56 protein-coding genes (2 of these 56 cut by a window edge) are annotated in these 57,671 nt (G+C 34.5%); 37 read left to right on the forward strand and 19 right to left on the reverse strand.

Annotated features, from left to right (window positions below; translation table 11 throughout):
* On the reverse strand, positions 1-307 hold the beginning of the coding sequence (locus tag ABD859_RS23075; protein ID WP_345147159.1) for a DsbA family protein. It extends 611 nt beyond the left edge of the window; 307 of the gene's 918 nt are visible here — the first part of the coding sequence; its start codon is at positions 305-307; its stop codon lies beyond the left edge, outside the window.
* Positions 308-472: 165 nt separating this feature from the next.
* Here ABD859_RS23075 and ABD859_RS23080 point away from each other — a divergent pair, with 165 nt between their 5' ends.
* The 17 genes from ABD859_RS23080 to ABD859_RS23160 all read left to right on the forward strand — a co-directional run bounded on the left by ABD859_RS23080 (position 473) and on the right by ABD859_RS23160 (position 15,664).
* Positions 473-790, forward strand: coding sequence for a winged helix-turn-helix transcriptional regulator (locus ABD859_RS23080; RefSeq protein WP_345147161.1), 318 nt, complete (start codon positions 473-475; stop codon positions 788-790).
* A gap of 26 nt (positions 791-816) precedes the next feature.
* Positions 817-1,983, forward strand: coding sequence for an immunity 26/phosphotriesterase HocA family protein (locus ABD859_RS23085; RefSeq protein ID WP_345147162.1), 1,167 nt, complete (start codon positions 817-819; stop codon positions 1,981-1,983).
* Positions 1,984-2,082: 99 nt separating this feature from the next.
* Positions 2,083-2,679, forward strand: a complete 597-nt coding sequence (locus tag ABD859_RS23090) for an SMI1/KNR4 family protein (RefSeq protein ID WP_345147163.1) — start codon at positions 2,083-2,085, stop codon at positions 2,677-2,679.
* Positions 2,603-3,403 carry an SMI1/KNR4 family protein gene (locus ABD859_RS23095; RefSeq protein WP_345147164.1) on the forward strand — a complete coding sequence of 267 codons (801 nt, stop codon included), beginning with the start codon at positions 2,603-2,605 and terminating at the stop codon, positions 3,401-3,403. The genes ABD859_RS23090 and ABD859_RS23095 overlap by 77 nt, the downstream gene beginning before the upstream one ends.
* 30 nt (positions 3,404-3,433) lie before the next feature.
* Positions 3,434-4,786, forward strand: a complete 1,353-nt coding sequence (locus tag ABD859_RS23100) for a DUF6138 family protein (RefSeq protein ID WP_345147166.1) — start codon at positions 3,434-3,436, stop codon at positions 4,784-4,786.
* Positions 4,787-4,828: 42 nt separating this feature from the next.
* Entirely contained in the window at positions 4,829-5,287 is a 459-nt protein-coding gene (gene tnpA / locus ABD859_RS23105) for an IS200/IS605 family transposase (protein WP_345147167.1), read from the forward strand.
* 558 nt (positions 5,288-5,845) lie between these two features.
* Complete coding sequence (locus ABD859_RS23110) at positions 5,846-6,793, forward strand: DUF6985 domain-containing protein (protein WP_345147169.1); 948 nt, start codon at positions 5,846-5,848, stop codon at positions 6,791-6,793.
* Between the two features lie 6 nt (positions 6,794-6,799).
* Positions 6,800-7,552, forward strand: a complete 753-nt coding sequence (locus ABD859_RS23115; RefSeq protein WP_345147170.1) for a hypothetical protein — start codon at positions 6,800-6,802, stop codon at positions 7,550-7,552.
* Between the two features lie 17 nt (positions 7,553-7,569).
* Positions 7,570-8,292 (forward strand): DUF1963 domain-containing protein, encoded by a 723-nt coding sequence (locus ABD859_RS23120; protein ID WP_345147172.1) that lies wholly within the window; start codon positions 7,570-7,572, stop codon positions 8,290-8,292.
* Between the two features lie 9 nt (positions 8,293-8,301).
* Positions 8,302-9,249, forward strand: a complete 948-nt coding sequence (locus tag ABD859_RS23125; RefSeq protein WP_345147174.1) for a hypothetical protein — start codon at positions 8,302-8,304, stop codon at positions 9,247-9,249.
* 13 nt (positions 9,250-9,262) lie between these two features.
* A complete protein-coding gene (locus ABD859_RS23130; RefSeq protein WP_345147176.1) occupies positions 9,263-10,012 on the forward strand; it encodes a DKNYY domain-containing protein in 750 nt (249 codons plus the stop codon).
* Positions 10,013-10,017: 5 nt separating this feature from the next.
* Positions 10,018-10,605 (forward strand): hypothetical protein, encoded by a 588-nt coding sequence (locus tag ABD859_RS23135; RefSeq protein WP_345147177.1) that lies wholly within the window; start codon positions 10,018-10,020, stop codon positions 10,603-10,605.
* Between the two features lie 42 nt (positions 10,606-10,647).
* Positions 10,648-11,298, forward strand: a complete 651-nt coding sequence (locus ABD859_RS23140) for an Imm19 family immunity protein (protein ID WP_345147178.1) — start codon at positions 10,648-10,650, stop codon at positions 11,296-11,298.
* A 40-nt stretch (positions 11,299-11,338) separates the two neighbouring features.
* The gene (locus ABD859_RS23145; RefSeq protein ID WP_345147179.1) at positions 11,339-13,828 is read left to right on the forward strand and encodes a DUF1963 domain-containing protein; all 2,490 of its coding nucleotides are present in this window, start codon (positions 11,339-11,341) and stop codon (positions 13,826-13,828) included.
* 35 nt (positions 13,829-13,863) lie between these two features.
* Positions 13,864-14,418: an SMI1/KNR4 family protein gene (locus ABD859_RS23150; RefSeq protein ID WP_345147180.1), complete on the forward strand. Its 555-nt coding sequence runs from the start codon at positions 13,864-13,866 to the stop codon at positions 14,416-14,418.
* A gap of 140 nt (positions 14,419-14,558) precedes the next feature.
* Positions 14,559-15,035, forward strand: a complete 477-nt coding sequence (locus tag ABD859_RS23155; protein WP_345147181.1) for a TlpA family protein disulfide reductase — start codon at positions 14,559-14,561, stop codon at positions 15,033-15,035.
* A 14-nt stretch (positions 15,036-15,049) separates the two neighbouring features.
* Positions 15,050-15,664 (forward strand): thioredoxin family protein, encoded by a 615-nt coding sequence (locus ABD859_RS23160; RefSeq protein ID WP_345147182.1) that lies wholly within the window; start codon positions 15,050-15,052, stop codon positions 15,662-15,664.
* A 47-nt stretch (positions 15,665-15,711) separates the two neighbouring features.
* Here the strand turns inward: ABD859_RS23160 and ABD859_RS23165 are convergent, their stop codons facing one another.
* Together ABD859_RS23165 and ABD859_RS23170 are read right to left on the reverse strand one after the other, a co-directional pair.
* On the reverse strand, positions 15,712-16,443 hold the full coding sequence (locus ABD859_RS23165) for an AAA family ATPase (RefSeq protein WP_345147185.1): 732 nt from the start codon (positions 16,441-16,443) through the stop codon (positions 15,712-15,714).
* Between the two features lie 31 nt (positions 16,444-16,474).
* Positions 16,475-17,206: a YggS family pyridoxal phosphate-dependent enzyme gene (locus tag ABD859_RS23170; protein ID WP_345147187.1), complete on the reverse strand. Its 732-nt coding sequence runs from the start codon at positions 17,204-17,206 to the stop codon at positions 16,475-16,477.
* Positions 17,207-17,390: 184 nt separating this feature from the next.
* On the opposite strand from ABD859_RS23170, the gene ABD859_RS23175 reads away from it, so the two are divergent.
* The 3 genes from ABD859_RS23175 to ABD859_RS23185 all read left to right on the forward strand — a co-directional run bounded on the left by ABD859_RS23175 (position 17,391) and on the right by ABD859_RS23185 (position 18,642).
* Entirely contained in the window at positions 17,391-17,618 is a 228-nt protein-coding gene (locus ABD859_RS23175) for a thioredoxin family protein (RefSeq protein ID WP_345147189.1), read from the forward strand.
* Positions 17,619-17,700: 82 nt separating this feature from the next.
* Positions 17,701-17,964 (forward strand): DUF2024 family protein, encoded by a 264-nt coding sequence (locus ABD859_RS23180; RefSeq protein WP_345147190.1) that lies wholly within the window; start codon positions 17,701-17,703, stop codon positions 17,962-17,964.
* Between the two features lie 72 nt (positions 17,965-18,036).
* The gene (locus ABD859_RS23185) at positions 18,037-18,642 is read left to right on the forward strand and encodes a MarR family winged helix-turn-helix transcriptional regulator (protein WP_345147191.1); all 606 of its coding nucleotides are present in this window, start codon (positions 18,037-18,039) and stop codon (positions 18,640-18,642) included.
* Here ABD859_RS23185 and pdxR read toward each other — a convergent pair.
* Positions 18,637-20,049: a MocR-like pyridoxine biosynthesis transcription factor PdxR gene (gene pdxR, locus ABD859_RS23190; protein WP_345147192.1), complete on the reverse strand. Its 1,413-nt coding sequence runs from the start codon at positions 20,047-20,049 to the stop codon at positions 18,637-18,639. The two genes, ABD859_RS23185 and pdxR, sit on opposite strands and share 6 nt — an antisense overlap.
* 97 nt (positions 20,050-20,146) lie before the next feature.
* Here pdxR and ABD859_RS23195 point away from each other — a divergent pair, with 97 nt between their 5' ends.
* Positions 20,147-20,608, forward strand: coding sequence for a cupin domain-containing protein (locus ABD859_RS23195; RefSeq protein WP_345147194.1), 462 nt, complete (start codon positions 20,147-20,149; stop codon positions 20,606-20,608).
* Positions 20,609-20,618: 10 nt separating this feature from the next.
* A complete protein-coding gene (locus ABD859_RS23200) occupies positions 20,619-21,506 on the forward strand; it encodes a dihydrodipicolinate synthase family protein (RefSeq protein WP_345147196.1) in 888 nt (295 codons plus the stop codon).
* A 44-nt stretch (positions 21,507-21,550) separates the two neighbouring features.
* On the opposite strand, the gene ABD859_RS23205 is transcribed toward ABD859_RS23200, so the two are convergent.
* The 4 genes from ABD859_RS23205 to ABD859_RS23220 form a co-directional block, all read right to left on the reverse strand.
* Complete coding sequence (locus ABD859_RS23205) at positions 21,551-22,552, reverse strand: glycoside hydrolase family 130 protein (protein ID WP_345147198.1); 1,002 nt, start codon at positions 22,550-22,552, stop codon at positions 21,551-21,553.
* 114 nt (positions 22,553-22,666) lie between these two features.
* Positions 22,667-22,960, reverse strand: a complete 294-nt coding sequence (locus ABD859_RS23210) for a DUF3861 domain-containing protein (RefSeq protein ID WP_345147199.1) — start codon at positions 22,958-22,960, stop codon at positions 22,667-22,669.
* A gap of 18 nt (positions 22,961-22,978) precedes the next feature.
* Entirely contained in the window at positions 22,979-23,710 is a 732-nt protein-coding gene (locus ABD859_RS23215) for a LytR/AlgR family response regulator transcription factor (protein WP_345147200.1), read from the reverse strand.
* The gene (locus ABD859_RS23220; RefSeq protein WP_345147201.1) at positions 23,710-24,753 is read right to left on the reverse strand and encodes a sensor histidine kinase; all 1,044 of its coding nucleotides are present in this window, start codon (positions 24,751-24,753) and stop codon (positions 23,710-23,712) included. The genes ABD859_RS23215 and ABD859_RS23220 overlap by 1 nt, the downstream gene beginning before the upstream one ends.
* 265 nt (positions 24,754-25,018) lie before the next feature.
* Here ABD859_RS23220 and ABD859_RS23225 point away from each other — a divergent pair, with 265 nt between their 5' ends.
* From ABD859_RS23225 to ABD859_RS23240, 4 genes are all read left to right on the forward strand, one after another.
* Positions 25,019-26,173 (forward strand): efflux RND transporter periplasmic adaptor subunit, encoded by a 1,155-nt coding sequence (locus tag ABD859_RS23225; protein ID WP_345147202.1) that lies wholly within the window; start codon positions 25,019-25,021, stop codon positions 26,171-26,173.
* A gap of 5 nt (positions 26,174-26,178) precedes the next feature.
* Positions 26,179-29,346 carry an efflux RND transporter permease subunit gene (locus ABD859_RS23230; protein ID WP_345147203.1) on the forward strand — a complete coding sequence of 1,056 codons (3,168 nt, stop codon included), beginning with the start codon at positions 26,179-26,181 and terminating at the stop codon, positions 29,344-29,346.
* An 18-nt stretch (positions 29,347-29,364) separates the two neighbouring features.
* Positions 29,365-30,771 (forward strand): efflux transporter outer membrane subunit, encoded by a 1,407-nt coding sequence (locus ABD859_RS23235; RefSeq protein WP_345147204.1) that lies wholly within the window; start codon positions 29,365-29,367, stop codon positions 30,769-30,771.
* Positions 30,772-31,141: 370 nt separating this feature from the next.
* Positions 31,142-31,642 carry a hypothetical protein gene (locus ABD859_RS23240; protein WP_345147205.1) on the forward strand — a complete coding sequence of 167 codons (501 nt, stop codon included), beginning with the start codon at positions 31,142-31,144 and terminating at the stop codon, positions 31,640-31,642.
* A gap of 73 nt (positions 31,643-31,715) precedes the next feature.
* On the opposite strand, the gene fucP is transcribed toward ABD859_RS23240, so the two are convergent.
* From fucP to ABD859_RS23275, 7 genes are all read right to left on the reverse strand, one after another.
* Positions 31,716-33,014, reverse strand: coding sequence for an L-fucose:H+ symporter permease (fucP, locus tag ABD859_RS23245; protein WP_345147206.1), 1,299 nt, complete (start codon positions 33,012-33,014; stop codon positions 31,716-31,718).
* A 150-nt stretch (positions 33,015-33,164) separates the two neighbouring features.
* Entirely contained in the window at positions 33,165-33,605 is a 441-nt protein-coding gene (locus tag ABD859_RS23250) for a MaoC/PaaZ C-terminal domain-containing protein (RefSeq protein ID WP_073487411.1), read from the reverse strand.
* 115 nt (positions 33,606-33,720) lie between these two features.
* Positions 33,721-34,788, reverse strand: coding sequence for a Gfo/Idh/MocA family oxidoreductase (locus ABD859_RS23255; RefSeq protein ID WP_345147207.1), 1,068 nt, complete (start codon positions 34,786-34,788; stop codon positions 33,721-33,723).
* A gap of 2 nt (positions 34,789-34,790) precedes the next feature.
* Complete coding sequence (locus ABD859_RS23260; RefSeq protein WP_345147208.1) at positions 34,791-36,014, reverse strand: extracellular solute-binding protein; 1,224 nt, start codon at positions 36,012-36,014, stop codon at positions 34,791-34,793.
* 3 nt (positions 36,015-36,017) lie between these two features.
* Positions 36,018-37,154, reverse strand: coding sequence for a CaiB/BaiF CoA transferase family protein (locus tag ABD859_RS23265; protein WP_345147209.1), 1,137 nt, complete (start codon positions 37,152-37,154; stop codon positions 36,018-36,020).
* Entirely contained in the window at positions 37,155-38,300 is a 1,146-nt protein-coding gene (locus ABD859_RS23270; protein WP_345147210.1) for a CaiB/BaiF CoA transferase family protein, read from the reverse strand.
* Entirely contained in the window at positions 38,297-39,445 is a 1,149-nt protein-coding gene (locus ABD859_RS23275) for an ABC transporter substrate-binding protein (RefSeq protein ID WP_345147211.1), read from the reverse strand. Before ABD859_RS23275 ends, ABD859_RS23270 begins: the two co-directional genes overlap by 4 nt.
* Positions 39,446-39,776: 331 nt before the next feature.
* Between ABD859_RS23275 and ABD859_RS23280 the strand changes: the two genes are divergently transcribed.
* The 5 genes from ABD859_RS23280 to ABD859_RS23300 all read left to right on the forward strand — a co-directional run bounded on the left by ABD859_RS23280 (position 39,777) and on the right by ABD859_RS23300 (position 44,500).
* A complete protein-coding gene (locus ABD859_RS23280; protein WP_345147212.1) occupies positions 39,777-40,541 on the forward strand; it encodes an SDR family NAD(P)-dependent oxidoreductase in 765 nt (254 codons plus the stop codon).
* 262 nt (positions 40,542-40,803) lie between these two features.
* Positions 40,804-41,658 carry a fumarylacetoacetate hydrolase family protein gene (locus tag ABD859_RS23285; RefSeq protein ID WP_345147213.1) on the forward strand — a complete coding sequence of 285 codons (855 nt, stop codon included), beginning with the start codon at positions 40,804-40,806 and terminating at the stop codon, positions 41,656-41,658.
* Positions 41,659-41,675: 17 nt separating this feature from the next.
* Complete coding sequence (locus ABD859_RS23290; RefSeq protein WP_345147214.1) at positions 41,676-42,689, forward strand: zinc-binding alcohol dehydrogenase family protein; 1,014 nt, start codon at positions 41,676-41,678, stop codon at positions 42,687-42,689.
* A gap of 171 nt (positions 42,690-42,860) precedes the next feature.
* The gene (locus ABD859_RS23295; RefSeq protein ID WP_345147215.1) at positions 42,861-43,658 is read left to right on the forward strand and encodes an SDR family oxidoreductase; all 798 of its coding nucleotides are present in this window, start codon (positions 42,861-42,863) and stop codon (positions 43,656-43,658) included.
* Positions 43,659-43,663: 5 nt separating this feature from the next.
* Entirely contained in the window at positions 43,664-44,500 is an 837-nt protein-coding gene (locus tag ABD859_RS23300; RefSeq protein WP_345147216.1) for an amidohydrolase family protein, read from the forward strand.
* A 433-nt stretch (positions 44,501-44,933) separates the two neighbouring features.
* Here ABD859_RS23300 and pelA read toward each other — a convergent pair whose 3' ends face one another.
* Entirely contained in the window at positions 44,934-46,130 is a 1,197-nt protein-coding gene (gene pelA / locus ABD859_RS23305; protein ID WP_345147218.1) for a pectate lyase, read from the reverse strand.
* Positions 46,131-46,144: 14 nt separating this feature from the next.
* Positions 46,145-47,821 (reverse strand): glycoside hydrolase family 28 protein, encoded by a 1,677-nt coding sequence (locus ABD859_RS23310; RefSeq protein WP_345147219.1) that lies wholly within the window; start codon positions 47,819-47,821, stop codon positions 46,145-46,147.
* Between the two features lie 495 nt (positions 47,822-48,316).
* Here ABD859_RS23310 and ABD859_RS23315 point away from each other — a divergent pair, with 495 nt between their 5' ends.
* From ABD859_RS23315 to ABD859_RS23335, 5 genes are all read left to right on the forward strand, one after another.
* A complete protein-coding gene (locus ABD859_RS23315) occupies positions 48,317-50,827 on the forward strand; it encodes a right-handed parallel beta-helix repeat-containing protein (RefSeq protein WP_345147220.1) in 2,511 nt (836 codons plus the stop codon).
* Positions 50,828-50,946: 119 nt separating this feature from the next.
* Positions 50,947-52,011, forward strand: a complete 1,065-nt coding sequence (locus tag ABD859_RS23320; RefSeq protein WP_345147221.1) for a Gfo/Idh/MocA family protein — start codon at positions 50,947-50,949, stop codon at positions 52,009-52,011.
* Complete coding sequence (locus tag ABD859_RS23325; RefSeq protein ID WP_345147222.1) at positions 52,008-53,588, forward strand: sodium:solute symporter; 1,581 nt, start codon at positions 52,008-52,010, stop codon at positions 53,586-53,588. The genes ABD859_RS23320 and ABD859_RS23325 overlap by 4 nt, the downstream gene beginning before the upstream one ends.
* Positions 53,589-53,776: 188 nt before the next feature.
* Positions 53,777-55,177 (forward strand): AAA family ATPase, encoded by a 1,401-nt coding sequence (locus ABD859_RS23330; protein ID WP_345147223.1) that lies wholly within the window; start codon positions 53,777-53,779, stop codon positions 55,175-55,177.
* The gene (locus tag ABD859_RS23335; RefSeq protein ID WP_345147224.1) at positions 55,174-55,791 is read left to right on the forward strand and encodes an HNH endonuclease; all 618 of its coding nucleotides are present in this window, start codon (positions 55,174-55,176) and stop codon (positions 55,789-55,791) included. The genes ABD859_RS23330 and ABD859_RS23335 overlap by 4 nt, the downstream gene beginning before the upstream one ends.
* A 76-nt stretch (positions 55,792-55,867) precedes the next feature.
* On the opposite strand, the gene ABD859_RS23340 is transcribed toward ABD859_RS23335, so the two are convergent.
* Positions 55,868-56,068 (reverse strand): helix-turn-helix transcriptional regulator, encoded by a 201-nt coding sequence (locus ABD859_RS23340; RefSeq protein ID WP_345147226.1) that lies wholly within the window; start codon positions 56,066-56,068, stop codon positions 55,868-55,870.
* A 162-nt stretch (positions 56,069-56,230) separates the two neighbouring features.
* Between ABD859_RS23340 and ABD859_RS23345 the strand changes: the two genes are divergently transcribed.
* Positions 56,231-56,452 carry a SymE family type I addiction module toxin gene (locus ABD859_RS23345; RefSeq protein ID WP_345147228.1) on the forward strand — a complete coding sequence of 74 codons (222 nt, stop codon included), beginning with the start codon at positions 56,231-56,233 and terminating at the stop codon, positions 56,450-56,452.
* 323 nt (positions 56,453-56,775) lie between these two features.
* On the opposite strand, the gene ABD859_RS23350 is transcribed toward ABD859_RS23345, so the two are convergent.
* Positions 56,776-57,671, reverse strand: the 3' portion of a protein-coding gene (locus ABD859_RS23350) for an MFS transporter (RefSeq protein WP_345147230.1). Its footprint extends 313 nt past the window's final position; the window shows 896 of its 1,209 coding nt (coding positions 314-1,209); the start codon falls outside the window, past its right edge; the stop codon is at positions 56,776-56,778.

Raw genomic sequence — 57,671 nt, forward strand, 5'->3', positions numbered from 1 at the left:
CTTCATCCCAATGATGCGCTACATCAGACGGTTTGCTTATACCACCGCTGTTGTAGCTCCAATCTGGCAGTAAACCGCCCATGCGGTAATCAATTTCAAAATCATCGCCATATTCCAGCTTTAATTTTCTAAGCTGCGGTTCAATTCCCCAGCAAGACGAACAAATTGGATCAGTATAATAAATTATTTTAACAGGTTTGTTTTCAGATTTAATAGAAACTGTTTCATTTGATTTTTCAGTAACTGGCATTTCACACATTCCATTTTCAGGATCGCATAATAACGGATTTGTTGTATTCTCGTTCATTTTCGAATTAGTTTGCGATTGACAGCTCGCACTGCAAATCAAGATTAATAATAGCGGCAGTATTTTCATAAAAGTCTTTTAAAATGTACGCTCGGCTTTCTTATTTTTATAATTTTATCACAAAGTTCGTTTGTATTTAATCACAAGTCAATTAGTCAAAAAAACATGACTACAGAAAACAAATCCCAAAAAGAAAGTGAATGTCCGGCAGAAGGACTTTTAAAATTATTATCAGGAAAATGGAAACCGCAGATTTTTTTATTGGCTGTAAATGGTCCAATACGTTTTAACGGACTTTTGCGTGACATTAAAGGCGCCAACAAACAATCGATATCTACCGCATTGCGCGAACTGGAAGAATTTGGGCTTCTGGATAAAAATGTCATCAAACTAAAACCGCTTCACATCGAATATAATCTATCAGAAAAAGGAAAATCACTTATTCCGGTTTTTAAACAACTGGAATTTTTTTCTGAGAAATAATGCACTTCTTTAAATATTAAAAAAATATGGAAAATATCTTGTTTGAACTCACAAATGATGAGAGAAAGTATCTTGGGCTTTTGCCGGTAGAAAAAAACTGGGAACTTATAAAATTAAAAGATATGTATTTGTATTTTGACGGAGATATTATAAGAAAGAAAATTACAGTATCAGAAAATCAATATCTGGAACAGGAACTTTTAGAAAAAACAGCAGAGAACAGATCTGTACTTCTTCCTAAAACTGCAAAAGGAAAACCGAAGAAATTAAATTTTACAGCAACGCAGTCATTTAGCCCGTTTGGTGTATATTTTAGTTTTTCGGCCGGACATGTTTTAATTTCAAATTATACCACACAAACGAATTATTTTTCTGGAAAAACGAAGGAAGATAAAACTATAAATGGTTTAAAAATCTGGCTGAAAGATTGGATAAAAGAAACGACCCAAGATGATTTAAAAGAAATTGAAAGTTTTAAACAGGCAAAACGCCAAAACTGTAAATTTAAGGAAGGAGATTTTTTTGCATTTAAAATTGGCAGAAAAAGATGGGGATTTGGGCGAATTTTATTAGACATTGCTAAACTAAGAAAGAATAAAGACTTTACAGAAAATAAAAACTACGGATTAAAGAACTTGATGGGAAAACCTCTTATCGTTAAGGTCTATCATAAAATTGCCAACACGCCAAATATTAATTTAGATGAACTAATTCATTGCGATGCACTGCCATCGCAAGCGGTTATGGATAATCACTTTTTTTACGGAGAAAATAAAATTATAGGTAACAAAGACTTAGAATTTAGTGATTTAGAAATGCTTATTTCATACAGTAAAAGTATTAGTGCTATCGATAACGAAACTGTTTATTTGCAATACGGATTGATTTACAAAGAAACACAATCATCAAAGTTTGATAAGTATTTAATTTCTAAAGAAAAAAGCAGTAATGGCTGGCATGAACCAAATCCGTATAGAAATGAAGGAATTGGTTTTGGATTAGATACAAGCGATTTAGAAAAGTGCATTCAGGAAAAATCAAACAACGCCTATTGGAATAATGGTTATTATTCTAAAGACAGAGATCTTCGTAATCCAAAAAATATCGAAATTAAAAGAGAGATTTTTTCATTCTTCGGATTAGATGCCGATAAAAATTATGAAGAAAATTTTAAGTTGTTTAAACAAATTTAAAACCATCTCGCGAACCTAATTTTTTTTGTTTTCATAAAGTAATTGCAATCTTACAAAGAATTGTGTATTTTCACTTTAGTAAATATATAAGCCGTTGTTATGATTGAAATACTTAGAAAAGAAGATATTCTGATTCCGTTTAACCAAATTGGCGATGCGGACTGGAAAATAAACACTCAAAAAATTATTGAGCAAATTGCAGATAATTTTGGAGATGATTTAAAAAAGCCTGTTTCAAAAGAAGAAATTCTGGCTCTTGAAACAAAATTAGGAACTACACTGCCGGAAAACCTCAAACTTTTTTACCAGACATTTGGAATTGCAGATATTGGCGAACAGCTTCAGGATTTTACAGAAGTTGACTGGATTAAAGATATCTGGGCAGATGCACCGCAATACGGTCCTGATTTTACGGATGAAGATAACGCTCTTTTACCATATTTAATTTCTTTCAGCGACTATTTAGGCAACGGAAATATGTTTTGTTTTCACAGCGAAACCAAAGAAATCTATTATTACGATCACGACGATAAGCCGTATTTAACCAAAATGTTCGATACTGTCGATGATTATCTTAAAGGCTGTTTGATTTTTGCACAGGCAGATTTTGCAGAAAATAATGAAGCTGAAAATTGGGCAGAAGAAATTGTTATACAGTTTCTTGGAGAAAAAACAGTTAAAAAATGGAGATACTAAATCTCCAATAAATTATATAAAAGCCAAAATGAATTATATCAAGAAAATTAAACGTCTTTACAATCTTTCTGAAAATGACAACTATGGTTTCTCAGAAAATGAAATTGCCGCACTTGAGAAAAGACTCAATATACAACTTCCGGAAAAATTTAGAGAATATTATTTAGAATTAGGAAAAGAAGAAAATCTAAACTACAGCTTTAACAGACTTTTAAAACCAGACGAAATAGAGTTAACAGACGATAACTATTTGGTTTTTTATGAAGAAAATCAAAATGTGGCTGTCTGGGGCATTAAAAAAGAAGATTTAATAGAAGATAATCCGCCAGTTTACGGCAATTACGATACAATCGAACAGTCTGAATGGGAAGTTGAAACCCAGACAACCGAAAACTTTTTCTTTTTCATGGCTGTTTTTAGCGGCACGCTGGGCGGACTGCAGTATAACGGAAATTATATGGGAGAAATTGAACCCGAAATTGTAAAATTTGTAGAAGAAAACTGGAAACTAGTTCCGGAAATAAGCAGAGATAATCAAAAAGTCTACAGCGATCAGTTTTACGATGTAATCAGCCTTTCTTTCGATCAAAATAATAAATGTTTAGCGGCATTTATAGGTTCAAGCAGTCAGGAACGTTTTGATGAAATTCTGGACTGTATAGAGATTGACTGGTCTTATCTTTCTTATGATGATGAGGAAGCGTATGAAGATGAAGAAGAATAATCAAATTAAAAAAGAGGCAATAAATAAAGCATGAGACAATTAAATTATCTTGTAAAAACAGAAGGAAACGAAGCACTTTTAGAACGATTTATAGAAGCCGTAAATAACGGCACCATAAAACTCGATAAAGATTATCCAAATCCATATCTGCTGGATTCAGGCGAAAAATTTCTGAACAGCTCTGTAATTGAATACTTTTTTCAGACAAGACGATTTTCAAAAGAACTTTATGTAGACTTTTTTGAAAAACTAAGAAAACTAAATGGCTTTAATGAAATTAGCTACACGATTGGAGAATGGATTAAGAAACGTATAACAGAAAAGTTTTTTGACAAAAATGAGCAATATTGGACTGAAATCTGGACTAGAAAAACAAATCCGGAAATTTCGATATCTGAAGAAGAAAAAGAAATTTTATCTTTTGTATGTTATGTTGCTGTTTGTCATATCAAATACGGTCCAAGTTATGCCACAGTTACAGCCAATAGGTATTTTGATATTGTAACACAATTAGGCTCAGACGAAGTAGAACAGCTTAAGAAAAACGGAACTGGAAAACTTCCTAAAGATTTAACGCAGTATAAAGACACAGACTTTACAGGCAAAGCAAATGATGTTTTTGCTTCAATAAATATAAAGCTGGCAAATGATAATGAAGAAAGTTATAAAAAAGCTCTGCAGTTTATAAACAATCTCCTGAAATCTGATTTTCCTAAAAGTTACGAAATAAGTTTTTCATCAAAACAAAAAGAACTTCTGCCTATAAAAGGACTTTCAAAATGCGGACAGAATTATTTATTTGCCGGAGCTGTAAAATATCCAAATCTTCATAAAAATATTTTAGAATATGTAAATCTTGCGAAAAAAGAATATGAATGGTACAACAATTTAGAAGACGAAAATTGCGCTATGCCGTCGACTTTTGCTGTCTTTGCTTTAGGCTTACAAGATGAAAAATATTTTGATACTCTGATTGACTACTATAAAACTGTTGATGAAGAACATCAATCTATTCAAGCCAAGTTTACGCCTGTATTTTTAGAGAAATTCGGTATCAGCGAAAAGTCTATAAAAGTATACATCAATGCCATTTTATCGATGCAGGAACATCCACATAATAAAAATTTCATTTCATATTTTACAAATGAAAAAAGCCTGAAATTATTACTGGACAGTAAAGAGAATTTTGTTGATTACTATTTTACAAAAGAAGATTTAAAAGAATACTCAGACAGCGGTAACGACGCTCAGGAAATGGCGGATTATTGCTGGGAAAGTGTCATGTATACCACTTTTGGACAAAGCAAAAACTTTTCTAAAATAAGTAAAACACTTACTGATACAGAAAAGAAAATATTTGAAAAATTACAAGTGAACGGATAGAATATGTTTTTAAGAACATCATGCAGGTAAAAAAATATCAATATGGCAAATACATATACACAATTACATATACAATTTGTTTTTGCTGTTAAATATAGAAAAGCATTAATTGCGAAAGAATGGAAAGAGAGACTGCATCAATATATAACTGGAATTATTCAGTCAAATAATCATAAGATGCTTTCTATAAATAGTATGCCGGATCACATTCACATATTTATAGGAATGCGTCCAACACAATCTATATCTTCCTTAATTCAAAATGTAAAAACTGAAACCAGTAAGTGGATTAAAGAGGAAAGATTGTCTTTAGATTTTGCATGGCAGGAAGGATATGGAGCTTTTTCTTATTCGAGAAGTCATGTTCCTAATGTGATTCGTTACATACAAAATCAGGAAGAACACCATAAAAAAGAAACATTTTTAGAGGAATATCTGAAAATATTAAAAGCATTTGAAATTGAGTATGATGAACAATATGTTTTTATTGATCCAATGTAATTTCAAACGTCCCTACGGGACGATTTTGGATTGTGGATTATATTAGTTACCAACGAAATGTTCCTCTGGAACAAGAACGAAATGGTGATGCCAATATCAATATGCAAAGCAAAAAAAAATGTTCCGTTAGGAACATCTCGTTGGTAGAAAATTGATTGTGGTGATTTCACGTTCCGTAGGAACGTTTGATTTTGATTATTATAATTCAAACGTCCCTACGGGACGATTTTGGATTGTAGATTATATTAGTTACCAACGAAATGTTCCTCTGGAACAAGAACGAAATGGTGATGTCAATATGTTATCACTATGCAAAGCAAAAAAATGTTCCGTTAGGAATATCTCGTCGGTAGCAATTGCAAAAAAATGTTCCGTTAGGAACATCTCGTTGGTAGCAATTGTAAAAAAATGTTCCGTTAGGAATATCTCGTTGGTAGCAATTGCAAAAAAAATGTTCCATTAGGAACATCTCGTCGGTAGAAAAAAAATGATTGTGGTGATTTTACGTTCCGGAGGAACGTTTGATAACCATGATGTGGAATTTAAAAAAATAAAAATATGTCAAACGCAGCAGCAATCATAAACGAAATAGATACTTTTTTAGATAAATTTTCTCTAAAGAAAAACAAGCTCACAAAAGAAGATTTAATTCATTTTATTGAAGAAAAATGGCACGAAGCCGATGATGAGAAATACAGTATTTATCAGGCTTATATTATTGCCGGCAGAATGACAAATGAATATATTTGGGCAAAAGATTTCCAAAATATGATGCGTTGGTTAGAAATAAGCGACCGTCATACAGCTTCGGGGCGCAATGAACCTTATATTCGAAATTATTATAAAGGCCAGTGCTGTCTGGAATGCGGTAATGAAGAAAAAGCATTAGAATATTTCTACTTATGTTATAATGGAAACCCGGATTACATATTTACCAGAGCGCCGTTTTGTTATGAATTTTTCAATAAACATTTAGAAAATCCGCGTACACTTTCAAATCAAGAATATGACGATGAAGAAGATTTTTTTGATTCCATTGAATTACAAGAATGGCAGTCGTTTTTTAATGAAGAAGATGCTTTTATAAGCTGTGAAATTTTATCTCATGATGAAGACGAGAATGAAGAAATCACACAAGAACATGAAAATGGAATCGAATATCTTCAAAACAACCAGACGAAAGTACTCGAAAGCATTTTAAAGGAACTATTAAAAATATATCCAGAACAACAGAAAATCTATGGTTACAGTGAAGAAGACAAACCGGATTTTATGCCGGATATTAAGGAAATAAAAGGTTTTGCTGATTTGATTTCGCCATTGACAATTTACATTACTTCTGTTTTTAAAGATGGTATTCCATACATTGGTTTTCTGTTTTCCTGCTCTTGGGACAGTGAACATGGTTTAGGATTTATGACACATAAAGACAGAATTGTGGAAATTGGCGGTGCCGATACAGCATTTTTAACCTGGATTGCCGAAGAAGATAATAACAAACTTTAATGTTTTATGGATCAGGAATTAATAAAGATATTTACAGCTTTAGCAGAAGGAAAACTTTCAGGAGAAGAATGGCTGAAATGGTTTGATACTAATAAAGATTTAGTTGAAAAAGACTGCGGAAGAACCGCTTTTTTAAAGATAAAACCAAAAGCAAATCTTAGTACAGCCGGAAATGCTTTTGCAGCGCAAACGGCAGTTTTTAAATGGCTCAAAACACAAAATATAAATGCTGATCTAAATGACATTTATGAAAAAGAGTATAACGCAGAATTTGAAGCCTTTTGCAGAGCAGAAAAACAAAAAGAAAAAGACAAACGAAATTTTGTAAAAGATAATTTCGGTTATATCGAAAAGGAATATCCAAAATTTTTCAAACAATTGGTGAAGACTTTTGATACTTCAAATCAAATTGAAAAAGGAAAAACAGAAGCTGTAATTTTAGATAAAGAAACAGACTTAGAAATTTCATTTTCAGCTGATTTAAAAACATTTTGGAACACAATTTCAAAATTAGAATTAGAAGGAATCACAATCGATTTTGAACATATTTTTCTGGAAACATTTAATGAAAAAGAATACTTGGTTTTGGGAGAATTCTGGCTTCATGGTGACGGCGATTTACTATTGTATAATGCTGAAAATGGTCAGATTTCAAGTTATGCCCACGAATACAGACCGCCTAAAATAATAAAACTAGCAGATTCCATGACCGTTTTATTAGAAAAAAATATTACAGCTTATTTGAAATCATACGAATAACTTTTAGCAGAAACAAAATGGAAAATCAAATTTTTGATATTATAGAATTACGTCCGGCAACTAAACATTATTATGGAGACAGTTTAAAAATGCCGGAAATATTGTTAGAAGACGGACTGCTTGTAAAAGCCAGCACGCTCGATATTCCGTTAGGACATTCGCGTTATGGCGGACCAATTGCTGATCTTCCTGAAAATTTCGATTATCCGGAAGACCTGCGTTTTGCCGCTCAGTTAGATTTAAAACAAATTGCACCGCACGACATGTACGGACTTTTGCCTAAAACGGGACATTTGTTCTTTTTTGCAGATATCATGGAAGACAAAGGTTTGGTTGTTTATGCAGATATTGATAACAGCGAATTAGTAAGAGTTGTAAAAGATCATGAAGATAATTTTTTTGAAGGCGTTTTAATAAAAGAAGCTTTTGCAACAACCGAAAAACTTTCTGACCGATACCGTGATCCTGAAGATGAATACGAAGAAGAAGATGCCAACGACGACGGTTTAATATGGGATTATTTTGAAGGAAGCGAAACCTCAAAAATCTTCGGAATCTTTACACATTGCCAGGCACAGGAACAGCAGATTTTAGACGTGGTCAATTCTGATAAACTAGTCCTTTTGCAAATTGGCGAAAACGGATTTAATGACGAAGGCGTTTTCAGCGTTTTAATAGAGCTAGAGGATTTAAAAGCGCTAAATTTCAGTAACTGCGAATTTCATTGGGGACAATCCTAAAAATAAAAAATGAAAAAGAAATATTTATTTATGAGTGCTGTTTTGCTGCTTTTTTCAGCCATTCAAATATCTGCCCAACAAAAAATGAATAAAACAGAAAGCAGTCAAAACAGTAAAGGAATGTTATTTACTTTAAAATACGAACATCAGGACTGCTCTTACGAAATATTGGTTAATGATATACCTGTGATGGTTTATTTTGGGCTGGGCGGCGGTTTTTCGTTAGGAAAAGAAATTAATCAATATATTTTAAAACCCGGTAAACAGGAAATTGCAATTAGATTATATCCTCAAAAGAAAGACGAAACGTCTTTTGATGAAACGATAAACAAAACAGCAAAAGTAAAAATAAGCGTTAAGAAAACTACAGAACCGTTGTCTCTTTTAGATAAAGCAGAAGCGAGAGGAAAAGGAATACAAACAGAATGGGAAATCCTGACTTTTGAAACGCCAAAAGTTGAAACCAATACGGCTTATCTTGAGTTTAAAACCTCTTTTAATGTAATTGATAAAGATATTTCATGGAAAATTAACGGCTGGAACAAAAGTAAAGATTTAAAAAGTGAACCTGATTTGAGAAAACAGGTTGATGCTTTTTATACCAATTTCAAGAACATTTTGGAATCAAAGAAACAAGAAGATTACTTAAAATTATTAAAAACCAGCATTCACGAAGAAGCTTTGTCTAAACCCTGGATGGGAGAGAATTTTGAAAAAGACTTATCAAATGAAATCCTGAAATACGCCAGTGAAGAACGCAACTTTATTTACCCATGCCAGAATGCCGAGCTTAAATTTTATGGAAATGGTAAAATTGTGACATTAGTCTGCAAAGACATGTTGTCTTACGGTTATTCTCCTTTGATTTCAAAAACTGCTAAAAGTGCGATGCCCAAAGTGCATACCTTTTATTTATACAAACCTGAGAATTCTAATGAATTAGAAATAATCAGATAGAAAAACATATAAAATGATTAAAGAAATTGGACACGGATACAAAATCATAGATAATAAATTTATTCTTTTTTACGATAGTGAAGTTTTTAAGAAATTGTATAAAACTATTGATTTTGAAACTTTTCAAATTACAGCAACAAATGCCAAATCAGAAGATGATTTTGCTTCAACAATTTATTTTTCAGATAAAAATCATATTTATCTGCAAAGTGCCTTTTGTAGTTTTTGTATTTTAGAAGATGCATTTCCAAAGGATTTTAAAGTAATTGATATCAGTAAATGGTATACTTTTTCAAACGGAAATTATTACCGTCACAGCGATAAAATGCCTTTTGATTACAGTAAAGCAAAATATCTTAATGATTATTATGCTGTCGCAGATGATAAATTGTATTTTGGAGACACGGTTTTGGTTGAAAATGTTGATTTAGCATCTTTCACAATACCGTATACTGAATTAATAGGCAATCTTGGAAAAGATAAAAATCATGTGTTTTTTAAAGGAAAAATAATTCCGGATGCCAATCCACAGACGTTTAAAATTCTCGAAACTTGTCTGGACGGCATCTATTATCTGGAATGCGATAATGCTTTTTATGCTAAAGATGATAAACAAGCCTATTTTGTACGCACGATAAGCGATGAAGTAAAAATAATCAAAACCAAAAGCCTGAATGATTTTCATTTTAAAGTAATCGACGAAAGAGGATATGCTTTTGATAAAGAATACAGTTATTATATGGGAAAACGAACTAAACTATAAGCAATATGGCAATATATAAATTCAACGAAGTACTAAACGATCTTATGGATTATTTCATTCTTGGCGATGTAGATTGTTTAATGCAATATAAAATCGAAAATGATCTGCCGGATGATCTTCTAACGGAATTCACAACTGAAGAAACCGGAGATCAGGTTGTAGAAGAGGGAGTAATTGTACCGATGATTGGAATAGAAAATTATCCGTATACCGTTTATTTTAATCTTTCAGATGACGTTCCCGAATTATTAAAACCCGGAAACGAACTGCAGCACAAACGCGATGGATATTGTCTTACGGTTGTAAACGGCAGAATTTATTTATATACGATTCCGTATTTAAGAAATTTTACAAAAGAAAAAGTCGATTTGCTAAAAAAATACAAACACGCAACAATCGAACTTCCAAATGGTTTTTACAGCGTTACGATTTTAGCAGGTTTAACAAAGCAGACTTTACAAATTAAAACAGAATCAGGGCAAGTAGAACAAGTGGAAGATATGGAACCTACTTTTGAATTTTTGATAAAACCTTCGGCTCAAAAACCCGATTTTACAGCAGATTTTACATATCCGTTTAAAATAGAATTCTAAAATCAATTTAATTTTTCTTTAGAATAAAGCGATTACTATAGTATGAATAGACAAATACAAATAGAAGAATTAACCCAAAATACTTTTTTCTGGAAATACTATTTCTGCTGGTCGCGTGGTTACGATGAAAAAGAAGAAATCAATATCGATGAGGTTCTGGAAGTTGTAGATACCAATGAAGAAGAAGCTTACGATTGGGAAAGAATATTTTTTAATCAGGACGATATCGAAGAAAACCCAAGATATGTTGCAGGAAAAATAAACAACGATTTAAATTTTGCCGTAGAATTTGCCGAATATGAAATCAACTTTTTTCTGAATGATATTTACATTGGCAATCTTGGCGGTCATTTTGAAGCCTGGTTTTTTACATTAGAAGAATTACTGGCTTTTGAAAAATATCCAAATCTTTTTCTTCTTTTCCTTCCAATGACAGGAATAATAGAAGATCAAAAAACGATTTTAAAACCTTTTATTATTAAACATTTAAATACAATTCCAAAATTTGAAAAACATTCAGAATATCTGGCAGATTGTATTTTAAATGGTTTAATTATAGAATCGCCATTTCAGCAGACAGAAGGAATTGGTTTAACCAATAATCAAAATCACAGCGTACGTAATATATCAGATTATCCGCGTTATAAAGAAGAGGTAATAGAATTGAATAAAATTCTGACGACTCTGAAATAACTGATTTCAAAAATTATTATATAAGCCAAAATAGTCTTTTATGAACAATCAAAAATTTGAAACCGAAACATTTTCTCTTCTAATTCCTTCTGTTTACACCGATATGCAGGTAGTTTGGGAAAGCATTCGGGCAGCACACGAACAGCCTGATAGTGATTATTTATCTTATGCGACGACAACCCTTATCCCTGCAGCATTTTTTGATCAATTTACTGGAGAAAATATTGTTTTGCGTTTTTGGGAATCGTGTAAACCGAAAAATGAAGAGATCGAATTACTGGAAGAAAAAACAGTCTATTTAGGAAACCTCGCTGTGCCGGTTCAACTAATGAAATCAGAAGAGGATATTTTCTACTATTATAGTATTGTTCAGATAAGCGATACATTTTGTTATATTTTTAAAGGCGATTGCAAAATAGAGAATCGAAGTTTCTACGAACCATTATTTGATGAAATATGGCAGAGTCTTGAATATTTTGGAAATCCTCAGGAAGCGATTGATAAACTGCCTAAATTTTTACTTGATTTTTATTATCATAAAGAATCAGAAAATAATTTAAGCAATGAAGAAGAACAATCAGAAGAAAACGATATTCTTCCCGCTATAGAAGAATTCTCTATTCCGGAAGATGGAAAAGAATATTGGATTATAGATGATATTGAATTGCAGTTTTTACCAGAATGCAGTGAATCTGTAGACAGAACTTTATATGTTAATCTGGAAGGAATTATTCCTGAATTTGATGAGAAAAAGCATGGTTACATTATAGATTCGTATAATGGAGCTGTGGCATTAAATTTTTCTCTTAGTCAGATATATAATCAGGGAATACCAACCGGTATTGTTCCGTTTGAAAAAGGAAGAGACGAAAGTTATAATCACTATTTATGGGATCGTGGTTTTAAATATTCACTTGGTTTTACAGGGAATGTTACTTTAAAAGAAGGATGGATAGGATTAAACGGTTATCTGGAAGATAAATGGGAACCTAAAAGATTTAAAATAAGTTTAGCTAAAAAAATAGCGATACAAGATCTAGAATGGGAAAAATACGATTTTACCCTGCTCAAAGAATTAGAAAAGACATCGCCTAAAATCGTACGTCAATTAAAATTAAAAGATCCAGATCCAACAGAATTAAGAGAAGAGCTTCATTCATTAGTTAATTTGGAATCGCTTACAATTCAGTTTTCAAATAACAGTAAAGAAGCTGAAGCTTTTACTGAAATACCTTCATCAATCAAACATTTTAAGAATTTAAAAAGTCTGCATTTTTCGGGAATTTCGGCAGTTAGCAAGTTTCCGGAATGGATTGGAGACCTTCAGGAATTGGAATTTCTATTGCTGGCAGGAAGTAAAGCAGAAGGAATTCATCCGTATACAATTCAGTATCTTTCAAATCTTAAATATTGTTATCTTGAAAATAACAATTTGGAGTCGGCTCCTAAGTCAATACCTGATAATCTGGAAGTTTTACATTTAGAAGGAAATCAGCTGACCGATATTCCAAATTCATATACTCAGTTAACAAATCTCCGAAAACTGCATATTAGAAATAATCCTTTTAAATCGCTTCCTTCGGGACTTGAAAATATTCCGGAACTTGATTTAGAACTGGAAAAGAAAATGACTTTTCTGGATTATACTTATAAAGGCGCAGATAATAGTGGTGTAATTCCATTTAACAATGAATTATTTTATGCCCGTAACGATGCAGAATTAAATTCAGATCTAGAAAAAGCAATTAACGAAACAGATTTTCAGAAATATGAAAAAGGACTTTCTAATATTGCTCGTCATTCAGTAAATTTTGTTACTACAATTCCTGATACTTATGATGAATTGGGAAATACAAGAATGGGAGGACTTCCGGATTTACCTGTAAATGTCGATTATCCTACGCTAACAATTGATGAAGAAAAAAAAGGTTATCAGTTTATTGCTCAAATAAATTGTTCTTTTATAGCCGGTTTACAGGATTATTTGCCTCGCACCGGAATACTTTACTTTTTTATTAATGATCAGGAGGATTTCTCTGCAAAAGTCATTTATTATGATGGAGAAATCGAAAAATTAAAATCGGCAAAAGAATTAAATATTGATGAAGATTTTATCTATGATGAAGCTGGTATTTTTCATCCATTTAAGGTTGATTCTGCAAAATGTGTAAGTCTTCCATCATTTTATAATGATGAGCAGTATTATGAAGAAACTGCACCTGAATTAAAGGAATTAGAAGAACTATATGATGAAACCGAAGCACTTCAGGAATTGCTTTTGCCTTTTGATACAAAATCTTCTCACGGCATTAACAATTATGTGTTTAAACAGCATGATTCACCTGAAATAGAAGCAGTAAATAAACTCAAAGGAAAACCAGAAGAATGGATGGTACTATTGCGTGTAAGCAGTGACAACAATCCTGGCTTTAGTTTTTGGGATGCCGGCGAAATTTATTTTGTTATTCACAAAAGCGATCTTGCAAAAAAGGATTTTTCAAATGTGTATTGCGGACTAGAAACCAGTTAGGTATTAATATTTAGTATCAAAAATAAATTGAAAAAATGGATAGTACACTTCAAAAACTAAATCAAAATTTATTGTCTTTAAGACCGGAATTCTATAAAAGTTTAAATGAACCTTTGAATGATAAAGATATAGAAGCACTTGAAAAGAAATACAATATAATTTTACCGGAAGATGTAAAAGTACTTTATAAATGGAAAAATGGGCAGGCAGACACTAGTTTTGAATCTTTTGTAAATAATTCTATGTTTATTTCTCTGGAAGATGCGCTTGATACTGCTGCTGAAAACACTTCAATGATTGGATTTGATTTTGAAATTGAAAATTGGTGGAATGCAAAATGGATTCCATTATTTCATAATGGAGGAGGAGATTATATTTGTTATGATTGTGATGGAACTTTTACAGGACATGCAGGACAAATAATTGAATTCTGGCATGCAGATAATGACAGAAATGTCATAGCTCCAAATCTTGAAAGCTTTCTTTCTCAGTTAAATTTGTATTACGAAATAAATAAAAATAAAGATTTTGATGAGTATTTCGAAGTTGAAAAATCTACAGGATATCCCAAACAATTTATTGTTAGTTAAATAAAAAGAAACAAACGACTAAATTTCTTTTTTTCAATTCTTAAACATCAATTTAGACTCATTAAACTTTTATTAACAAAAAGTAAGACTTCATTGATTTATATTTGTAAGGCACAATTAATTCTAACATATTGTTTCTCATGAAAATAAAAACATTTTACTGTCTTTTTATTGTTGGTTTTTTCTCTGTATCGACTTACAGTCAGAATGTTAAGCTTTTAAAAATTGATCAGCTTAACGAAAGAATAAAAAACGGAAAAGACAGCACATATGTAGTCAATTTTTGGGCAACGTGGTGTGCGCCTTGTATTAAAGAATTACCGCATTTTGAAAAACTTGGAGCCGAACATAAATCAGAGAAACTGGCCGTTTTGCTGGTAAGTCTTGATTTTAAATCAAAACTGGCTTCGAATGTAGTTCCGTTTGTAAAAAGAAAAAACCTTAAAAATGAAGTTTTTCTTTTAAACGAAAGCAGTCCGCAGGAATTTATTGATCGAATAGATCCAAGCTGGTCGGGCAGTATTCCCGCAACGCTTTTTATAAAAGGCAGCAATCGAAAATTTATTGAAAGCGAATTTACCTATGAACAATTATTAACTGAATATAAAAAACTGTAAACCCATAAACCATTATGAAAAAAATAATCTTATTACTGACATTAGCACTTTCTGCTTTTCTTTCTCAGGCGCAGACAGGAACAACTCTTAAAGCGGGAGATGCTGCACCGGATTTTAAACTGAAAAATGTTGACAATAAAGAAGTTTCTTTTGGAACTTTTAAAGATGCTAAAGGTTATATCGTAGTTTTTACCTGTAATACATGTCCTTACGCAGTTGGTTACGAACAGAGAATTATCGACTTAGATAAAAAATTTAAACCACAGGGATATCCGGTAATTGCTATTAATCCAAATGATCCGGAAGCTTCTACTGCCGATACATTTGCTAAAATGCAGGATTTGGCAAAAGAAAAAAAATATCCTTTTCCATATTTATTTGATGCAGGACAAAAAATTACAGACGAATACGGAGCAAAACGTACACCGCACATTTTTATCGTTTCTAAAACTTCAAAAGGAAATGTAGTAGAATATGTTGGCGCAATCGACAACGATCCGGAAGGGAATAATCCTCAAAAAATAAAATATGCAGAAGATGTTATTGCATCTTTAAAAAGCGGACAAAAACCAGCTGTAACACAAACCAAAGAAATTGGGTGTACAGTAAAAAGAAAAGCGAAAGCTTAATTTAGATTTTAATTTTTGAAAAACGCCTCAGATTCTGAGGCGTTTTTTTATAGAATAGTTTCGTTTATTTTTTGTTCTTTCAGCTCCAGTTCGGCAATAATCTGCCTTTTCATTGTCGTGTGTATATAATCTTTTGCTTCTGCGTAAGAAACAGTATATTTTCGTGGAATATCCTGTAAATGAACCGGAAAATGAGAAAGTAATTTGTTGTAATAAATATCCAGTTCTCTATTATTGGGCATTTCAAATTTTAGTTTAATTTGAAATCTTCTCAATAAAGCCGAATCGATACTATTGTAAAAATTCGTTGCACAAATCAATAAACTATCTGTTGGGAAATAATCAATAAGCTGAATGATGGTATTAACCAGACGTCGCATTTCGGCAACATCTTTATCATCGCTTTCACGGCTTTTTCCAATCTGATCAAATTCATCTAAAAATAAAACCGCTTTTTCGCGAATCGCTTTATCAAAAATGGTTTTTACATTTTTAGAGGTTTCACCAATTTTGGCATTAATCAGAGTGCTGAGGTTTATAATGACAATGCTTTTATTTAAAGCTGTTGCAATTGCTTTTGCTGTTGTTGTTTTACCGCAGCCGGAATGTCCGTGAAGCAGTATTTTATTATCAACTTTAAGATTGTACTTTTTTAATTCCTCAATATATTTGTGCTCTTTAATCGTTTGATTTAAAGCCAGTTTGTTTTCTTCACTAAAAAGAAGATCGTCCAGTGCAATTTTTTCAGTATCAGTTACAACAAGTTCGTGCAAATTCATTTTGAGATTGTATTTGGTGCAAAATTAGACTTTATTCTGCAATATTCTCGTTCCAGATTTCTTTTCCTAGAAAGCGGTTTCCAAAAATAGAAGTTCCCACTCGTACCATATTCGAACCTTCGGCAATGGCCAGTTCTAAATCCTGCGACATCCCCATAGAAAGTTTTAAATTAGTTAGACCTTCAATTTTAGCTTCGTAAATTTCATCCCGTATTTCGCGGAGTAATCGTAAAGAAGGTCTCATTTTTTCTTTTTCGACATCTAATAAGCCAATCGTCATTAAACCTTTGATTTTTAACGATTCATATTTTTTTATTTCTCTAATAAACGAAATCACATCGGCAGGAGCCAGTCCAAATTTACTTTCCTCAAAAGAAGTATTAACCTGAATAAAAACATCTAGAGTCCGGTTTTCTTTTAGAAGCTGTTTGTGCAATTCTTCTGCCAGACTTAACCGGTCAAGAGACTGAATACAAGTTACATATTTCAAAACATCTTTTACTTTGTTAGTCTGTAAATGACCAATAAAATGACGTTCGATATTTAGATTTCTTAATACAGAATCCTTATCGCGCAATTCCTGCATTTTGTTTTCGCCCATTAAAGTTTCTTCGGCCTCAAAAGCAATTTGAATACGCTCTGCAGGGACCGTTTTCGTTGCCAGCAATAATTGAACATCCGTAACATTTCTCCCCGAAATTCCGCAGGCTTTTTCGATACGATCATGAACCTCTTTTAAATTGAAAATAATATCCTCTTTCATACACACAAAGATATTAGAAAACTGGATTGTAAAAAAGATCCAGTTTTTACTATAGAAACTAGTCCAGTAAAAATGCTAAACCAGACCAGAAAATGCCCGAAAATGAAAAAACTGGATTATTTAATGGTTAGGTATCCTAACTAATTTTGTCATGGCAATAAAGTCAAATTAAAATCAAATTAAGATGAGTAAATCAATTTTTTATCATGCAGGTTGTCCAGTTTGCGTAAGCGCAGAACACGACATTTTAAATTTAGTTAAAGATGTTGAAGTTGTAAACATCGGAGAAGACAGATCTCGAATTGCTGAGGCTCAAAAAGCAGGAATACAATCTGTTCCGGCTCTTGTAACGCCAAACGGAAATGTACTGCACATTAATTTTGGTGCTTCTATCGAAGAAGTAATCGGGTAAATATAAATACCTCTTTGGAGTCATTTCCAAAGAGGTTTTATAAAGCATAAGCAAAACAACAAACAATAAATATAAAATAACAATGAAAGTAGCAGTATGGGATACTTATGTAACCCGAAAAGACGGCAAAATAATGCATTTTGATATTTTGGTTGATGAAAATACAGACGATGCAAATCAGGTTTTTGAATATGGAAAACAATACCTTAAATCAGTTTTACAGGAAGGCCAGCCTTTAAGTTCTAAAGAATGCACATTTTGTCATATCGACAAAGCACCTGCAGATATCGAAGATCAAATTCTTAAAAACGGATTTTCGATTATAGAAATGGAAAACTGTTATTAATTTTTCGCTTAGAATTATTAATTTTTAGACTGAAAGTGTGGGGACTTTCAGTCTATTTTATTTAATGTAATTATGAAAAATATCTTCGATTTAGAAATTCAAAACAGCAGTTTAGACGGAAAAATTACAGCAGGTTTTGAACGTTTGTCTCAGGTTTTTAGAGTATTGTTGTGGGAAAAAGCAAAAAATCATGATTTGAGTCCAATACAAATTCAGGTTTTGATTTTTTTGAAACATCATTCAAAAAATAAGGCAACGGTAAGTTATATGGCAAAAGAATTTAATTTAACAAAAGCTACAGTAAGCGATACGGTTAGAATTTTAGAGAAAAAAAGTTATATAACAAAATCTGTAAATGAAAATGATTCCAGAAGTTACGCCATAGAGCTAACAGCAAAAGGGCTGGAAATGGTTCTTTTAACAGAAGATTTTACAGATCCGTTATTTGATTTGATACGAATGGTTCCTGAGAATGAAAAAAACGTTTTATGGAAAAACATTAGTTCAATTGTCGAACAGCTCCATACACTTCAAGTAATAAATGTTCAAAGTACCTGTCGTAACTGCGGTTATTTTCTACAGCAAAACGACGGTAATTATTGCCAGCTGATGAATATTAAATTGGAAACAAACGACATAAAACTAGATTGTATTGATCATAAACCAGTTCGTTTATAAATAACCGGCAAGTGCTTTTATGCCTTCTTCCATTTGTTCTTCGGTAAGTGATCCGTAGCCTAATCTTAAACCGTTTGAAGGATTCTTAAAACTGAATTTTTCCGGATTCATTATTTTTATTCCTTTTAAAAGCAGTGCCGTGCAGATTTTTTCTGCATCAATTTCTTTATTGGGCACAATCCAAAAAGCCAATCCGCCTTCGGGTTTGGTAAAAGTTACTTTATCTTTTAAATGAAGTTTACAAAGGTTTTCAAAATAATCTCTTTTGGCTTTATAAATGAGGTTTGTTTTTTTGAGATGCCTTTTGATTTTTCCTTCATTAATAAGACTCAAAACAGCTTCTTCCATAATATTATCACCCTGCACATCAATTATTTTTCGATGATTGGCCGCCTTTTGAATATTTTCGGCAGAACTTGCTAAATAGCCAATTCGCAAAGCCGGTGCAACAATTTTGCTTAAAGTACCAATGTAAATAAAGTTTTTAGCATTGCTATAACTCGAAATAGGCATAATAGGACGCTGACCAAAATGAAATTCATGATCATAATCGTCTTCAATAATCGTAAAACCATATTGATTTGAAAGTTCAATGAGTTTTAATCTCTTTTTGAGACTCATTGTTACCGTAGTGGGAAATTGATGATGAGGCGTTACATATATTGCTTTTACAGCTGTATTATTTTTGAGGTAATTTTCGACTTCATCTAAATTTAAACCGTCATTTGAAACACTTACAGGCAGTAAACTCGCTCCGGCATTTTCAAAAGCCTGCCAGGCCGGTTTATAACCTGGATTTTCAATCATAACAAAATCGCCTTTTGAAAACAGACAATGTGCAGCAAGATACATCGCCATCTGACTGCCTCGTGTTATACAAATTTGATCAAGAGAAACATTCATTCCTCTTTTAAAGTTGAGCATCTGTACAATGGCTTTTCTAAATTCGGTGTTGCCAAATTCGTTGCTGTAACCCATAATCTGCCAGCGTGATTTTCTGTTGAAAATTTCGCGATAAGCACGTGCCAGATCATTCATAGGTGCGAGACGGCTGTCAGGAAGTCCGTCATCAAAAACAAGATGTGCTTTAGGCTCGTCAACTGTGCTGTTGATTTTTTCTTCGGATTTTTTACCGGTCATGATTTCAGGAAGAACATCAGCAACAAAAGTGCCTTTTCGGTCAATGCTTATCAGCCAGCCTTCTGCAGTTAAAACATCGAGTGCTTCGATAACTGTGTTTCGGTTTACATTTAATAATCCTGCGATATTACGACTTCCGGGTAATGCATTTCCACTGGTAAGTTTACCAGATTTTATGGCATTAATCACAGCATCAGCAATTTGAAGGTATAATGCCTTATCTGATTTTTTGTCTAAATGGATTTCAAATTGCCAAGGTCGTAACATCTGGACTAGTTATTTATGTTAAAACTGTGTTATAGTGACAGTCCAAAGTTACAATATTTTTGTCATGCAATAATGCATCAACCTAAATATATTGAATATGGAAACGAAAGAACAAAAATTCTCATCAAAAGATTTTCACCAGACTTATGCCAGACCAACTTTTGTGATGCCGGATAAATTAATTCACAGAAATGTGGAAAATGCAGGTGTTCACGATCAATTTTCGGCAGAAAGAAAGCATCCTGTATTTTTTGTAGATCTTCCGAGTAAAAACGTAAGTATGACTATTGGCGGACTTCTTCCGGGACAGCTTACTAACCGACACAGACATACGTATGAAACTTTATTGTATGTAATTGAAGGTTCTGGTTATACCGAAATTGAAGATCAAAAAGTAGAATGGAAAGCTGGCGATGCCGTTTATATTCCTGCATGGACCTGGCACCGCCACCAAAATTTGAGCGATTCTGAAAACGCAAAATACATCGCAACAGAAAATGCGCCTCAATTGCAGAATTTAGGAGTGGCTTTAAGAGAAGAAGAAGGAAGAGATTTATAAATATTATCGAATGAAAAATACAAAACTAAAAGGTATTATTGCTTACCCGATAACACCATTTGATACAAATGAAAAAGTGGATATTTCGCTTTATAAACAATTGTTGGAACGGTTAATTGTTTCAGGTTCTCATGCTGTAGCGCCGTTAGGAAGCACAGGAGTAATGCCGTATTTAAATGATGAAGAAAAAGAAGCCATAACAGAAGCTACAGTAGAACAGGTAAAAGGCAGAGTTCCAATTTTAGCAGGCGTTTCTAATTTAACTACAGAACGAACTATTTATCATGCAAAAGCAGCCGAAAAAGCGGGAGTAGATGCTGTCATGATTATTCCTATGAGTTACTGGAAACTAAGCGATGACGAAATTGTAAAGCATTATGATGCGGTTGCCAGTAAAATTTCAATCCCTATTATGGCTTACAATAATCCTGCAACAGCAGGAATCGATATGTCGCCGGCTTTACTAAAACGTATTTTAGAAATACCAAATGTAACCATGATTAAGGAAAGTACCGGAGATGTACAGCGAATGCATTATTTAAAGAAAGAATTTGGCGAAAATGCCGCTTTTTACAACGGATCAAATCCGCTGGCGCTGTCTGCTTTTGCGGCAGGAGCATCCGGATGGTGTACTGCAGCTCCTAATTTAATTCCGGAATTGAATATTGCTTTATACAATGCTGTTCAGGAAAATGATTTTCAGGAAGCGCAAAAGTTATTTTACAAACAGATTAATTTACTGCGGTTTATTGTAGAAAAAGGACTTCCAAGAGCAATTAAAGCAGGACTTACTATTCAGGGAATTGATGGCGGACATTTGAGAAAACCTTTGGAACCGCTTACTGAAAGAGAGAGCAGTGATCTAAGCAGTATTTTGAACTTAATAAGTTCTAATTAAAAACAAAGGCATAGTTGTATTGACTATGCCTTTTTTATGTTTGATTAAATTTTATTTGCTAAAAGTTCTGTCAGCAAGATTTTGATGTTAACAGAAGCGCACGCAATTCCTTCATCGGCTGCGCCATAATAAATATAAAGTTCATCATCATCGTCCAGAATAGTTCCTGTTGGAAAACAAACATAATTTACATAGCCTTTTAATTCCCACGGCTGATCCGGAATAAAGAGCGGATAAGGAAGTCGTGCAATTTCTTTTGTAGGATCATCAATATCCAAAAGTGCCGCACAGGCCACGTACATATAACCGTTTATAGTGTCATGAACACCATGATAAATTAAAAGCCAGCCATATTCTGTTTCTATAGGAGGAGCTCCGTTTCCTAAATAACTTAATTCGTGGGTGAATTTTGGATCCAGTACAATATGATTTTTAAAATCGAGCATATATTTTTTCCAGAATTCCTGATTTAAGTCGTCAAGATTATCAACAGAAGCAATCTGAATTCCTGGGCGTATTCGATGCAGGAAATGCAGTTTTCCGTTTATCTTTCTTGGAAAGAATACCACATTTTTGTCCCATACATAACTGCTTCCCGTGCTGGGCTGAAAATATTTAATATTTAAATCCTGCTGATGTTTTATAAGTGAGCGCAGTTCGTCGCCGGATAATTGAGGAACAACAATGCCGTGTTTGGTAAAGTTTTTTAAATCAGAAGAAGTAGCTACACAACCAAAAGCATTTTCACCATCATAACCGCAATAGGAAAGATAAAAAAGATCATCAATTTTTACAATTCGTGGATCTTCGACACCATATTTTTCGTTTTCAGTTTCAGGAACTATAACAGGGTATGTATATCGTTCTTCGATAGTAAGCGGATCTGAAAGGCGGCAGTAACCAAGGGTAGAGTGGTTTCCTAATGCAACGGCTCTGTAAAAAATATGTATTTTTCCGTTGTCTGCAATAACTGCCGGATTTAGAACGCCTTCAAATTCAAAATCTAATTCGGTCTTAGTGATAATTAATCCATGTTTGTGTATCATAAAGCTTTCTTTTTTTAGATCATTTTAATAAAATTACACTAAATGTCAAAAACTTGATTTACATAACATCTTAAAATTCTTTCATAATTTGGTATAAAAAAAGCTTGCAGATAACTACAAGCTTTTTAATTTTTTCATGAAGAGAGGAAAAACTTCATTTAATTCATCAAATAAAGGATTATTACGATGTTTAAGTTTTATTTCAGTGAAAAGTTTTAATCCCAGAGCAAACTGTGTAGCTTCGTATGGATTATCAAATATGTTTTTATCTTTTATTCTCTGGATAATTCCAAAAATCTCGTCGTGATTATCAAATTCAATTCCGAGTTCCTTTGCAGGTTCGGTATCGCCATTTGCATATTCCTTTAAGCTTAATGTCAAATAATATTTGTTTGATCTTTTTTGCATGATACTAAAATTTCAATTTTACTTTAACCATTTGTCTACAATGGTTTTAAATGTTTCTTTATATTGTTCGCCAACAGTAATTTCTGTTTTATCAATAAAAATAGAATTTTTGCTTATGGCGTTTATTTTATCCAGCGATACAATAAATGAGCGGTGAACACGCATAAATTTTGACGATGGTAATTTTTCTTCTAAGGCTTTTAATGAAATCAGGGATAATATCGCTTTTTGATTATCATCTAAGTGAACTTTTACATAATCTTTTAGGCTTTCGATGTAGAGTATTTCTTTTAAAGAAATACGAACCCATTGGTATTCAACTTTTAAAAAGATGAATTCATCATCGGATGTAATAGGCTGAAAATTGTTTGAAGCTTCTTCTGTTATCTGCAGCACTTTATTTGCCGCCCGTAAAAATTCTTCGTAGCTAAAAGGTTTTAAAAGATAATCAACCGCATTTACCTTATAACCTTCAATTGCATAATGATTGTAAGCGGTTGTAAAAACAATTTTTGGTACTTGTCCCGGCTGTTCCTGCAAAAGTCTGGCAAGTTCCATTCCGGTTAAGTTGGGCATATTAATATCCAGAAAAACAAGATCCGGTTGTTTTTCTCTAATCAGGCTCATCGCTTCAACTGCATTATCGCAGCTTGCGGTTAATTGTAAAAAAGGAGTTTGATAGATAAAAGTTTCAACCAGTTTTAGTGCCAGAGGTTCGTCATCTACTGCTATACATTTTAATACCGTCATTATTCTAAATTTATTTGCAGTTTTACATTGTACATTCCGTTTTTAGCCAAACCGGCAATCAGTGTGTGTTTGTTAGGATAAATCAAATGCAGTCTTCGTTTTGTATTGGTTAAACCAATGCCGCCTTCATCTGTAATAGACGTTTTTTCAAAATAAGTGTTTTCGACTTCAAACTCCAGATTGCTGCCCTTTTGCTTTAACGAAATATGAATTTCACTTTTATCTGTGGCATGAATTCCATGTTTAAAAGCATTTTCTACTAAAGGTAGTAATAACATTGGAACAATTGGATAATCATGAATTTTTTCTGGAATATCAGTTGTTATCGTTAGTTTTTTATTGGCACGAAGTTTCATAAGCGAAATAAAATCTCTCATAAATTCAGCTTCTTTTAGCAATGTTGTTCTTTCTTCTGTGCTGTACAATAAATAACGCATCATTCGGCTCAGCGTATGAAGTGCATTTCTGGAATCTTCGATATCAGTATAGGTTAATGAATAAATGCTGTTTAATGAATTAAAGAAGAAATGCGGATTGATCTGCGCTTTCAGCATGGCAAGTTCTGCTGCTGTTTTGTCCTGTTCTAATTTTTGTTTGTATTGTGCCGCTTTCTGCCAGTGCTGTAACATCGCCCAGCTCGTGCTTATTCCTAAAACCAAAAGTGTAAGCATGAACACATAATTGTCAAAATATGGGTTTCGGTATTTTTTAAAACCAAGAATCGCAGTAATTTTATTGTGAAGATCGGTTTGAGAAGTATATAAATAAGCAATAATCTGAAAGCCGAAAATAACCAGAATAGCCCAAAATAAAAACGGCGAAGTATTATCTTTAATAATCGTTTTAGGAACTATTATTTTTGCATTAGTATAAAAAATGAACATTAACAGAAACAGGATAATGATCTGCCAAAGCCAGAAAATTGCAGGAAGCACAACATTCCAGGTTAAGGGGATATAAAACAACATTATAAATCCCAATAATAACCAGCCAAGAATGTGTAATCCGGTAAATAAATAAGGTCTGTATAGGTTTGATGCCATTACGATTTTCTACTTTTTAGGCAATATTACATTTTATTTACATGCGATTAAGAAGCAATCGCTCAACGCAGAATTACAGTCTCTAAAAACCATTTTAGAGCCGATGAGTTTTGAAATTAAACACTTGTTTAATTTTTAAAAATCTCCATCGTGTGAAAGGACATCTTTATCGATTGTCTTTCCGTTTTCGTCTATTTGAAAATTTTCGCGTGTTATATTTTATTTCTTTTGTTGTCATATAATCGATAATTACATATTATTTCAAATGAATAAGCAATCATTTTTAAGCATCCTTGCAGCATCACTTCTTATCGCATCATGCGGTAAAAATGATAAATCGGCTCAGGCCGGAGGTGCACCGCAGATTAAAGAATATAAAACTGTGACTTTACAGTTGGAATCAGCGACTTTAAACAGCGATTTTCCGGCTAGTATTCAGGGACAGCAAAACATAGAAATCCGACCAAGGGTTGAAGGATATATCGATAAAATTTTTGTAGATGAAGGTGCTGTTGTAAAAACAGGACAGCCTTTGTTTAAAATCAGCGCTCCAGAATATGAGCAGCAGGTTCGTACTGCGACAGCAGCGATTAAAAGTGCTCAGGCCGATTTAAGTTCTGCAAAACTGGCTGTAAACAAAGTAAAACCTTTGGTTGAAAAAGGAATCATTAGTAAATATGATTTAGAATCAGCACAATACACATACGAATCAGCTGTGGCCGCTTTAGCTCAGGCAAATGCCGCTTTGGTAAATGCTAAAGTTAATTTAGGATATACTACAGTTACAAGTCCGGTAAACGGAGTTGTAGGTTCGATTCCGTTTCGTTTAGGAAGTTTGGTAAGTTCAAATACTGCTGATCCTCTAACAACAGTTTCAAGCATTGGAAACGTTTATGCTTATTTCGCTATGAACGAAAAAGCGCTTTTAAATTTTACTAAAGATGCAGGAGCTTCATTAAATCAAAAAATTAAAAATTTACCAGCAGTTTCTTTAGTTCTTGCAGATGGAACAGCGTATGATGAAAAAGGTCATATCGAAACGGTAAACGGTTTAATTAATACAGAAACAGGTTCTGTAAACGTAAGAGCACGTTTTCCTAACTCTAAAGGAATTATTAGAAGCGGAAGCAGCACAACAGTAAGAATTCCTAATGAAGTAAAAAATTCAATAATCGTTCCTCAGAGTGCGACATTTGAACTTCAGGATAAAATTTTTGCTGTAGTTGTAGGTAAAGACAGAAAAACGAAAAATGCCAATATTACAGTGCTTGACAATTCAGCAGGAAACTATTATGTGGTAACCAGCGGTTTAAAAGCTGGCGATGAAATTGTATTAGAAGGTGTTGCCTCTTTAAAAGAAGGAACAGAAATCAAAGCTCAAAATCAAAAGCCTGAAACGGTTTATGCTGACTTAAAATAAAAAAAATGTTTAAAAAGTTTATACAAAGACCTGTACTATCGACGGTAATATCTGTTATTATTGTCATTCTGGGTGTTTTAGGATTAATTGAGCTTCCTATTTCTCAATATCCTGATATTGCACCGCCAACAGTAAACGTGTCTGCAAGTTATACAGGAGCCAATGCAGATGTAGTATTAAAAAGTATCGTAATTCCGCTTGAGGAACAGATTAATGGTGTAGAAAACATGACTTACATGACTTCTACAGCAACAAATGATGGTAATGCTTCGATTAAAATTTTCTTTAAAGTAGGAACAAATCCTGATTTAGCAGCGGTAAACGTGCAAAACAGGGTTTCCAGAGCTACGAGTTTATTACCGGTCGAGGTAACTCAGGCTGGGGTTACTGTAACCAAAAGTCAGAGTAGTAACTTATTGATTTTCTCTTTATATAGTGAAGACAAAGCTTACGATCAGACGTTTCTTCAAAATTATGCCAAAATTAACCTTGTACCACAAATTCAGCGTGTAGTTGGTGTGGGAGATGTTACCGTTTTTGGTGCCAAAGATTATTCGATGAGAATCTGGCTGAAACCAGACGTAATGCAGCAATACAAACTGATTCCAAGCGATATTTCGGCATCACTTGCAGAACAAAATATCGAAGCGGCACCAGGTAAATTTGGTGAAAACGGAAATCAGGCTTTTCAATATGTAATTAAATATAAAGGACGTTTAACAAGTGCTCAGGAATTTGAGAATATTGTTATAAAATCAGTTGGAAACGGGCAGATGCTTCGCCTTAAAGATGTGGCTAAAGTAGAGCTTGGATCATTAAGTTATGCTTCGACTATTAAAACAAACGGTGTAGAATCTGCGGCGATGGCAGTAAGCCAGACTCCGGGATCTAATGCACGTGATGTAATTAATAATTCGAAAAAACTGATTGAAGAAGCAGCAAAAAATTTCCCGAAAGGAGTTAAATATACTACGCTGGTTGACGTTAACGAGAATCTGGATGCTTCTATCGAAAAAGTAGTGCATACTTTAGTTGAAGCCTTTATTTTGGTTTTTATCGTAGTATTTATTTTCCTTCAGGATTTTAGATCGACTTTAATTCCGGCAATTGCGGTTCCGGTTGCAATTGTAGGTACATTTTTCTTCCTGAATTTATTTGGATTTACAATTAACTTATTAACGCTTTTTGCGATGGTACTCGCAATTGGTATTGTGGTCGATGATGCGATTGTGGTTGTAGAGGCGGTGCACGCCAAACTTGATCACGGTTACAAATCGGCTAAGAAAGCTACAATACATGCGATGGACGAGATATCGGGGGCGATTATTTCTATCACGCTTGTAATGGCTGCGGTTTTTATTCCGGTAACTTTTATTACCGGATCAACCGGAGTTTTCTACAAACAGTTTGGTATTACACTGGCTGTGGCGATTATTCTTTCGGCAGTAAATGCCTTGACATTAAGTCCGGCATTGTGTGCTTTGCTTTTAAAACCGCATGCTGACGATCATAAACACAAAAGCTATTTACAACGTTTTTATACATCGTTTAACGTAGCATTCGATAATGTTACTCAAAGATACAAGCGTTCTGTAAGTTTCCTTTCAGCAAAAAAATGGATTCCGGTGGCTTCAATTGTTATCGCTGGTTTAGCATTATTTTATATGATGAAAACTACGCCTTCAGCTTTCGTACCTTCTGAAGATCAGGGAACTGTTTTTGCTAACATCAGCTTACCGCCATCAGCTTCGATGGAACGTTCTGATGTTATTGCTAAAAGAGTAGACAGTATTGCGAAAACTATTCCGGGCGTAAAAAACACACTTCGTATTGTTGGGCAGAACTTTACAGCAGGAGCGGGTAGTGCTTACAGTATGGTTATTGTAAAATTAATGCCTTGGGATAAACGTGATTTAAGTGTAGACGATGTAATTGGACAGCTTTTTGCCAAAACAAGCGGTATTCGTGAAGCTAGTATTTTCTTCATTTCTCCGCCTACAATTCAGGGATTTGGACAAAGCGGTGGATTTGAATTTCAATTACAGGATAAAGGTGGACATACAACAGCTGAATTTTACAAAGTAAACAACGAATTCTTAGCCAAACTGGCTGAACGTCCGGAGATACAATATGCAACAACACCATTTAACCCTGGTTTCCCGCAGTACATGATGGATATTAATCTGGCAAAAGCCAAAGATGCAGGAGTTTCTGTAAACTCAATTTTATCGACCATGCAGGGATATTATGGGGGATTGTATGCTTCGAATTTCAACAAATTTGGAAAACAATATCGTGTTATGATTCAGGCTTCGCCGGAGTTTAGAACTAATACACAAGGGTTAAATAAAATTTTTGTTCGTAACAGTGCCGGAAACATGGCACCAATTACTGAGTTTGTAAAAATGACCAGAGTTTTTGGTCCGGAATCAATTTCAAGATTTAACTTATTTACATCTATTGCGATTACAGGTGCGCCAAAACCAGGATTTAGTTCCGGAGATGCTATTAAAGCCATTCAGGAAGTTGCAGCAGAAAATCTTCCGGCTGGTTATGGTTATGAGTTTTCTGGTTTAACGCGTGAGGAATTAGCATCAGGAAGTGAAACGATTTTTATCTTTATTTTATGTTTGGTATTCGTTTATTTCCTTTTAAGTGCGCAGTACGAAAGTTACATTCTTCCATTTGCGGTATTGTTCTCAATTCCGTTTGGACTGGCAGGAGCATATTTGTTCTCGATTATATTCAAACTAAACAGTAATATTTACCTTCAGATTTCCTTAATCATGCTTATTGGACTTCTCGCGAAGAATGGTATTTTGATTGTCGAATTTGCTTTAGACAGAAGGAAAAAAGGATTGCCTATTCTACAGGCTGCAGTTGAAGGAGCCGTTGCACGTTTGCGTCCAATTTTAATGACTTCATTTGCCTTTATCTTAGGACTTGTTCCGTTAATGTTCGCAACAGGAGCCGGTGCGGTAGGTAACAAATCGATTGGAACTGGAGCTGTAGGAGGTATGTTAATTGGAACTATTTTAGGGGTATTTGTTATTCCAGTTCTGTTTATCATTTTCCAAACATTACAGGAAAGAGTGAGTGGTCCGCCAAAGGAAAATTATGACGACGACGACGATGAAGAAGAAATTCATTTACTAGAAGCTCACAAGGAGTAAAATTAAATTAAAACAAAGATGACGAATAGTTCAAATAAATATATTCTTATGGTAATAACAGCCGCACTTTTAAGTGCGTGCTCTGTTACCAAGAAATACGAACGTCCCACTACTTTAAAAACAGATCAATTGTACCGCGATCAGGCTTCGGCAGATACGACTACAATTGCCGATATGCCGTGGCAGAGTGTTTTTAAAGATGAGAAACTAAATGCCTTGATTCAAAAAGGTTTAGATCAAAATCTTAACCTGAAAAATGCCATTGAAAATATCGTTCAGGCACGAGCTTCTTTACGTCAAAGTAAATTAGCTTATTACCCAACTTTGCAACTGGATGCAAGCGCAACACATACTAAACAGTCTGAAGCAGGGCTTAACTTTCCGCCGGGAATTAATATTAATACGTTAACTACAACCTATAAACTGGGATTAAGTACTTCTTGGGAAGCTGATATCTGGGGAAAACTAAGCAGTTCTAAAAGAGCCGCTCTGGCTAGTTATTTAGCAACCGATGCAGCGAAACAAGCTGTTCAGACACAATTAATTTCTGATATTGCCAATAATTATTTTCTGCTTTTAGCGTATGATAAACAGCTGAAGATCACAGAAGAAACCTTAGAAAGCCGTATTAAAAATGTTGAAACGATTAAAGCTTTAAAAGAAGGTGCAATCGTAACCGGTGCAGCTGTCGTGCAGAGTGAGGCCAACCAGCATGCGGCAGAGGTTTTGATTCCGGATTTAAAACAAAGTATCCGTGAGACCGAAAACGCTATTAATATTTTATTAGGACAAGGTCCGGGACCTATTGACAGAGGTGAATTAGGAACGCAGACTATTCCTGAAAATATTGCTGTTGGAGTTCCTTCTCAGTTATTACAAAATCGTCCGGACGTTCGTCAGGCTGAGTTTAATTTCAGAGTGGCTTTTGAATCTACAAATCTGGCTAAAACCTATTTTTATCCAAGTTTAACGCTTACAGCGAGCGGTGGTTTCTCGAATTTAGAATTAAAAGATTTCTTTACTAATTCTATTTTTTATTCGATTATTGGAGGACTAACACAGCCAATTTTTAATCAGGGCAAAAACAAAGTGAGATTAACAACAGCACAATCACAGCAATTACAGGCATACAATAATTTCCAGTTAAGTCTTTTAACAGCAGGGCAGGAAGTTTCAAATGCTTTGTATGCTTATCAAATGGCAGTTGAAAAACAAGATTCAAGAGAAAAACAAATTGAAGCTTTGGTAAAAGCAGTAGATTTTACAGAACAATTATTAGAGTACAGTTCAGCTACGAATTATACAGATGTATTAACATCGCAGCAAAACCTTTTAGCAGCACAGTTAAGCGGTATTAACGATAACTTACAAAAGCTGCAGGCGCTGGTTAATTTATACAGAGCTTTAGGCGGAGGCTGGAAATAAGATGAAGTAAAACTCTTAAAAATATCCGTTTGTCGTTTAAATCGTGTCTTTTGTCTAAAAAATAGTACAATACCACAATATTGATATACTTTTGTAACCGTTTAGATGAATTTCAATTTAGAGACAAACAATAAAACTCCACAAAAAGATCATATCAGTTCCAATGATCGCTATTAAATTAAAATAAACATGACTAAAAGCGCTCCCGAAACGGAGCGTTTTTTTTATACTGTTTTATCAAATTTACATCGGCAAAAAACTCCTGCTCGTCGATTAATTCTTCGGTTCGGTATAATGAATGTCTTAAACTTGAATATTGGCATTAATTTCGATTATTCTTAAATGAAATTAATTCTAAAAACCTAGAAAGATGAAAAAGTTAGTATTCGCCGCAATGTTATTTATGAGCGTATTTTTTGCTCAGGCACAAGTTTCGATTAACGTAAATATAGGAACGCCGCCAAGCTGGGGACCGCAAGGCTATGATGATGACAGATATTATTATTTACCAGATATCGATGTGTATTATGATGTAAATCAGAGTGTGTTTATTTATGATAATGGAGGGAAGTGGATTCGTGAAAAAAGACTTCCGTCAAGATACAGACAATATGATTTGTATTCAGGATATAAAGTAGTTTTAACAGATTACAGAGGAGATGCTCCTTATACATATCACACAAAACACAGAGCTAATTATCCAAAAGGTTACAAAGGTCAGCCTCAGAAAAACAGAGGAGAAAAACCAGTTAAAAGTGCCAAATCTCCAGGCAAATCAAAGTCTGATAACAAAGGAAAAGGAAACAATAACGGAAAAGACCATGGGCATTCTGATAAAAGTAATGATCATCCACAAGGGAATCGTCGCTAATTAAATTTAAAAATAACCAAATAAAAACGCCTCCTTTCTGAGGCGTTTTTTTTATAGATATATCTAAAATATATTATTGAGCAGTTTTTACTTTGTGCCCGTATAAACCAAACGATAAAATAATTACAAAACATACAAGCGGAATAATATATCCAGCTTGAATATCATCGTGTTTAATATCAATTAAAGTTCCCATTCCGTAAGGCAAAATGGCACCGCCCACTATAGACATTACCAGCCATGAAGAACCTGTTTCTGTATTTGATTTTAAACCAACTAATCCTAAAGAGAAAATAGTTGGGAACATGATCGACATAAAGAAACCAATACCGCCTAATGCATAAATTACCACAATTCCGGTTCCGTAAATGGCTAATAAACAAAGCACAATACTGGCAATGCAATAAATAGAAAGTAATACGTAATCTTTAACAAATCTCAGGAAGAAAGTTCCAATGAAACGTCCTGCCATAAATAAGAAGCCGTAAATACCAAGGTAATATCCGGCTGTTTTTTCGTCTAAACCAGCACCTTGCTGTGCAATTCTAATAAAGAAACTTGTAATACAAACCTGAGCACCTACATAAAAGAACTGTGCAATAACAGCCCAGCTTAAATGACGGAATTTTAAAACAGAGAAAAATCCGGGTTTAATTTCAGCTTCTGTATGCTGTGGTTTCATAGAAGGCAAATGCATGAAGTAAAAGATTACCGCTACTAAAACCAAAACGCTTCCCAGAATAATATAAGGCATTTTTACTGCAGCCGCTTCGCCTAATAAATATGCTGTTTTTTCAGCTTCCGGCATTGCTGCCATTTGTTCTTTTGTATGATTTGTTCCCGAAAGGATAAATAATGAACCCACAATTGGAGCCACCATAGCCGCTAATCCGTTAAAAGATGCCGCTAAATTTAATCGTTTAGAAGAAGATTCAGCAGGACCTAAAATCGCTGCGTAAGGATTTGCACTTGTTTCCAAAATTGTTAATCCGCAGCCAATTACAAATAAAGCAAATAAGAATAATTCATACGTTCTGGTGTTAGCAGCAGGAACGAATAAAAAAGCTCCGGCTGCGAAAACCAGCAGTCCGGTAATAATACTGTTTTTGTAACCAAATCTTTTTATCAGCATTCCGGCCGGAATCGCCATAATAAAATAGGCAAAAAACACCGAAGTGTCAATTAAAGTCGATTGACGATTGTTTAATTCGCACGCCTTTTTCAGGTGTGGAATCAAAATAGAATCCAGATTGTGTGCCATTCCCCAAAGGAAAAACAAGCTGGTAATTAAAATAAATGGCAGAAGATAGTTGGTTTTTCCTCCCTCTGTAGGCACTTCGTGCTGATCGCCGGTTTGGTTTGTTATTTGCATTTGTTAGATAGTTTAGTTTTTTGAATAGGTTCAAAGAGACAAAGTTGTATAGTGACAAAGTTTTTTGTAGAGACGCATCGTAATGCGTCTAAGTTTAGAGAAGAAATCTCTGTTACTCTGCAACTTTGTTTCTTTGTCTCTTTAAAAAGATTATTTCTTTTTGACAAGAAGTAAATGATCACACACCAAAACCACTTCACCTCTTTGGTTAATGATTTCAACATGTTCAGTTACAGTTCCCATTTCTGGATTTTTGGCTTCGCCTTTTTCAGAAATCGTAATTTCAGAATGAATCGTATCGCCAATGTGTACCGGTTTTACGAATCGCATTTTATCGTATCCTCTCGAAAAAGCTTCTGGATTAATTTCAGATGCTGTTAAACCGATTCCGATTGCAAAAACCATAGTTCCGTGTGCAATACGCTGTCCGAAAGGCTGTGTTTTACACCATTCTTCATCCATGTGATGCGGGAAAAAATCTCCCGTATGTCCGGCGTGAACAACAAAATCCGTCTCGGTTATCGTTCTGCCAAGTGTAACTCTTTTATCATTAAGCTGATAATCTTCAAAAAAGGTTGATTTGAAATACATGTTTTTTGTTTTTTGGTTTTGAACCATATAAGTGATATAAGATAATTTAAGCAGTAAACTATGCACAAAAATTATATGAACTTATATGACTTATATGGTTTAAAATTTTATGTTTTTATAATTTTTCTAATGAAACACCGCCGTTGTTACTGCTGATATAGCAGGCTTCTACTACTTTCATTGTGTCCAGAACGTCTTGTACGCTTGCTAATAATTTTGAATCAGAACCTTCTTTAAATCGCATTAAATTTGACATAGTTCCAATGAAAGCTTCCGGAAACCAAGAACCTTCCAGTTCAACTTTTTTCCATTCGTACTTTCCGTTTTCATCTTCTAATGCATATTCAAAAATGTCTGGTAATCCGTCAGGATAATTCATTAATAATCCCATTTTTGCTTTAATGGCACCTTTTGTTCCTTCCCATTTAATGTAACTTTCTTCGTGGTTTGGACCAAAATGGTGATCATGATTTGTATTGATTACCACATGTTTATCTTCTCCATAATCTAAAATAATTGTAGAACGGCTCGATGATAATTTTTTAAGCGGATGTTTAGCTGTTTTTGCATAAACACCTTTTGGATTTCCTAAAAATGACCTGATGCAATCGATATAGTGAACACTATGAAAAAGAATTTCCAATCTGGGATGTTCCTTAATCAACGGAAACAATTCCCAAGGTGTGTTTACGGTTACTTTAAATTCTAGATCGTATAAATCGCCAATTAAACCTTCGTTAATCAGATATCTTGCAGCGCTTACAAATGGCGAAAAACGAAGCTGAAAATTGATTGCTGCCACAAGATTTTTTCTTTCGCATACTTCCACGATTTCTTTGGCTTGTGCCAAATCATTTCCCATTGGTTTCTGAATCAAAACTGCTGAACCGTCAGGCAATTGTTCTAAGATTTCGATGTACTGATCCGGAAGAACCGTAATATCATAAACAGTATTTGAAGGCGCATTTTTAACCGCTTCGGCTACATTTTCAAAAACATGTTTAATATCGAATTCTTTTGCCAGATCATGTGCTTTTGAAATCGTTCTGTTTGTAATGCCAAAAACGGTAAATCCGGCCATTTTGTAAGCTGGCAGATGCGCGTCTTTTACAATACCGCTCGCGCCGATAATAACAATAGGCTGATCTGTTTGAGGCAGTAAAGGTTTATATGGAATATTCATATCTAAATAATTTTTTCAATAGCATTTTGAGTTTCTTCTAAAAGTGTTTTCGACGGAATATCCGTTTCAATTGCTTTTAAAACCATCTGATCGATAAGTTCTGTTACTTTTGGCCAGATTGGGGTTTGCGGTAATGTCAGCGCATTTTCATGCAGCATTTCCAATTTATGGTAGTACGGAATCACATGATTGATTTCAGCATCTTTCCAAGTCGATTTTCTGCATCCGATACCGCCTTCGTTTGTAAGCAGTTTGTCGCTTTCGGCAGTAGTGGCAAATCGCAGGAAATCGTAGGCTAACTGCTGGTTTTTACTTCCGGTTCCAATGGTGTATAACCAGTACACATTCAGCGAAGCTGTTTTATGGTCAGGATCATGAGGAAGTTCAGTAATATCTACTTTTCCTTTTACTCTCGATTCGCCAATAACTTCACACATTGAAGCAAATCCAAACCAATTGATAGACATTGCCGCTTGTCCTTCGGCGAAAGCCATTCCGGCTTCTACAGACCCAAAATTCTTAGAACCCGGATGAACTGCAATTGCTGTGTTTACAATAGTTCGGTAATAATCTAAAGCTTTTTCGGCAGCAGTATGATTTATATTAATTTGATTTTGATTATCTAAAAGAGATCCGCCTCGTGTCCATAACTGCAGGCAGAAATCAAAAACCATGTTATGACCGTCTGGATAATTGGCAAAAACACAGCCATACAAATTATCTGCCGGACGGTTAAAATATGTGGCAATCTGGGTGAACTGCTCCCAGTTTTTTGGAGGGAACAATTCGTAACCAAATTGTTTCTTAAAATTTTCTTTTTCGGTTTGATTTTCGAATAAATCTTTTCTGTAAATCAAACATTCCGGACCGTCATGAAAAGGAAGCCCGTACGTACCGCCGTTTATCTGCTGTAAATGTAATAATGACTTATGCCAGCCTTGTGGATAATCCTGAGGTGCATTTTTATTGATAAATGAAGTTAAATCCAAAACCGCTTTTTCATTGGCAGCATCAAAAATCCAATCAGTATTTAAATGTGCAATGTCCCAGTCTCCGTTTTTTAAACCTTCTTTTGTAATGGTTTCTTCGTAAAGATCGTGCAGTTCAAGCGGTATCATTTCAACTTCAATCTGAATATTGTTTTTCAGACAAAATGCATCCCACAGTTTTTGCAGCGTACTTTCGAAAGGAGAAAATTTTCTAACGGCGATTCTGAATTTTTCCATGATTTATGCTATAAATTCTTTTATAATTCGCTCATTGTCCTGTCCTAATTTTGGAGAACCTTTACCAGATGTAAAATATTCACCATCAATTTTTATAGGACATCTTGTGGTTTTATACGAGTAACCGTCGAGCATTTCAACCTTTTGTGTAAATTCTAAAACCTTGAAACCGTCTTCTTTAAAAAGCTGTTCGTAGTTTAAAACTCCGGCACACCAAATATCTGCCGGTTCTAAAATATCCAGCCAAAACTGCGTTTCCTGAGTCAGCAGGTGAGTGGCCAGAATATTTTTGATTTCGTCTCTAAGCCCGAATTTATTTTCCGGAAATTTTAATAATGCATCACATTTTAACAACGAAGCCAAAACCGGAATAGAACCCATTGCAAGTGCTAAATAGCCGTTTTTGGTTTGATAAATTCCGTATGGCGCGCCTAAATAAGCGTGAGCATTATTGGTTTTAGTTCGAACCGGAAGTTCACCACCGTCGTTAAAAAACGTGGTAATAGTTTCAAACTGAAAATCAAAAGCCGATTCGAGCATACTTACCTGAACGGTTCCGCCCATATTATGAGTGGCTTTACGATATAAAGCCGCTAAAATTCCCTGTGCTAAATGTGCTCCTGCAAGCATATCGACAATCGATAAACCCATTGGCACCGGACCATCTTCCTGATTACCGCTCAGCCATGTTAAAGCTGTTAAAGACTGCAGTAACAAATCCTGTCCCGGTAAATTTTTAAGTTCAGGATGGTTTCCAAAACCAGAAATTGAAGCATAAACCACATTTGGATTTATCGCTTTTACATCATCATAACTTAAACCAATGCGTTCCATAACATCGGGTCTGAAATTATGCATGACAACATCGGCTTTGGCTAATAATTTTTTTAATTTTTGAAGCTCTTCAGGTTGTTTAAAATCAATGGCAAATGATTCTTTATTTCTGTTTATAGTATGAAAAACAGACGATTCGCCATTCATAATTAAATCCGAAGTATATAGAGTACGGCAGATATCTCCAGTTCCAGGTTTTTCAATTTTTATAACGCGCGCGCCCAGATCGGCCAATCGTAAACTGGCTGACGGACCCGAAAGGAACTGGCTGAAATCTACTATCAAATAATCTTCTAATGGTTTCATTTAATCGTTTAAAAATTGTTGGTGTATTGCTAAATTATCCTGACCTACTTTTGGCGCTGCTTTTTCGCTTAATAAAACCGCACCGTCAAGCTGAATTGGACTTCGTGTCGTAACTAAAGTTTCGCCTTCTGAATTTTTTACGGTTTGTTTAAGTTGTAAATCTTCTACAAAAGCCTGTTGGTCTAAAGTTTCATAATCAAATACTTTTCCGCACCAAATACCTTGTTTTTGAAGTAATTCAAGCCAGAAATCTGCTTTTTGAGTGCGAATTTTTTCGGCAAGAATTTCTCTGATTTCGTCTCTTTTTTCAAACCAGAGATGTTTATCAGCATATTGCGAAAGATCAACGCCAAGTGTGTTTCCTATAAAAAGTAAATCACCCATGGCAAGCGAAATATAATCGTCTTGTGTCTGGTAAACGCCGTATGGAGCGCTCAAAAAAGCATGTGCACTTCCTTTTGCATCCCCGCGTTCAGGTTGTTGTCCGCCGTCGTTTAAGAATGAAGTAATCGCTTCAAACTGAACATCTAAAACAGATTCCAGCAGACTTACTTCAACCAAAACACCTTTTCCGGTTTTGGCTCTTTTCAGCAGTGCTGCTAAAATTCCCTGAACAAAATGATTACCGCACATTAAATCGGCTACAGCCAGACCAAACGGAACCGGCCCTTGACTTTTGCGTCCGCTTAACCAGCTTAAACCCGAAAGTGACTGCAAAAGCAAATCCTGTCCCGGCTTTTTTGCCCAAGGACCTTTGTCGCCGTAACCTGTTATCGTTCCGTATATTATTTTTGGATTAATTGTAAGTGTCGTTTCAAAGTCCAAACCAATTTTTTCCATAACGCCTGGTCTGAAATTATGGGTCATAATATCAGCCTTTTTGATTAGTTTTTTGATTAAAACTAAATCGTCAGGATTTTTTAAATCGGCGGCAAAAGATTCTTTATTTCTGTTAATGGTATGAAACAAAAGACTGCTGTCGTCTACAAAAAGGTCTTTTATGCTTAACTGACGGCACGCTTCGCCTTTTACCGGACGCTCGATTTTAATAACGCGTGCACCTAAATCAGCCAGTTTTAAACCCGCAGACGGACCCGCCAGAAACTGGCAGAATTCTAATACAATTAATCCTTCTAATGGTTTCATGAATGCTGTAATTTTAAAGATTCGGCATAAAGCGCGTTCATTTCTTCTAAAACCTGTTCTTCGTTACCGCCGTTCATTAAATAATTACGAACAACATCGCCCGCATGATCCTGAAAATGCATGTGTCCTGAATATCTTGGTCTTAAAAAAGCTCTTTCTAAAGCCGGAAGTGTATTTTTGAAATAATTATTTGTGACTGAATTGATTCTGTCATTTTTCCAGGCCTGTAAATGTCCCGGCTGACCTCCGTTATCGGCAAAAATATTCTGCTGTGTGTGCGATGAACCTGTAAATTCAGCATAACGAATCGCTTCCGGAATATTTTGGCTGAATGACGAAACTGCTAATCCTGTTCCGCCAAGAGACGAAATCATGGACGCATTATTCAATTTTACCAAATCATAAAAATGAAGAAGGTTTTTACTGTATCCGGCTCGTGAATAATTAGAGTATCCGTAAGCAAAAGGGCAGTAGGCAATTTCATCAGAATTTACCATCGCTTCATAAACCTGAATTGGATTTCGGTTAAAGTTTGCAGGATCAATTAATTGTGCCAGTTCACGGAACATTTGTAATGCTTCTTTTCCTTTTTGAGCAGAAATAACTTTTTCTTCTGTTTGAAAAGGAGCTTCGCCTAAACTGCAGCAAAACATATAAAAACTCATTAAAACATCAACAGGAATTCCGGCAAAGGCAACTAATCCTTTTTTGGCTAAAGCCAATAAATCGTCGTATGTCTGAGGAACTTCAATTCCTTTTTTCTCTAAAATATCTAAACGTGCAGCAGCAACAGGAGTCGCTGCATCAATTGGTAAAGCCCATAATTTATTGCTGAAAACATAACTGCCGTATGATTTTCCTACGGTGTTAATTTCTTGATCTTTAATATAATCCGCAGGCAGATAATCAGACAAAGGAAGAATCGCTTTTGTATGCGCTCCAAAGCCTGTCCACGGATGATCGATTACCAATAAATCAAATCTTTTAGCCAGATCTTCAATAGAAGCATCGGCAAATTCTTGTAAACTTCTCTTTTCCCAGGTAATTTCAATTTCAGGATTCAGTTCGGTAAAACGCTGCGAAGTCGCAACCATTGGTAATAAACCTCTTGTGTGATTCCAGGTTATGCCTTTTAATTTTATCATTTTATAGGAATTATATAGTCGTAAAAAAGATGTGAAATAATAAATGTAAAAAATACAATTACAAAATTAGAAATAAGATTGAAATGACCAAGAAAATGTAACTTTTTACATTACTTTTTTTGAAAAAAGTTTTAAAGTAGGTGTCTTTTTTTACAAAGCGAATAAAAAATGTTATAATTTATTAAAGAATGATCATTTTATTATATTAGTAGAAAAATAAAATGCAAATATTGTTTTAATCGATTACATTTGTAATTGTGGTTTTTACATTTATCTTTTAAAAGATGATTTCCATAGAATTTTGATTTCAATAAATATTAAATAATTACAAATGTTTTCATTACAGAATAAAAAAGCGGTAATAACCGGAGGAGGAAGCGGCATTGGAAGAGCGATTGCAGCGTTGTTTGCAAAGCAGGGTGCTGAAGTTCATATTATTGATTTAACTATTGAAAGTGCACAGGATGCAGTCGATGAAATAAAAAGTGCAGGCGGTACTGTGTTTTCGTATGCGTGTAACGTGTCGAGCCAGTCCGAAGTAAAAGCGGCTTTTGAGAAAATCGGCAATATCAATATTTTGATCAATAACGCCGGAATTGCTAATGTGGGTAAAGTAGATACCACTTCTGAAGCTGATTTTGACCGTGTAATGGATGTCAATGTAAAAGGAGTTTACAATTGCTTGTACGCGGCGATTCCACAATTCAGACTTTCAAACGGCGGTGTTATTTTAAACATGGCGTCTATTGCTGCGTGGGTAGGTATTTCTGACCGATTTGCGTATTCAACTGCTAAAGGTGCTGTAATGGCAATGACTTTATCTGTTGCGAGAGATTATTTAAATGAAAACATCAGATGTAATTCTATTTCGCCTGCAAGGGTTCACACGCCTTTTGTAGATGGTTTTATTTCTAAAAACTATGCAGGAAAAGAAGAAGAAATGTTCGATAAACTTTCTAAATCACAGCCAATTGGCCGTATGGGAAAACCAGATGAAATTGCAGCTTTAGCTCTTTATTTATGCAGTGAAGAAGCTGGTTTTATCACTGGATGTGATTACCCAATCGACGGAGGGTTTATTAAGCTAAATAATTAAAGGTTCTGAGGAGCTAAGATTCTAAGGTACTGAGGTTTTTCTTTTATCCTTAGATTTTTACTTCTTTTAAAACCTAAAAAATATTCAGCTAAAGCTTAAAACTAATTTTCAAAGAAAAAACCTTAGAACATTAGTTCCTCAGCACCTTAGCACCTAAAAAAAAAATAAAATAAATTAAAAAGTTACTAAAACAAAGGTACAAGATAAAAAAACTTAGAACCTCAGAACCTTAGTAACTTAGAACCTTAAAAAAATAAATACAATGAAATTAATACGTTTTGGAGAAATTGGAAAAGAAAAACCAGGAGTTATAATTGGTGAAAAAAGATATGATGTTTCTTCTATAGTTTCAGACTTTAACGAAAGCTTTTTTGAAGAAAATGGCTTAGAAAAATTACAAAAAGCATTAGAGAGCAATCCTTCATTGCCAGAAGTCAGCGCAGATGTGCGTTTGGGTTCTCCGGTTGCAAGACCTTCAAAAATAATCTGTATTGGATTGAATTACGTGGATCATTGTAAAGAAACCAATGCACCGATCCCAACAGAACCAATCATTTTCTTTAAATCGACTACTTCTTTATGCGGACCGGATGATGATTTGATTATTCCTAAAAACAGTGAAAAAACCGACTGGGAAGTGGAATTAGCATTTGTAGTAGGTAAAAAAGCAAGTTATGTTGAAGAAGCTGAAGCTTTAGATTATGTTGCAGGTTATGCTTTATTGAATGATTACAGTGAAAGAGCATTTCAGTTAGAGCGTGGCGGACAATGGGCTAAAGGTAAAGGAAGCGATACGTTTGCACCTCTTGGACCATTTTTGGCAACTAAAGATGAAGTGGCTGATGTTGATAATCTTAAAATGTGGCTGACTGTAAATGGTAAAAAATATCAGGACAGTAACACATTAAACTTAGTTTTTAAAATTCCTTATTTAGTACACTATTTAAGCCAGTTTATGACTTTGCTTCCTGGCGATATTATCAGTACAGGAACGCCTCCGGGAGTTGGTTTAGGAATTAAACCAGAACCGGTTTACATTAAAGCAGGCGACGTTATCGAACTTGGAATTGAAGGTTTAGGAACGAGTAAGCAGACAGCTGTAGCTTATAAAAAGTAATCTAAAAGTATTTAAAGATGAAATTTATTGTTTGCGAAAAACCGCAGGAATTTCTGTTAAAAGAAAAAGAAATTCCGGAACCAAAAGAAGGCGAAGTCCTGCTTAAAATTAAAAGAATCGGAATCTGCGGAACTGATATTCATGCTTTTGGCGGAACACAGCCGTATTTTGAATATCCCAGAATTTTAGGTCACGAACTGGCTGCCGAATATGTAAAAGGAAATGCAGCAGGTTTTAAACCGGGTGATAAAGTGACATTTATTCCGTATTTCAACTGCGGAAAATGTGTTGCATGCCGAAACGGACTAACGAACTGCTGCGTAAATATTAAAGTTTTTGGAGTGCATATTGACGGCGGAATGGCTGAATATGTTTCAATTCCTGAGCAGTATTTATTACACGGACAAGGTTTAGATTATGATGAACTGGCTTTGGTTGAACCGCTTGCAATCGCAGCACACGGAGTTAGAAGAGCAGCTGTAAAACCAACAGATACGGTTTTGGTAATGGGAGCCGGACCAATTGGTATTGGACTTATTCAGTTTGCTAAAATTGCCGGAGCAAAAGTTATCGTAATGGATATCAACGATTATCGCTTAAACTTCTGTAAAACAGAATTAAATGCCGATGAAACGATTAATCCGTTAAACGATGATGTAGCTGCTAAGCTGGCAGAATTAACAAACGGTGACATGGCTAATGTGGTAATTGATGCTACAGGAAACCAAAAAGTAATGAACAGCGCTTTCAATTATATTTCGCATGGCGGAAGATTTGTTTTGGTAGGACTTCAAAAAGGAGAATTGAGTTTCAGTCATCCGGATTTCCACAAACGAGAATCGACTTTAATGAGCAGCCGAAACGCTACGATTGAAGATTTCGAATACGTAATGAAATGCCTGAAAGAAGGAAAAATCGATCCGAAAAAGTACATTACGCACAGAACAAGTTTTGATGAAATGATTACAGATTTTACGAGCCTTACAGATCCTAAAAATAATGTAATCAAAGCATTAATTGAAATAGAATAAATGTATATTAAAATAAAGTTTTAAGATTCAGTTTGTCATTTCGACGAAGGAGAAATCTCCGCAAGTAGCTCCATCTAGAAATTCGCCAATCTTTGTAGAGTTTCTCGCAGAGATTTCTCCTTCGTCGAAATGACAAAAATGAGGAAAACTGTAACCTTAAATAACCACACAATGGATTTAAATTTAAAAAATAAGATTGTTGTCGTTTCCGGTTCGGCTGGTAAAGAAGGAAGTATTGGCGAAACAATGATTAACAGACTGGCAGACGAAGGCGCAATTCCGGTTTTGGTAGACAGAAACGCAAGAGGGTTTGGTTACGCGGAAAATCTTCAAAAAAGAGGAATTGATTCTATATTCGTTCAAACCGATGTAACAGATCCTGTTGAAATTGAAAATGCTGTTAAAACCATTACAGCAAAATACGGAAGAATCGATGCTGTAATTAACAACGTTGGTGTTAATGACGGAGCAGGTTTAGATGCCACATACGAGGAATTCATGGATTCTTTAAAACTAAATGTAGTAAGTTACTTTTTATTGGTAAAATATGCACTTCCATACTTAAAAGAATCAAAAGGAAATATCCTTAATATTGGTTCAAAAGTAGCTTTAACAGGGCAGGGAGGAACTTCGGGTTATGCTGCTGCAAAAGGTGGTGTTTTAGGACTTACAAGAGAATGGGCTGTAGATTTGATTCAGTTTGGAATTCGTTCAAACGCTATTATCATTGCAGAAAGTTATACCCCGGCATACGAAGACTGGATTAAAACACTTGCCGATGGTGAAACTGTTTTAAAGAAAATCAACAAAAGTATTCCGTTTGAAAACCGAATGACTAAAACAGAAGAAATTGCAGATACAGCACTTTTTATCATTTCAGAAAAATCATCGCACACAACAGGACAATTTGTTTTTGTTGACGGCGGATATGTGCATTTAGATCGTGCTTTAATCAGTGATGTAAACTAAAAAGTATGAGTAACCGAATCGATTCGCATCAGCATTTTTGGAAATTTGATCCCGTTAGAGACAGCTGGATTGATGAAACTATGGCGGTGATTCAGAGAGATTTTCTTCCCGAAGATTTACAGCCGTTATTAAAAGAAAATCAATTTGAAGGCTGTGTGGCTGTACAGGCAAGTCAGTCTGAAGAAGAAACTCATTTTCTTATTGATTTAGCTTCTAAAAATGATTTTATAAAAGGAATTGTAGGCTGGGTTGATCTTCGAAATGCCAATATTGAAGAACGTTTACGCCATTTTTCGGCTTACAAAAAAGTAAAAGGATTTCGTCATGTTGTTCAGGGCGAAGCCGATGATTTTATGTTTGGTGCTGCATTTCGTAACGGAATCAAAGCTTTAAAAGAATTTGATTTCACTTACGATATTTTGATTTTCCATCGTCAGTTACCTGCAGCGATAAGTCTGGTAAATGATTTTCCGGAGCAGAAATTCGTAATCGATCATATTGCAAAACCGGATATTAAATCAGGAGATATTGATTCATGGAAAAAAAATATCGAAGAAATCGCAAAATACGATAACGTTTGGTGTAAAATCTCAGGAATGGTCACAGAAGCCGACTGGAAAAACTGGAAACCAGCAGATTTAAAACCGTATCTGGATGTTATTTTTGCTAATTTTTCGGCAGATAAATTGATGTACGGTTCAGATTGGCCGGTTTTGAACGTTGCTTCAGATTACAATGAGGTTGTAAAAACTTTAGAAGATTATATCTCAAAATATTCAGTTGAAGACCAAAATAAAATTTGGTTTGAGAATGCGAATTTATTCTACAATTTAATTGATTAGAATTTAATCTAATAAGCTTCGGAGAAGCGAAATATTTATAGCAAAATATTTATAGCAAAATATTTATAGCAAAATATTTATAGCAAGAAAATATAGATTTAAACATAAAGCTCCAGCGGAGCGACATATAATTGTAAAAATATGCCGCTCCGCTGGAGCTTTTTTTATTTGTTTTATTGATATTCTATAAATATTTTGCTCCGCTGGAGCACTAAAAGGTTGACTTCGAGTTTTGAGATAGTCTCTTTTTTGTAATGGCAAAAAAACATAGTCAATGGTTTCAACCATTGTAACGCAATGTTTCCCTGTTCTTTGTCTCTCGTGGTTGAAACCACGGGCTATGTTTCCTCAGAATAAAAAAGCCACAGATTAAAAAGATTTGCACAGATTTTTAATAATCATTTTAATCCTTTTAATCTGTGGCTAATAAATATTATTGTTTTAAAACATCTGCATTTGGCGCCCATTTCTTCTGCCATGCCGGATATTTTTTCAAAGCTTTTTCAGGTTTGTCTGTATACCACGCATAACCAGTTCGGCGTTCACGGCTTACTTCTGCCAAAGAATACAAAAGTTCACTATCGCGGTCAGAAAATAAAGGTCTGTGTGTTTTTAATTCATAATAACGCGTCCAGATTGGCGGTGCAGTAGTATCAGTTACCACACGAACATCATTTGTGATCTTTTTGTATTTCGAATCCATTTCCGGAGCTTTAAAACTTTCAACTCTGGTATTGTAAATTTTAGAATCCTGAAACCATTTTACAGCGCCCTGAATAGAATTTATAATCTTTTCATCCGGTTTGTCAATTGCCATTAAAAACAAAACAATATCAACACTTTCGGCGTTACAAATGCTAGGCGGTTCAAACTTACGCGCCCATGCAGGTAATAAAGTAATTTCGTCATGCTGCTGGCACCACGCAGTCAGTTTTCCATTGTCTTTGATCTGCATTTCCAAAATACACTCCAATCCTTTTTGATAAGACTTCTCAACTTTTTTTCTGGTTTGGGTGTCAATAAAAGCATAATCCGGATCATTGTTTACGATCTTTTTAAGAAGATTCATGATGCCCATATATGCTCCGTCGTTGAAAGTAATATGACGGCTGTATCCTTTTTCAAGCGGATAATACTGTGGCCAGCCCCCGTTTGGATATTGTGCTTTTAAAGTAAAATTAATACCACGCAGACAGCCATCTTTATATTTTGGGTCTTTAGTAAGTGTATAAACCTGCGCTAAATAATGAATATGTGTGTAAGTCGTTTCATTATCAAACGTCGTATGTTCAATATATTTCGTTTTAACGACGCTGTCAATCTGTTGCGGCGTTAAAATTGCTTTCATATCGTAATTTTTCGGCCAGCCGCCATTGTCACGCTGGAAGTACAAAATATTATCCGCAATCTTCGCATAATCTGTTTCAGCATATTGCGGCTGATTTGGAACCGGATTTATAATATTGGTTTTATCTTTAATATGATACCAATGATTGGTGCCATCTGTAAAAACCTTAGTACTTATTGCTGCTTTATTATCTTTATCAGTCTGTGCATTTACCTGAAATAAAGTAAATACACAAACGGTGAAAACAAATAACGGACTGTTTTTAGACATTGTTTTAAACATAAAACTAATTTGTTTTAGAATTTTACAGCTCCCTTTGGAACATCGCTTCCAAGTGTAGTTGTTTTAGAAAAATCAAGATTTTTAGAAGAAACCAATTCAATATCAGCATTTCCTTCACCATTGATGTTTACCGCTTTTGGAGATGTAGAATTGAATTCAATGTTTTTTACAGACATATTTTTTACATTATAAATCTCAAATACATTACTGTTTTCGATGTCCAGTTTGGCATTGTCAATTTTAATTCCTTTGGCATCAATAATAGAGAATCCTTTTTCTGCTGTAACCGTTAAGTTAGAGATTTCGATATTTTCTAAGTTCATTTCAGGAAGACCTTGTAAAAATACTGCCTGCTGAGCACCTTTAATCGTAACGTTTTTAATTGAAATGTTTTTAAACTGCGGTGTTTCAACCGTTACCGGCATTGCCTTATTAACGATTTTATCGCCGCCTTCTTCTAGAGTTTCAGCTATTGATTTTCCTCCGTAATATAAATTAAAAGAAATCGCCTGTGATGGAATATCAGTCATAAAAACATCAGAAATAAAGATATTTTCTACAACACCGCCTCGTCCGCGTGCGCTTTTAAAACGCAAACCTACATCAGTACCCATAAAAGTACAGTTTGAAACGTGAAGGTTTTTTACACCGCCAGACATTTCGCTTCCAACTGTAACACCGCCGTGACCGTGATAAACGATATTGTTTCTCACAATAATATTTTCGCACGGAACACCTCTTTCACGTCCGTCTTTATCTTTTCCAGATTTAATACAAATTGCATCATCTCCTACGTCAAAACTTGAATTTTCAACCAATACGTTTTTGCAACATTCTACATCAAGACCGTCGCCGTTTTGAGAATACCACGGATTACGAACCGTTACGTTTCTCACAATCAAATCTTCCACCATAAACGGGTGAATATTCCACGCCGGAGAATTTTGAAAAACAGGTCCGTCAAATAAAACTCTTTTACTGTTTTGAATGCTAACCATTACCGGACGAAGGAAATCGTGTATTTTTTCAAACTCTTCTTTCGTTTTTAAATCAGGACGCACATTTTGATCGGCACCTTTAGAAGCATTCATAAAAGTTTCTGATGGATACCAGCTCGTTTTATCTTTATTTAAAACGCCGCCTTGCGAAATCACCTTTTTCCACTGGCTTTCCGTTAATTTATTTTTTTTAACCTGTCTCCAAACTTCGCCAGAACCATCCCAGACACCATTTCCGGTAAAAGCAACATTTTCAAGGTTTTTTCCATAAATAGGAGAAATACATCTCCAGGTATTTAAACCTTCAAAATTGGTTTCGATTATTGGATATAAAGATTTATCGGTAGAAAATTTTATCAAAGCACCTCTTTCAGCATGCAGTTCGATATTGCTTTTTAAAATAATTGGGCCTGTAAGCCAGATTCCCGCAGGAATAACGACTTTTCCGCCACCTTTTTTTGAAACAGCATCTATGGCATCGGCGAAAGCCTTTGTATTTAAAACGTAACCGCCGTTTACAGCGCCAAAATCTTTAATGTTTACACTGTTTTTTGGAATAACAGGTTCTTTGATTTTAGACATTTTAAATTCAACTTTATATGGATCATTTGTTTTTTGAGCCATTAAAGCAGATGAACCCGCCAGTAAAAACGCAGCAGCGAGAAAGAATTGTACAATTGGTTTGGTTTTCATGTTAGTAGTTTTTTGTAAGTTTTTTTATTGATGCAGAAATTATCTTTCAGTATAAATAAAGAAAATTTAATGTAATCGATTACACAAATCTATTAAAAAAAGTTTACAAAAGAAATTTCATTCGATTAAAATTGTTTTTGCCACAGATTAAATGGATTAAAATGATTTTGGTTTTTGTATATAAAGTTGCCACGAATTACGCGAATTGCACTAATTTTTTCTCAGCATGTCTTTAAAATTAAATGATAATTTGAAAGAAAAAAATCTGTGAAAATCTTTTTAATCAGTGGCAAAATAAAACTAGTGCAATTTGTGAATTCGTGGCAAAAAAAAAACTCAAACAGGAGTGTACAGGATGCATATAACTTTATGTTCAAGTAAATTGGACGAATTATTTGGTAAAAGTGTTAAAAATACATTTATTTGTAAATTTTATATACTTAATTTTAATTGCCCAATAATTTTTTACCCAGAAAAAAATCAAAATATTAAATAATGCGTTTGAATACATTTACTAAAATCCTGAGCTTCTTTTTAATTCTCTGCGTTTCGTTTTCGATAAATGCGGCCGAAATTTGGGTTTCCCCGAAAGGAAATGACAAAAACTCAGGAACAAAAGAAAGTCCGCTGGCAACTGTTCATATGGCGATGCGAAAAGCCAGAGAACTCCGCCGATTAAAAGATCCATCGATAAAAGACGGAATCAGAATTGTAGTTATGGACGGAACGTATTATTTAAACGAACCTTTATTTGTAAGACCAGAAGATTCTGGAACTGCCGATAGTCCAACAACAATTGTGGCCGATGCAAACGCAAAACCAATTATTAGCGGTGGAATCGAAATCAAAAACTGGACAAAATCAACAACCGTTATCAACGGACTTAAAAAAGGCGCTGTGTGGGTGGCTGATGCTCCTAAAAAAGCAGGAACTTTAATTGATTACAGACAATTATGGGTGAATGGCAAAAAAGCTGTTAGAGCCAAAAATACAGCCGGAACTTCAATGGAACGTATTCTATCATGGAATCACGAAGAACAAACTTGCTGGATTCCGTTTAAAGATAAATCGGTGAAGTTTGAACCGGGAATGGAAATGTTTATTGTACAATGGTGGTCGAATGCCAACTTACGTATCAAAAATATCGAAGTACAAAAAGACAGTGCGAAACTTTCGTTTGAAGAACCAGAAAGCCGTATTCAGAGCGAGCATCCATGGCCTGCTCCGTGGATTTCTAAAAACAACGGAAACTCGGCTTATTTCTTAAACAATGCTTTTTCGCTTTTAAACGAACCTGGAGAATGGTTTTTAGACAAGAAAAATGCTAAAATCTATTACATTCCGAGAACGGGTGAAGAAATAAATTCAGTAAAAGTTACGGCTCCAGTTTTAGAAAGTCTGGTTGAAGTAAAAGGAACGATTGATTCGCCAGTTCATCATTTTAATTTCAAGGGAATTTCGTTTCAGTACAGCAACTGGCTTCGTCCTTCGCAACAAGGACACGTGCCTTTGCAGGCGGGATTGTATCTTTTAGATGCTTATAAATTGAAACAACCGGGAACGCCAAATCAGGCGAATTTGGAGAATCAGGCTTGGGTAGGAAGACCTCGTGCAGCAGTTGAAGTCAATTATTCGAATAACATTCAGTTTGAGTCATGCCGATTTGAACATTTGGCTTCGACTGGTTTGGATTTAAATAAAGGAACAAATCATAATACCGTAAAAGGAAATTTATTTAAAGACATTGGCGGAAGCGCTATCAATGTTGGTATTTTTTCTGAAGAACCTTTTGAAGCACATTTGCCTTTAATCATAAAAGATGAAAGAGAAATGTGTTCGGATGAAGTTATTGCTGATAATTTAATTACCAACGTAACCAATGAAGATTGGGGAACTTTGGGAATTGCAGCAGGTTTTGTGAGAAACCTTACGATTGAACACAATGAGATTTCGGACGTTTCGTATTCTGGAATTTCGATGGGATGGGGCTGGACGCACACGCCAAACGTAATGCAGAACAATAAAATTCTGGCGAATAAAATTCATCATTATGCGAAACATCTTCATGATGTAGCGGGAATTTACACGCTTTCGGCTCAGCCAAACAGCCGAATCGAAGAAAATTATATCGACAAAGTGTACAATAGTCCGTATGCACACGATCCGTTTTTATGGCTGTATTTATATACTGATGAAGGTTCGGAAGGTTTTACCATTAAAAACAACTGGATTGCCGAAAAGAAAATTCTTAAAAATCATAATGGTCCAAAAGGAAATATTTGGGAACACAATGATCCGTACGTGAGTACTCAGATTAAAAATGCTGCCGGAATCAGAGCGCCTTACAAAGATTTGGAAAAAGAAATCGTAATCGACGAAAAATGGGGATTGCAGGAAATGCCAAAACCGTATGCGATTGAATTGATTGGAAATGATTTTGACATCGAAAAAATCAAATCAACTTTGACAGGTTTCAGAATTGTAGGTCAGGAATTGTACCAATGGAAAAATCATTTGGTGATTTACGGAAAAATGAATCAGCCGGAAAGAACGAAGCGAAAACTGGCTTTAGCTTTTCCTTCATTAGAAATAAAAATTTATGAAGATCTGGTTTACGATTTCCAAAACTTCGAAAGATGTAAAGATTCGAAACCGGCATCTGATTGGGAAAATGTAGTTTTAACAGCCAATCTTCCTGCTGATGAAAAACTACAAAAAGAATATGTAGACTATCACAAAATGCAATTTGAAAAATGGCCGGAAGTTGCGAAAGGTTTTTGTAATGCCGATTTTCAGCAGTTGCAGGTTTTCAAAAAAGACCGACAATTAATCTTAGTGATCAGTATTCCAAAAGGAGAAAATCTAGATAAACTAAATCCGAAAACGACACAAAACAATCCGCGTGTAGACGACTGGAATGCCTTAATGAAAAAATACCAAACCGGAATCGAAGGCGCAAAACCAGACGAAACCTGGATTTTTCTTAATAAGATAGAAACGAAGTAATTTTTTGCCACAGATTAAAAAGATTAACACAGATAAAAAATCCTTTCTAATCCTTTTAATCTGTGGCTAAAAAAAAATCTAAAATCTAAAATCAACAATCTAAAATAACCAAAAAAACAATGTTAAAAATAGCCATTCTGGGACTTGGAGAAGGACGAAGCACAATGTCAGCCGCTATCGAAAGTTCAAAACTAGAACTTTTAAAAGTATGCGACCGAAACGAAGAATTGTGTAAACAGAGAGCAAAAGAATTCGATTTTCATTCGTACACCACCAATTACGATGATTTATTAAACGATGCATCGATTGATATTATCGCAATTTATACGCCCGATCATTTGCATGCACAGCACGTAAAACAAGCTTTATTGAGCGGAAAACATGTCGTTTGTACCAAACCCTTTATAGATGATCTTTCGGATGCCAAAGAACTGTTAGAACTAAGCAAATCGACAGGAAAGAAAGTTTTCATCGGACAAAGCTCCCGTTTCTTCGAGCCAGCCAAAAGACAAAGAGCCGATTACGAAGCGGGATTAATTGGAGATTTAATTACTATCGAAGCCCAATACCACGCCGATCACAGATGGTTTTTAAAGAAAGAGTGGTCTTTATTACAATCGTTTAAATGGTTGTACGGAGGTTTGAGCCATCCTGTAGATTTCATCAGATGGTATTTGCCGAACATTCAGGAAGTAATGGGTTATGGTATGATCAGCAGTAATGGACAATCGGCAGGATTGAAAAATGAAGATACCATGCACTTTATCTTCAAAGCAACCGACGGCAGAATTGCGCGTGTTAGTGGTGTGTATACATCGCCAACTCAGCCTGCACAACGCGACAGCGGAATGAGTACAATTTTAAGAGCGACAGAAGGTGCAAGTCAGGCCGATTATCACGAATTGCGTTATGCAGTTACGGATAAAACGGGAGAAGAAAAAGTCATTACATGGGGCGACAGCACTTTAAAATATTATTTCCGTTTTGAAGGGCAGAGCCACCACGGCGGAGAATATCAGAATTATTTAGAATATTTCGTAGACAGTATCGAGCAGGGTTTTACGGCTTATCCAGATATGGAAGAAGGAATTGGAACCGTGGCTTTACTGCAGGCAATGGACAAAACGCTACAAACTGGAATGCCGGTTAAAATTGCCGATATTCTTAACGAATACGGGCTATGAACAGCATCTACGATAAATTAACTACGCTCGATTTTATCATCGTAGCGGTTTATCTGGTGACTTTATTGGTTATTGGATACATAGTAAGCGTGAAGCAGAGTAAGAAAAACGAAACGCTTTTTCTGGCTGGAAACTCCTTAAACTGGTACAATATCGGGTTTAATATGTGGGGAACCAACGTTGGACCTTCGTCATTGCTGGCTTTTGCGAGTATTGGTTACGCAACCGGAATCGTGGCAGGAAATTTCGAATGGTATGCTTTTGTATTTTTATTGCTTTTGGCGATGGTTTTTGCACCGCGATATATTGCGAGTAAAGTCAGTACGATGCCGGAATATATGGGAAAACGCTACGGCGACAGCACGCAGAACATTCTGGCTTGGTACGCTTTGGTAAAAATTTTGGTAAGCTGGCTATCTTTAGGATTGTTCAGCGGAGGCGTTTTGGTGCGTCAGATTCTGGGAATTCCGATGTGGCAAAGCGTTACTGTTTTAGTGATTTTCTCTGGAATTTTCACTTTCGCAGGCGGATTAAAAGCGATTGCTAAAGTCAACGTTTTTCAAATGATTTTATTGATTGTCGTTTCGCTGACGCTTTCGTATTTAGGATTGCAAAAAGTGGGCGGAATCGATGTTTTATTATCTAAAACACCTTCTAACTTTTGGAATTTAGTCCGTCCTGCAGATGATGCAAGTTATCCGTGGCCAGCTATTTTGCTCGGATATCCTGTAGCAGCTGTTGCCTTTTTCTGTACCGATCAATCTATGGTGCAGAGTGTTTTGGGAGCTAAAAATTTAGAACAGGGACAATTAGGCGTAAACTTCATCGGTTGGCTGAAAGTAATGGCGCTTCCGTTGTTTATTCTACCTGGAATTTTGTGTTATGTTTTATACCCAGAATTAGGCAAAAACTCCGATTTGGCTTATATGACGATGGTTACGAATCTTTTCCCAAGCGGAATGAACGGTTTGGTAATCTGCGTTATGATTGCCGTTTTGGTGGGAACAATTGGTTCTTCGCTAAATGCATTGAGCGCCGTTTTTACGAATGATATTTATGTAAAGAAAATCAATCCAACGGCGACTATACAAGACCAGATTAAAATTGGACGAATTACTATTGCTGCTGGGTGTTTGTTTGCTATTTTAATGGCGGTTGCAATTGATAATATTAAAGGGCAGAATTTGTTCAATATTTTTCAAGCCGTTTTAGGCTTTTTAGCACCTTCGTTGTCTGTGGTATTTTTACTGAGTGTTTTCTGGAAACGCACGACGAAAAAAGCCGTAAACTTTACCTTATCTTGGGGTTCGGCGTTTAGTTTGTTTGTGGGTGTTTTATACCTGTGGATTTTCCCTGCCGATGAATACCCAGTTTGGCCTCACTTTTTATTGATTTCGTTTTACATTTTTGCTGTTTTAACCGTAACGGCAATCGCTATTTCGTTATTAGACAAAAATCCTGAAACTAATTTTTCTGATGAAGCTGATATTCCGAAAACAAGTAAAAAAGTGAAGTTGTTGTTCGGGTTATTGGGACTGACGATTTTGGTTTTGTATTTGGTTTTTAATGGGAATTAAAGAGATTCATTTTTTATATTATACAAACGCTTTCTATAAAGGGAAGCGTTTTTTATTTAACAATTATAAAATATAATTAATTTAAAGAAAATAAATCTTAGGTTTGTTTAAAAAGTATTGAAAATTAACTCAAATATTTTCAAAGTAAATTTTATTAGATTTTGGTTCACAATGTAAATAACGAATGAATGGATTTTAGAATTAATGAAATACAAATAGATGTTGATAATTATCAAACAGATAGAATTAAACTGGTAAATCACTCAAATGATAAGCGCCCTAATCATTTTAGTTTGATTATTGGAAATAATGGAACAGGAAAAAGTCGTTTACTTGGTAATATAGCAAGAGTGCTAAATAAGAGATTTCAAAAAAGTTCAAATGAGTTATTTGATTTTTCACTATTTGAGATTTCGAAAGAACCAAGTAAAATTATTGCTGTATCAAATAGTCTTTCAGATAAGTTTCCTATTGATCGATCTTTTCGTTCAAGACATGATGAGGACTTTAGTTATAATAAAGAAAGATATAATTATTTAGGTACACGTGGCGGAATGGGATCTTCTTCAAAGTATTTAATGCGTCGAGCTATTGATATATTACTTGAGAATTATTCTAATAAAAACGTGTCAAAATGTTACAGACATGTTTTTGATTATTTAGATTATTCTCCAGTAATAAAATTAGAATATAGAATAAGACATGCCGAAATTGTTCATAGCAATGAATTAATAACTCCGGAACATTTACGTGATTATTTGCATAGGAAATCTAGTTATTCTGTTTTTGATAGTAAGTATTACTCAAGAATTGAAAATCATTATAAAACTAAATTTCAAGATATTTGTGATTTTCTGAATAAGCTTAGACAAGAACAGATTAGAACTTACGAGTTGACTATTAATTTTTCGTCTAATAACATTGAGAGAATTGATAAAGATGATTCATCATATAAAGAAGATTTGAGATTATATGAAATTTTGAATGCTCTTAGAAAACTTAACATGATTACAGGTTTTGAAGTTAAGTTATTCAAAAAAGATAATCAAGGTTTTAGTTTCAGCGATGCGAGTTCAGGTGAATCAAATATTTTAACGACATTAATTGCTTTAGTTCCGCTAGTTGAAGATAGATGTTGTGTTTTAATTGATGAACCTGAGATTAGTTTACATCCAAGTTGGCAATATAGATATTTAGAATTGTTGAATAAGATTTTTGAAAACTTCGATGGTTGTCATATAATAATAGCATCACATTCGCATTTTATTGTATCAGACCTTCCCAAAGATAATTCATCAGTTGTTACATTGAAACGAAATGAAAAGCTGATTAAATCTAATCTTTTGTTAGATAGTACATTTGGGTGCTCTGCAGAAGATATATTGCTAAATGTATTTGAGATGCCTACAACTAGAAATTATTACATATCAAATTTAGTAACTGAAAGTTTAGAATTATTAGGCAAAAATCAGAAAACAAGTTCGCGATTTAAAGAATTAAAATTAAAATTACAGGATGTTTTTCCCAATATAAAAGATGAAGATCCATTAAAACTAGTAATCTCAACTATTTTAAAAGTTCATATATGAGTAATATAATAGTAAATCCCTATAATCTCACACTTGAAGAGCAAAAAATAATAGGCGAGAAGTTTAAAACACATACAGATTGGGATACAAGTGACAATTTCGATGAAATAAAGAAAAACATTCGAGACTTTTTAAGGATTGAGCAAGATAATAAATGTTGTTACTGCAAAAGAGAACTTGGATTTGACATAAAAGAAGTTGACATTGAACATATAATTGCAAAATCGTTACATTGGAAATTTACTTTCGAGCCTCTTAATTTAGCGCTTTCTTGCCCAGGTTGCAATACAAAAAAAGGCGACACAAATATTCTTGCAAAATCTATTGTTAGGTATCCGAAAAACTCTAAAAATGTTACGATAATTCATGCCCATTATGATAAATATGATGAAAATATTAATATTATAGATAATTGTATATTTGAGCCAATATCTAAAAAAGGTAGCCATACAATAACCGTTTGTGAGCTATTTAGAATAAAGATTGCTGAAAAAAAGGCAAAAGAAGTTATAGTCAATCGATCACCCGAAAGTAAGTTAATTGATTTAATTGTAAATGCTCCTGCCGATCAATTATCAATAGCATTTGCGGAACTTATGAAACGAATTAAATAATTATGTTGTTACAAATTTAAAATGCTAAAAATTATAGATTAAGTGAAACGCTTTCTTATTTAGGAAAGCGTTTTTTTTATAATTTATTCCCAGTAGAAACCAACAACTCCCGAATATCAACCTTCAAATATTTAGAGATTTCATAAAGTGTTTCAATAGAAGGTTGAATTTCATTTGTACACCAGCGAGAAACAGTGGTTTCTGTTTTTCCTAAATGACTTGCTAAATCTTTACCATTTCTATTATTTTCTGCCAAAACAGATTTTATTCTATTCAAATTTATTTTTGACACATTGTTAGTTTATGAATTCTCTTGCAAATATCGCAAAAATTTAAAGACTTGAAAATCAAAGTTTAATAAATAAAAATTTACATTTTATGTAAATTTATTTTCTTTTAATGTATATTTATGGTAATATTGTGTAAATTATTAATAAGTATGAAGCAAGAAAATATAACTCAACAATCAGCAAAAAGACGATTAAAAATTCAGCCAAAATATATGGCAAGATCGTATCATCGATATGTAATATTCCCCGAAATTCGTCTTTGCGGAAAATGGCTTCAGGAAATCGGTTTTAATTGCGGGAATTTCGTAACGGTTGAACATCAGCGAAATAAAATTATTATTACCACACAAAAAGAAATTCAAACCAAATAAAATCAGCTATTCAACATAGCCCGAGGTTTCAACCTTGGGAAACGTATCGTTGCGAATCTATTGCCTTAATATATTATGTTCCAATGGTTGAAACCATTGGCTATATTTCAAAAAAAATAATAGACAACACAGATATTTTCTCATGAATTGCCTCCAGTTAAAACTGGAGGAATATTGCAAGAATAGAAAAAGGCTTTAGCCAAACTATTTAGATTTGGCTAAAGCCTTAGCTTTGCGATTATTTTTTCATCCAGCTAAAGCTGGACGCAATTCAACTTTAAAAAAAAATCTTTGCGCCTTAGCGACTTTGCGAGATTAAAAATTTAAGCCTTTTTGCGACCTTCAATATTCGGCAAAAATCCAGTAATTATACCAATCAACGGCAGAAATGCACAGATTTTAAATACATACTCGATACTCGTTGCATCGGCGATTTTTCCCAGAACTGCAGAACCTAATCCGCCCATTCCGAAAGCAAATCCGAAGAAAAGACCGGCTACTAAACCAACTTTTCCTGGCATTAATTCGGTCGCATAAACCAGAATCGCAGAGAAAGCCGAAGAAAGAATCAATCCGATGATTACAGATAAAGTTCCAACCCAGAATAAAGAAACGTAAGGCAACATCAATGTAAACGGCGCAACTCCAAGAATTGAAACCCAGATCACGTATTTTCTTCCAAAACGATCACCAATTGGTCCTCCGATTAAAGTTCCTGCAGCAACTGCTCCAGAAAATAAGAATAAATATACTTGCGACTGCTGAATCGAGATATGGAATTTATCAATCAAAAAGAAAGTATAATAACTCGTAATGCTACTCATGTAGAAGTATTTAGAGAAAATTAAAACCAATAAAATGATTAGCGAAGCAATCACACGGTTTTTAGACAAATGATGTGTTTCAATTTTTAAAGCAGCTTTATTGGCATTTCTTTCAGAAAGATGTTCAGTGTACCAAATTGCAATTTTATACAAAGCAAATATTCCGACCAAAGCGATAATACAAAACCAAGCCACATACGATTGACCATGTGGAATAATGATAAAAGCAGCTAATAAAGGTCCGATAGCGCTTCCTGCATTTCCTCCTAATTGAAAAATAGACTGCGCCAATCCTCTTTTTCCACCCGACGCTAAATGCGCCACACGCGAAGATTCAGGATGAAAAATAGAAGATCCGATTCCGATTAAACTTACTGATAATAAAAGGAATACAA

The sequence above is a fragment of the Flavobacterium ginsengiterrae genome, from assembly GCF_039539785.1.
In the GTDB taxonomy this organism is placed as follows: Bacteria; Bacteroidota; Bacteroidia; order Flavobacteriales; family Flavobacteriaceae; genus Flavobacterium; species Flavobacterium ginsengiterrae.

Excerpts from the sequence above, each read along its gene's own strand:
- ABD859_RS23080 (WP_345147161.1), top strand. The coding sequence starts at position 473 with ATGACTACAGAAAACAAATCCCAAAAAGAAAGTGAATGTCCGGCAGAA.
- ABD859_RS23085 (WP_345147162.1), top strand. The coding sequence starts at position 817 with ATGGAAAATATCTTGTTTGAACTCACAAATGATGAGAGAAAGTATCTT.
- ABD859_RS23090 (WP_345147163.1), top strand. The coding sequence starts at position 2,083 with ATGATTGAAATACTTAGAAAAGAAGATATTCTGATTCCGTTTAACCAA.
- ABD859_RS23095 (WP_345147164.1), top strand. The coding sequence starts at position 2,603 with ATGAAGCTGAAAATTGGGCAGAAGAAATTGTTATACAGTTTCTTGGAG.
- ABD859_RS23100 (WP_345147166.1), top strand. The coding sequence starts at position 3,434 with ATGAGACAATTAAATTATCTTGTAAAAACAGAAGGAAACGAAGCACTT.
- tnpA (WP_345147167.1), top strand. The coding sequence starts at position 4,829 with ATGGCAAATACATATACACAATTACATATACAATTTGTTTTTGCTGTT.
- ABD859_RS23110 (WP_345147169.1), top strand. The coding sequence starts at position 5,846 with ATGTCAAACGCAGCAGCAATCATAAACGAAATAGATACTTTTTTAGAT.
- ABD859_RS23115 (WP_345147170.1), top strand. The coding sequence starts at position 6,800 with ATGGATCAGGAATTAATAAAGATATTTACAGCTTTAGCAGAAGGAAAA.
- ABD859_RS23120 (WP_345147172.1), top strand. The coding sequence starts at position 7,570 with ATGGAAAATCAAATTTTTGATATTATAGAATTACGTCCGGCAACTAAA.
- ABD859_RS23125 (WP_345147174.1), top strand. The coding sequence starts at position 8,302 with ATGAAAAAGAAATATTTATTTATGAGTGCTGTTTTGCTGCTTTTTTCA.
- ABD859_RS23130 (WP_345147176.1), top strand. The coding sequence starts at position 9,263 with ATGATTAAAGAAATTGGACACGGATACAAAATCATAGATAATAAATTT.
- ABD859_RS23135 (WP_345147177.1), top strand. The coding sequence starts at position 10,018 with ATGGCAATATATAAATTCAACGAAGTACTAAACGATCTTATGGATTAT.
- ABD859_RS23140 (WP_345147178.1), top strand. The coding sequence starts at position 10,648 with ATGAATAGACAAATACAAATAGAAGAATTAACCCAAAATACTTTTTTC.
- ABD859_RS23145 (WP_345147179.1), top strand. The coding sequence starts at position 11,339 with ATGAACAATCAAAAATTTGAAACCGAAACATTTTCTCTTCTAATTCCT.
- ABD859_RS23150 (WP_345147180.1), top strand. The coding sequence starts at position 13,864 with ATGGATAGTACACTTCAAAAACTAAATCAAAATTTATTGTCTTTAAGA.
- ABD859_RS23155 (WP_345147181.1), top strand. The coding sequence starts at position 14,559 with ATGAAAATAAAAACATTTTACTGTCTTTTTATTGTTGGTTTTTTCTCT.
- ABD859_RS23160 (WP_345147182.1), top strand. The coding sequence starts at position 15,050 with ATGAAAAAAATAATCTTATTACTGACATTAGCACTTTCTGCTTTTCTT.
- ABD859_RS23165 (WP_345147185.1), bottom strand. The coding sequence starts at position 16,443 with ATGAATTTGCACGAACTTGTTGTAACTGATACTGAAAAAATTGCACTG.
- ABD859_RS23170 (WP_345147187.1), bottom strand. The coding sequence starts at position 17,206 with ATGAAAGAGGATATTATTTTCAATTTAAAAGAGGTTCATGATCGTATC.
- ABD859_RS23175 (WP_345147189.1), top strand. The coding sequence starts at position 17,391 with ATGAGTAAATCAATTTTTTATCATGCAGGTTGTCCAGTTTGCGTAAGC.
- ABD859_RS23180 (WP_345147190.1), top strand. The coding sequence starts at position 17,701 with ATGAAAGTAGCAGTATGGGATACTTATGTAACCCGAAAAGACGGCAAA.
- ABD859_RS23185 (WP_345147191.1), top strand. The coding sequence starts at position 18,037 with ATGAAAAATATCTTCGATTTAGAAATTCAAAACAGCAGTTTAGACGGA.
- pdxR (WP_345147192.1), bottom strand. The coding sequence starts at position 20,049 with ATGTTACGACCTTGGCAATTTGAAATCCATTTAGACAAAAAATCAGAT.
- ABD859_RS23195 (WP_345147194.1), top strand. The coding sequence starts at position 20,147 with ATGGAAACGAAAGAACAAAAATTCTCATCAAAAGATTTTCACCAGACT.
- ABD859_RS23200 (WP_345147196.1), top strand. The coding sequence starts at position 20,619 with ATGAAAAATACAAAACTAAAAGGTATTATTGCTTACCCGATAACACCA.
- ABD859_RS23205 (WP_345147198.1), bottom strand. The coding sequence starts at position 22,552 with ATGATACACAAACATGGATTAATTATCACTAAGACCGAATTAGATTTT.
- ABD859_RS23210 (WP_345147199.1), bottom strand. The coding sequence starts at position 22,960 with ATGCAAAAAAGATCAAACAAATATTATTTGACATTAAGCTTAAAGGAA.
- ABD859_RS23215 (WP_345147200.1), bottom strand. The coding sequence starts at position 23,710 with ATGACGGTATTAAAATGTATAGCAGTAGATGACGAACCTCTGGCACTA.
- ABD859_RS23220 (WP_345147201.1), bottom strand. The coding sequence starts at position 24,753 with ATGGCATCAAACCTATACAGACCTTATTTATTTACCGGATTACACATT.
- ABD859_RS23225 (WP_345147202.1), top strand. The coding sequence starts at position 25,019 with ATGAATAAGCAATCATTTTTAAGCATCCTTGCAGCATCACTTCTTATC.
- ABD859_RS23230 (WP_345147203.1), top strand. The coding sequence starts at position 26,179 with ATGTTTAAAAAGTTTATACAAAGACCTGTACTATCGACGGTAATATCT.
- ABD859_RS23235 (WP_345147204.1), top strand. The coding sequence starts at position 29,365 with ATGACGAATAGTTCAAATAAATATATTCTTATGGTAATAACAGCCGCA.
- ABD859_RS23240 (WP_345147205.1), top strand. The coding sequence starts at position 31,142 with ATGAAAAAGTTAGTATTCGCCGCAATGTTATTTATGAGCGTATTTTTT.
- fucP (WP_345147206.1), bottom strand. The coding sequence starts at position 33,014 with ATGCAAATAACAAACCAAACCGGCGATCAGCACGAAGTGCCTACAGAG.
- ABD859_RS23250 (WP_073487411.1), bottom strand. The coding sequence starts at position 33,605 with ATGTATTTCAAATCAACCTTTTTTGAAGATTATCAGCTTAATGATAAA.
- ABD859_RS23255 (WP_345147207.1), bottom strand. The coding sequence starts at position 34,788 with ATGAATATTCCATATAAACCTTTACTGCCTCAAACAGATCAGCCTATT.
- ABD859_RS23260 (WP_345147208.1), bottom strand. The coding sequence starts at position 36,014 with ATGGAAAAATTCAGAATCGCCGTTAGAAAATTTTCTCCTTTCGAAAGT.
- ABD859_RS23265 (WP_345147209.1), bottom strand. The coding sequence starts at position 37,154 with ATGAAACCATTAGAAGATTATTTGATAGTAGATTTCAGCCAGTTCCTT.
- ABD859_RS23270 (WP_345147210.1), bottom strand. The coding sequence starts at position 38,300 with ATGAAACCATTAGAAGGATTAATTGTATTAGAATTCTGCCAGTTTCTG.
- ABD859_RS23275 (WP_345147211.1), bottom strand. The coding sequence starts at position 39,445 with ATGATAAAATTAAAAGGCATAACCTGGAATCACACAAGAGGTTTATTA.
- ABD859_RS23280 (WP_345147212.1), top strand. The coding sequence starts at position 39,777 with ATGTTTTCATTACAGAATAAAAAAGCGGTAATAACCGGAGGAGGAAGC.
- ABD859_RS23285 (WP_345147213.1), top strand. The coding sequence starts at position 40,804 with ATGAAATTAATACGTTTTGGAGAAATTGGAAAAGAAAAACCAGGAGTT.
- ABD859_RS23290 (WP_345147214.1), top strand. The coding sequence starts at position 41,676 with ATGAAATTTATTGTTTGCGAAAAACCGCAGGAATTTCTGTTAAAAGAA.
- ABD859_RS23295 (WP_345147215.1), top strand. The coding sequence starts at position 42,861 with ATGGATTTAAATTTAAAAAATAAGATTGTTGTCGTTTCCGGTTCGGCT.
- ABD859_RS23300 (WP_345147216.1), top strand. The coding sequence starts at position 43,664 with ATGAGTAACCGAATCGATTCGCATCAGCATTTTTGGAAATTTGATCCC.
- pelA (WP_345147218.1), bottom strand. The coding sequence starts at position 46,130 with ATGTTTAAAACAATGTCTAAAAACAGTCCGTTATTTGTTTTCACCGTT.
- ABD859_RS23310 (WP_345147219.1), bottom strand. The coding sequence starts at position 47,821 with ATGAAAACCAAACCAATTGTACAATTCTTTCTCGCTGCTGCGTTTTTA.
- ABD859_RS23315 (WP_345147220.1), top strand. The coding sequence starts at position 48,317 with ATGCGTTTGAATACATTTACTAAAATCCTGAGCTTCTTTTTAATTCTC.
- ABD859_RS23320 (WP_345147221.1), top strand. The coding sequence starts at position 50,947 with ATGTTAAAAATAGCCATTCTGGGACTTGGAGAAGGACGAAGCACAATG.
- ABD859_RS23325 (WP_345147222.1), top strand. The coding sequence starts at position 52,008 with ATGAACAGCATCTACGATAAATTAACTACGCTCGATTTTATCATCGTA.
- ABD859_RS23330 (WP_345147223.1), top strand. The coding sequence starts at position 53,777 with ATGGATTTTAGAATTAATGAAATACAAATAGATGTTGATAATTATCAA.
- ABD859_RS23335 (WP_345147224.1), top strand. The coding sequence starts at position 55,174 with ATGAGTAATATAATAGTAAATCCCTATAATCTCACACTTGAAGAGCAA.
- ABD859_RS23345 (WP_345147228.1), top strand. The coding sequence starts at position 56,231 with ATGAAGCAAGAAAATATAACTCAACAATCAGCAAAAAGACGATTAAAA.